Annotated in this window: 44 protein-coding genes (1 of these 44 running past the window's edge); 34 read left to right on the forward strand and 10 right to left on the reverse strand. The window is 64.6% G+C overall.

Going from position 1 to position 57,671, the window contains the following annotated elements:
* Nucleotides 1-1,935 (forward strand): prolyl oligopeptidase family serine peptidase (locus tag AC1KVG_RS16770; RefSeq protein ID WP_481095141.1); only part of this gene is annotated, 1,935 nt, incomplete at its 5' end.
* A gap of 622 nt (nucleotides 1,936-2,557) precedes the next feature.
* Here AC1KVG_RS16770 and AC1KVG_RS16775 read toward each other — a convergent pair.
* A complete protein-coding gene (locus AC1KVG_RS16775) occupies nucleotides 2,558-3,742 on the reverse strand; it encodes a pyridoxal phosphate-dependent aminotransferase (protein ID WP_481095142.1) in 1,185 nt (394 codons plus the stop codon).
* 338 nt (nucleotides 3,743-4,080) lie between these two features.
* Between AC1KVG_RS16775 and AC1KVG_RS16780 the strand changes: the two genes are divergently transcribed.
* The 8 genes from AC1KVG_RS16780 to hslU all read left to right on the forward strand — a co-directional run bounded on the left by AC1KVG_RS16780 (nucleotide 4,081) and on the right by hslU (nucleotide 11,734).
* Nucleotides 4,081-6,195 (forward strand): S9 family peptidase, encoded by a 2,115-nt coding sequence (locus AC1KVG_RS16780; RefSeq protein ID WP_481095143.1) that lies wholly within the window; start codon nucleotides 4,081-4,083, stop codon nucleotides 6,193-6,195.
* 162 nt (nucleotides 6,196-6,357) lie between these two features.
* Nucleotides 6,358-6,756, forward strand: a complete 399-nt coding sequence (locus AC1KVG_RS16785; RefSeq protein WP_115037675.1) for a YbaN family protein — start codon at nucleotides 6,358-6,360, stop codon at nucleotides 6,754-6,756.
* Between the two features lie 39 nt (nucleotides 6,757-6,795).
* On the forward strand, nucleotides 6,796-7,050 hold the full coding sequence (lptM, locus tag AC1KVG_RS16790) for an LPS translocon maturation chaperone LptM (RefSeq protein WP_104549567.1): 255 nt from the start codon (nucleotides 6,796-6,798) through the stop codon (nucleotides 7,048-7,050).
* The gene (dapF, locus tag AC1KVG_RS16795; protein ID WP_481095144.1) at nucleotides 7,040-7,891 is read left to right on the forward strand and encodes a diaminopimelate epimerase; all 852 of its coding nucleotides are present in this window, start codon (nucleotides 7,040-7,042) and stop codon (nucleotides 7,889-7,891) included. Before lptM ends, dapF begins: the two co-directional genes overlap by 11 nt.
* Entirely contained in the window at nucleotides 7,891-8,562 is a 672-nt protein-coding gene (locus tag AC1KVG_RS16800; RefSeq protein WP_006451316.1) for a DUF484 family protein, read from the forward strand. The genes dapF and AC1KVG_RS16800 overlap by 1 nt, the downstream gene beginning before the upstream one ends.
* 79 nt (nucleotides 8,563-8,641) lie before the next feature.
* On the forward strand, nucleotides 8,642-9,559 hold the full coding sequence (xerC, locus tag AC1KVG_RS16805) for a tyrosine recombinase XerC (RefSeq protein WP_481095145.1): 918 nt from the start codon (nucleotides 8,642-8,644) through the stop codon (nucleotides 9,557-9,559).
* 155 nt (nucleotides 9,560-9,714) lie between these two features.
* A complete protein-coding gene (gene hslV / locus AC1KVG_RS16810; RefSeq protein WP_006451318.1) occupies nucleotides 9,715-10,266 on the forward strand; it encodes an ATP-dependent protease subunit HslV in 552 nt (183 codons plus the stop codon).
* Nucleotides 10,267-10,366: 100 nt separating this feature from the next.
* Nucleotides 10,367-11,734, forward strand: coding sequence for an ATP-dependent protease ATPase subunit HslU (gene hslU, locus AC1KVG_RS16815; RefSeq protein ID WP_481095146.1), 1,368 nt, complete (start codon nucleotides 10,367-10,369; stop codon nucleotides 11,732-11,734).
* A gap of 141 nt (nucleotides 11,735-11,875) precedes the next feature.
* Here hslU and atpC read toward each other — a convergent pair whose 3' ends face one another.
* The 5 genes from atpC to AC1KVG_RS16840 form a co-directional block, all read right to left on the reverse strand.
* Complete coding sequence (atpC, locus tag AC1KVG_RS16820; RefSeq protein WP_168958670.1) at nucleotides 11,876-12,322, reverse strand: ATP synthase F1 subunit epsilon; 447 nt, start codon at nucleotides 12,320-12,322, stop codon at nucleotides 11,876-11,878.
* 169 nt (nucleotides 12,323-12,491) lie between these two features.
* Nucleotides 12,492-12,947, reverse strand: coding sequence for a nucleoside deaminase (locus AC1KVG_RS16825; protein ID WP_006451321.1), 456 nt, complete (start codon nucleotides 12,945-12,947; stop codon nucleotides 12,492-12,494).
* Nucleotides 12,944-13,450 carry a GNAT family N-acetyltransferase gene (locus AC1KVG_RS16830; RefSeq protein WP_481095147.1) on the reverse strand — a complete coding sequence of 169 codons (507 nt, stop codon included), beginning with the start codon at nucleotides 13,448-13,450 and terminating at the stop codon, nucleotides 12,944-12,946. The genes AC1KVG_RS16825 and AC1KVG_RS16830 overlap by 4 nt, the downstream gene beginning before the upstream one ends.
* Before the next feature lie 403 nt (nucleotides 13,451-13,853).
* A complete protein-coding gene (locus AC1KVG_RS16835; protein WP_481095148.1) occupies nucleotides 13,854-14,942 on the reverse strand; it encodes an HlyD family secretion protein in 1,089 nt (362 codons plus the stop codon).
* On the reverse strand, nucleotides 14,939-16,588 hold the full coding sequence (locus AC1KVG_RS16840) for an efflux MFS transporter permease (protein WP_176340506.1): 1,650 nt from the start codon (nucleotides 16,586-16,588) through the stop codon (nucleotides 14,939-14,941). Before AC1KVG_RS16840 ends, AC1KVG_RS16835 begins: the two co-directional genes overlap by 4 nt.
* Before the next feature lie 88 nt (nucleotides 16,589-16,676).
* On the opposite strand from AC1KVG_RS16840, the gene ubiE reads away from it, so the two are divergent.
* The 11 genes from ubiE to AC1KVG_RS16895 all read left to right on the forward strand — a co-directional run bounded on the left by ubiE (nucleotide 16,677) and on the right by AC1KVG_RS16895 (nucleotide 31,996).
* Nucleotides 16,677-17,438 carry a bifunctional demethylmenaquinone methyltransferase/2-methoxy-6-polyprenyl-1,4-benzoquinol methylase UbiE gene (gene ubiE / locus AC1KVG_RS16845; RefSeq protein WP_006452548.1) on the forward strand — a complete coding sequence of 254 codons (762 nt, stop codon included), beginning with the start codon at nucleotides 16,677-16,679 and terminating at the stop codon, nucleotides 17,436-17,438.
* 203 nt (nucleotides 17,439-17,641) lie between these two features.
* Complete coding sequence (locus AC1KVG_RS16850; protein ID WP_481095149.1) at nucleotides 17,642-18,532, forward strand: GGDEF domain-containing protein; 891 nt, start codon at nucleotides 17,642-17,644, stop codon at nucleotides 18,530-18,532.
* Between the two features lie 75 nt (nucleotides 18,533-18,607).
* Nucleotides 18,608-20,557 (forward strand): M1 family metallopeptidase, encoded by a 1,950-nt coding sequence (locus AC1KVG_RS16855; RefSeq protein WP_481095150.1) that lies wholly within the window; start codon nucleotides 18,608-18,610, stop codon nucleotides 20,555-20,557.
* Nucleotides 20,558-20,800: 243 nt separating this feature from the next.
* Nucleotides 20,801-21,520, forward strand: coding sequence for a hypothetical protein (locus AC1KVG_RS16860; RefSeq protein WP_481095151.1), 720 nt, complete (start codon nucleotides 20,801-20,803; stop codon nucleotides 21,518-21,520).
* 158 nt (nucleotides 21,521-21,678) lie between these two features.
* Nucleotides 21,679-22,302, forward strand: coding sequence for an HAD family hydrolase (locus AC1KVG_RS16865; protein ID WP_481095152.1), 624 nt, complete (start codon nucleotides 21,679-21,681; stop codon nucleotides 22,300-22,302).
* Nucleotides 22,303-22,847: 545 nt separating this feature from the next.
* Nucleotides 22,848-24,866 (forward strand): methanol/ethanol family PQQ-dependent dehydrogenase, encoded by a 2,019-nt coding sequence (locus tag AC1KVG_RS16870; RefSeq protein WP_481095153.1) that lies wholly within the window; start codon nucleotides 22,848-22,850, stop codon nucleotides 24,864-24,866.
* Complete coding sequence (locus tag AC1KVG_RS16875; protein WP_481095154.1) at nucleotides 24,863-26,638, forward strand: quinoprotein dehydrogenase-associated putative ABC transporter substrate-binding protein; 1,776 nt, start codon at nucleotides 24,863-24,865, stop codon at nucleotides 26,636-26,638. Before AC1KVG_RS16870 ends, AC1KVG_RS16875 begins: the two co-directional genes overlap by 4 nt.
* A 37-nt stretch (nucleotides 26,639-26,675) precedes the next feature.
* Nucleotides 26,676-27,332 carry a c-type cytochrome gene (locus AC1KVG_RS16880; protein WP_481095155.1) on the forward strand — a complete coding sequence of 219 codons (657 nt, stop codon included), beginning with the start codon at nucleotides 26,676-26,678 and terminating at the stop codon, nucleotides 27,330-27,332.
* Nucleotides 27,329-28,411: a beta-propeller fold lactonase family protein gene (locus AC1KVG_RS16885; RefSeq protein WP_481095156.1), complete on the forward strand. Its 1,083-nt coding sequence runs from the start codon at nucleotides 27,329-27,331 to the stop codon at nucleotides 28,409-28,411. Before AC1KVG_RS16880 ends, AC1KVG_RS16885 begins: the two co-directional genes overlap by 4 nt.
* Before the next feature lie 35 nt (nucleotides 28,412-28,446).
* Nucleotides 28,447-29,553, forward strand: coding sequence for an S-(hydroxymethyl)glutathione dehydrogenase/class III alcohol dehydrogenase (locus AC1KVG_RS16890; RefSeq protein ID WP_104549630.1), 1,107 nt, complete (start codon nucleotides 28,447-28,449; stop codon nucleotides 29,551-29,553).
* 151 nt (nucleotides 29,554-29,704) lie between these two features.
* Nucleotides 29,705-31,996, forward strand: coding sequence for a TonB-dependent receptor (locus AC1KVG_RS16895; protein ID WP_481095201.1), 2,292 nt, complete (start codon nucleotides 29,705-29,707; stop codon nucleotides 31,994-31,996).
* Nucleotides 31,997-32,977: 981 nt separating this feature from the next.
* Here AC1KVG_RS16895 and AC1KVG_RS16900 read toward each other — a convergent pair.
* Together AC1KVG_RS16900 and AC1KVG_RS16905 are read right to left on the reverse strand one after the other, a co-directional pair.
* Nucleotides 32,978-34,951, reverse strand: a complete 1,974-nt coding sequence (locus AC1KVG_RS16900; protein ID WP_023905170.1) for a sigma-54-dependent Fis family transcriptional regulator — start codon at nucleotides 34,949-34,951, stop codon at nucleotides 32,978-32,980.
* A 347-nt stretch (nucleotides 34,952-35,298) separates the two neighbouring features.
* The gene (locus AC1KVG_RS16905) at nucleotides 35,299-36,231 is read right to left on the reverse strand and encodes a carbohydrate kinase family protein (protein WP_006452026.1); all 933 of its coding nucleotides are present in this window, start codon (nucleotides 36,229-36,231) and stop codon (nucleotides 35,299-35,301) included.
* A gap of 276 nt (nucleotides 36,232-36,507) precedes the next feature.
* Here AC1KVG_RS16905 and AC1KVG_RS16910 point away from each other — a divergent pair, with 276 nt between their 5' ends.
* From AC1KVG_RS16910 to AC1KVG_RS16950, 9 genes are all read left to right on the forward strand, one after another.
* Nucleotides 36,508-37,554 (forward strand): rod shape-determining protein, encoded by a 1,047-nt coding sequence (locus AC1KVG_RS16910; protein ID WP_023905168.1) that lies wholly within the window; start codon nucleotides 36,508-36,510, stop codon nucleotides 37,552-37,554.
* Nucleotides 37,555-37,719: 165 nt separating this feature from the next.
* The gene (gene mreC, locus AC1KVG_RS16915) at nucleotides 37,720-39,069 is read left to right on the forward strand and encodes a rod shape-determining protein MreC (protein WP_481095157.1); all 1,350 of its coding nucleotides are present in this window, start codon (nucleotides 37,720-37,722) and stop codon (nucleotides 39,067-39,069) included.
* On the forward strand, nucleotides 39,066-39,551 hold the full coding sequence (gene mreD, locus AC1KVG_RS16920; RefSeq protein WP_006451888.1) for a rod shape-determining protein MreD: 486 nt from the start codon (nucleotides 39,066-39,068) through the stop codon (nucleotides 39,549-39,551). Before mreC ends, mreD begins: the two co-directional genes overlap by 4 nt.
* A gap of 3 nt (nucleotides 39,552-39,554) precedes the next feature.
* A complete protein-coding gene (gene mrdA / locus AC1KVG_RS16925; RefSeq protein ID WP_481095158.1) occupies nucleotides 39,555-41,615 on the forward strand; it encodes a penicillin-binding protein 2 in 2,061 nt (686 codons plus the stop codon).
* On the forward strand, nucleotides 41,612-42,730 hold the full coding sequence (gene rodA / locus AC1KVG_RS16930; RefSeq protein ID WP_481095159.1) for a rod shape-determining protein RodA: 1,119 nt from the start codon (nucleotides 41,612-41,614) through the stop codon (nucleotides 42,728-42,730). Before mrdA ends, rodA begins: the two co-directional genes overlap by 4 nt.
* Nucleotides 42,731-43,546: 816 nt before the next feature.
* Entirely contained in the window at nucleotides 43,547-44,953 is a 1,407-nt protein-coding gene (locus tag AC1KVG_RS16935; RefSeq protein WP_104549589.1) for a glycoside hydrolase family 28 protein, read from the forward strand.
* A 288-nt stretch (nucleotides 44,954-45,241) separates the two neighbouring features.
* On the forward strand, nucleotides 45,242-46,381 hold the full coding sequence (mltB, locus tag AC1KVG_RS16940; protein ID WP_481095160.1) for a lytic murein transglycosylase B: 1,140 nt from the start codon (nucleotides 45,242-45,244) through the stop codon (nucleotides 46,379-46,381).
* On the forward strand, nucleotides 46,378-47,778 hold the full coding sequence (locus tag AC1KVG_RS16945) for a septal ring lytic transglycosylase RlpA family protein (RefSeq protein ID WP_481095161.1): 1,401 nt from the start codon (nucleotides 46,378-46,380) through the stop codon (nucleotides 47,776-47,778). Before mltB ends, AC1KVG_RS16945 begins: the two co-directional genes overlap by 4 nt.
* Nucleotides 47,779-48,064: 286 nt before the next feature.
* Nucleotides 48,065-49,270 (forward strand): D-alanyl-D-alanine carboxypeptidase family protein, encoded by a 1,206-nt coding sequence (locus AC1KVG_RS16950; protein ID WP_074058295.1) that lies wholly within the window; start codon nucleotides 48,065-48,067, stop codon nucleotides 49,268-49,270.
* A 137-nt stretch (nucleotides 49,271-49,407) separates the two neighbouring features.
* Here AC1KVG_RS16950 and AC1KVG_RS16955 read toward each other — a convergent pair whose 3' ends face one another.
* On the reverse strand, nucleotides 49,408-50,469 hold the full coding sequence (locus tag AC1KVG_RS16955; protein ID WP_074058294.1) for a lipid A deacylase LpxR family protein: 1,062 nt from the start codon (nucleotides 50,467-50,469) through the stop codon (nucleotides 49,408-49,410).
* Between the two features lie 273 nt (nucleotides 50,470-50,742).
* Between AC1KVG_RS16955 and AC1KVG_RS16960 the strand changes: the two genes are divergently transcribed.
* From AC1KVG_RS16960 to AC1KVG_RS16975, 4 genes are all read left to right on the forward strand, one after another.
* On the forward strand, nucleotides 50,743-51,021 hold the full coding sequence (locus AC1KVG_RS16960) for a YbeD family protein (protein WP_006449336.1): 279 nt from the start codon (nucleotides 50,743-50,745) through the stop codon (nucleotides 51,019-51,021).
* Entirely contained in the window at nucleotides 51,009-51,707 is a 699-nt protein-coding gene (lipB, locus tag AC1KVG_RS16965; protein WP_481095162.1) for a lipoyl(octanoyl) transferase LipB, read from the forward strand. The genes AC1KVG_RS16960 and lipB overlap by 13 nt, the downstream gene beginning before the upstream one ends.
* Nucleotides 51,708-51,722: 15 nt before the next feature.
* Nucleotides 51,723-52,736 carry a lipoyl synthase gene (gene lipA / locus AC1KVG_RS16970; RefSeq protein WP_024939683.1) on the forward strand — a complete coding sequence of 338 codons (1,014 nt, stop codon included), beginning with the start codon at nucleotides 51,723-51,725 and terminating at the stop codon, nucleotides 52,734-52,736.
* A gap of 256 nt (nucleotides 52,737-52,992) precedes the next feature.
* Entirely contained in the window at nucleotides 52,993-55,152 is a 2,160-nt protein-coding gene (locus AC1KVG_RS16975; RefSeq protein ID WP_481095202.1) for a carboxy terminal-processing peptidase, read from the forward strand.
* Nucleotides 55,153-55,601: 449 nt separating this feature from the next.
* Here AC1KVG_RS16975 and AC1KVG_RS16980 read toward each other — a convergent pair whose 3' ends face one another.
* Nucleotides 55,602-56,480: an endonuclease/exonuclease/phosphatase family protein gene (locus tag AC1KVG_RS16980; RefSeq protein ID WP_481095163.1), complete on the reverse strand. Its 879-nt coding sequence runs from the start codon at nucleotides 56,478-56,480 to the stop codon at nucleotides 55,602-55,604.
* 170 nt (nucleotides 56,481-56,650) lie between these two features.
* Between AC1KVG_RS16980 and AC1KVG_RS16985 the strand changes: the two genes are divergently transcribed.
* A protein-coding gene (locus AC1KVG_RS16985; RefSeq protein WP_481095164.1) for a bifunctional nicotinamide-nucleotide adenylyltransferase/Nudix hydroxylase crosses the window boundary here: on the forward strand, nucleotides 56,651-57,671 show its 5' portion. The gene runs 35 nt beyond the window's last position; only the first 1,021 of its 1,056 coding nucleotides appear in the window; its start codon is at nucleotides 56,651-56,653; the stop codon falls past the right edge of the window.

The following is a 57,671-nucleotide window of genomic DNA, read 5'->3' on the forward strand; positions in this document are numbered from 1 at the left end:
GAAGCGCGGCTGGCTGCCACGCCCGCGTTCACGCAGATGGAAACCAGCATCCGCGAAGTGCTGGATTCGGATGCCAAGATTCCCGGCGTCCAGAAGATCGGCCCGTACTACTACAACTTCTGGAAGGACAAGCAGCATGAGCGCGGCCTATGGCGGCGCACCACGCTGGACGAATACCGCAAGCCGGCGCCCAAGTGGGAAACCGTGCTGGATCTGGATGCGCTCAACAAGGCCGAAGGCGAGAACTGGGTCTGGCACGGCGCCGACTGCCTGCGCCCGGATTACCAGCGTTGCCTGATCGCGCTGTCGCGCGGCGGCGCCGATGCCGATGTCACGCGCGAGTTCGATCTGGCTGGCAAGCAGTGGGTCAAGGACGGCTTCTTCCGTCCGGAGGCCAAGGGCGGCCTGGGCTGGGTCGATAAAGACACCGTCTACGTCTACACCGATTTCGGCCCCGGCGCGCTGACCAGCTCCGGCTACCCGCGCATCGCCAAGCAGTGGAAGCGCGGCACCCCGCTGAGCGCAGCCACGGTGGTGTACGAAGGCAAGCCGACCGATATGTATATCGCCGCGATGCACGACGACACGCCCGGATTCGAGCGCGATTTCGTCAGCCGCACGCTGGCCTTCTACAACGAAGAGCTGTATTTCAAGGGTGCCGACGGCAAGCTGGTCAAGGTGGATGCGCCCAACTCGGCCAGTAAGGCGGTCAAGCGCGAATGGCTGACGCTGGAACTGCGCGATCCGTGGACGGTGGGCGGCAAGACCTACAAGGCTGGCTCGTTGCTGGTCACGCGGTTTGACGACTTCATGGCCGGCAAGCGCAATTTCGATGTGCTGTTCGAGCCCACCGACACCACCTCGCTGGCCGGCATCGCCTGGACCAAGTCGCACCTGGTGTTGAACGTGCTGGAAGACGTCAAGAATCGCCTGAGCGTGGTCACTCCCTCGCAGGATGGCTGGAAGAAGAGTGCCTTCGTCGGTGCGCCGGCGTTCGGTACCGTGGATGTCAGCGCGGTGGACAGCGACGACAGCGACGCGCTGTGGCTGACCGTCACCGACTATCTGACCCCGACCACCTTGTCGTGGGTGGAGGTGGGCAGCGCGCCGCAACCGCTCAAGACCATGCCGGCGTTCTTCGATGCCGGCAAGGACAGCATCGAACAGCACTTTGCTACCAGCAAGGACGGCACCCGCGTACCGTATTTCCTGGTGCGTCCCAAGGACCTGAAGCTCGACGGCAGTGCACCGACGCTGCTGTACGGCTACGGCGGTTTCGAAATCTCGATGACGCCGAATTATTCCGGCTCAATGGGCCGCGCCTGGCTGGAAAAGGGCGGCGTCTACGTGGTGGCCAACATCCGCGGCGGTGGCGAATACGGCCCGCGCTGGCACCAGGCCGCGCTCAAGCAGAACCGCCACAAGGCCTACGAAGACATGGCTGCGGTGGCCAAGGACCTGGTCGCGCGCAAGATCACCTCGACCAAGCATCTGGGCGTGCAGGGCGGCAGCAACGGCGGCCTGATGACCGGCAACATGCTCACCCAGTATCCGGAACTGTTCGGTGCGGTGGTGGTGCAGGTGCCATTGCTGGACATGAAGCGCTATAGCCATCTGCTGGCCGGCGCGTCGTGGATGGCCGAATACGGCAACCCGGATACCGACGACTGGAAGTTCATCCAGACCTTTTCGCCGTATCACCTGTTCGATCCGAAAAAGACCTATCCGCCGGTGATCTTCCTGACTTCCACCCGCGATGACCGGGTGCATCCGGGCCACGCACGCAAGATGGCAGCCAAGATGATCGAGGCCGGCAAGGACGTGACCTACTACGAGAACATCGAGGGCGGCCACGGCGGTGCGGCCAACAATGCGCAGGCGGCGCATATGGCGGCGCTGGCCTACAGCTTCCTGTGGGAGCGGTTGGCCGATTGAGGCGCCGGCCGGAAGTGGTTCTGTAAGTCGAGTTGCTTTCGTTGTGTCCTGCTCTGAAGAAAGCCCTGGGTCGATTGGCTCAGGGCTTTTTTATGCTTCCTTCTCCCTGCGGGAGAAGGTGCCCGAAGGGCGGATGAGGGTACGGTTTGCACGCGATAGTTGATGCTTGTTCAATGAAGCAACTGCGGAAGTAGAGTCTCGAGCAGAGGCTTGAGGCAAAGCCAAAGCCAAGGCTTCCGCGCCTTGCGGCGCGGGTTACTTTTGTTTCGGCAAAAGTAACCAAAACCATGTCGCCCGACGCGATCCGGTGCGATGGAGCCGCACCGGTGCCCTGCGCTCCTCGCCACACGCGGCACGGCGCCCAAACTCGTTGCGCTCAGACAGGGCGCCTCTTCGGCCACGCGTGGCTGCGGTGCTCGGCTCGCTCTAGGGCGAGGGAGGCACAAGCCAGTAGCCAGAGAGCAGAAGCGCAAAAACAGAAGCGCAAAAGCTAAAGCGAAAAAAGAAAAAGCCCAGAGGCAGAAAAACAGCAGCTATGGCTGTCTATATCGACTGCAATGAGCGCGCTGCTGCGGCTAAACGCAGCTGCAGAGATTGACCGTGTAAATCACGCGTCGCGCAATCAAAGATGTCGCAACCCACGCGCAATCCGCTCTACCGCCTGCTCAAGGCGCGGCAGGCTCTGGGTATACGCAATACGGACGTGTTGATTGGCGCGATGAAAGCCGAAGTCGATGCCTGGGGTGAAGGCGACATGTTCGGTTTCCAGGAAATGGGCGCAGAAGGCCTGGGCATCGCCGGAGAATGCGCTGATATCGGCGTACAGATAAAACGCGCCTTGTGGCTCGACGTCGATCTTGAAACCCAATGCGCGCAAGGCAGGCAGTAAATAATCGCGGCGTTGCTGGAACTCGGCCCGGCGGGCTTCGAAGATGGCGATGCTTTCTGGCGTAAAACAGGCCAGTGCGGCGTGCTGGGCAATCGTGGAGGCGCTGATGTAGAGATTTTGCGCGAGTTTCTCCAACTCCGGCACTGCCTTGGGTGGGGCGATCAGCCAGCCCAGGCGCCAGCCGGTCATGCCGAAATACTTGGAAAAACTGTTCAAGACGAAGGCGCCGTCGTCTACTTCCAGCACGCTGTGCGCATCCATGCCATAGGTCAGGCCGTGATAGATCTCGTCCACCACGAAGTGGCCGCCGCGCGCATGCAACGCCTGCGACAACGCCGCCAGTTGTTCGCGCGACAGCACACTGCCGGTGGGGTTTGCCGGCGAGGCGACCAGTGCGCCGACGCTATCGGCATTCCAGCAGGCGTCTACCAGGCCGGGCGTCAGTTGGTAATCGGTGTCCGCGCCGACCGGCACCAGTTGTGCGGCGCCTTCGACCAGGCGCAGAAAGTGACGGTTGCACGGATAGCCGGGGTCGGCGAGCAGCCAGTGCTTGTTCGGGTCGACCAACAGGCTGCTGGCCAGCAGCAAGGCGCCGGAACCGCCGGGTGTGACCAGGATGCGTTCCGGATCAATGTCGCAGCCATAGCGCTGCGCATAAAACCCAGCGATGGCTGCACGCAGTGCAGGAAGGCCGCGTGCGGCGGTGTAGCGGGTGTGCCCGGCGGCCAATGCGGCCTGTCCGGCGGCAACGATCGGTGCGGCGGTGGTGAAATCCGGTTCGCCGATTTCCAGGTGGATCACATCGTGGCCGGCCTGTTCGAGTGCGTTGGCGCGCGCCAGCAGCGACATCACATGGAACGGCGCGATGTCCTGACTGCGACGGCTATAACCGGAGGAGTGCGGAGGCGTGGTATCCATCGGCAGGATGGTAGACCAGTCATTGCACAGGTTTTGTTACCGCGCGGCAAAGATCACCGCGCGTCCGGGCGTGTGCGTCACCATATGGATAACCATCGGGACCAAGTGCGTGCCCGCCGAATGCGAACGTAGTCCTTACGCGCAGACACGCATGGCCATCGGGTTCTAGCGGTCGCTGCCCGGCCTGCCGCAGACCACACACGATCATCCTGATCCCGGACGTCGCAACTTCGCTATCGCGCGCGGCACCAGACTCCTGGCACATGACGCTGCGCGCCGGTCTCTTCTACACTCGGGCGCTGGGATGGCATTGCGTTCATCCAACGGACCCCAATCTGATGAAGCCTGTCCTGACTCTTCTGATCGCCAGCCTGATGACCACCTCTGTTCCTTCCGCCTTCGCAGCTCTCCCGTCGCCGCCGGACGTGGCCAAGCACCCGCATGTGGTCAAGGCCCCGTTCGGTGCAACCCGCAACGACGATTACTACTGGTTGCGCGACGACAAGCGCGAAGACAAGGCGATGCTGGCCTACCTCAACGCCGAGAACGCCTACACCGACAAGGTGATGGCGCCGCTGAAGCCGTTGGAAGACACGCTGTATACCGAGATCGTCGGGCGCATCAAGCAGGACGACGCCAGCGTGCCGTATCGCGCACGTGGCTACTGGTATTACACCCGTTTCGAAGCCGGCAAGGATTACCCGATCCAGGCGCGCCGCAAGGGCAGCATGGAGGCACCGGAAGAGATTCTGCTCGACGTTAATCAGATGGCCGCAGGCAAGGGCTATTTCAGTGTCGGCGATGCGGAAGTCAGCCAGGACAATCGCATTCTGGCCTGGGCCGACGATGCCGTGGGCCGTCGCCAGTACACGATCCGTTTCAAGAATCTGGACACCGGCGAGATCTACCCGGACACCGTGGAAGGTGTCGCCGCGAACGTGGTCTGGGCCGACGACAACAAGACCCTGTTCTATATCGAAAACGACCCGGAAACGCTGCTCACCGTGCGCGTGAAAAAGCACGTGCTGGGCACGCCCTCCAAGAGCGACGTGCTGGTCTATGAGGAGAAGGACGACAGCTTCTACATGGGCATCAGCCGCACCCGCGACGACAAGTACATCGTGATCGGCGTGGAAAGCACGGTGTCGTCCGAATCGCGCTACGCGCCGGCCGACAAGCCCGAGCGCTTCACGGTGTTGGCCAAGCGCGAGCGCGATGTCGAATATCACCCCGAGCATTTCGACGGCCGCTGGGTGATCCGCACCAATGCCGATGGCGCCAAGAACTTCAAGCTGGTGACTGCGCCCACCGATGCGACCACGCGCAAGCAGTGGACCGATTGGGTGGCGCACGATGACAACGTCTACATCGAAAACTTCGAGCTGTTCGATGGCTTTACGGCGATCGAAGAGCGCTCCGGTGGGCTGGAACGCGTACGCCTGCTCAAGCGCGATGGCAGCCATGAGTACGTCAAGGCAGATGAGCCGGCGTATTCCATGGGCCTGGCGATCAATTCCGAGCCGGACACGGCCTGGCTGCGTTACAGCTATACCTCGCTGACCACACCGGCAACGACATACGAGCTCAATACGCAGACCGGCGAGCGCAAGTTGCTCAAGCAGCAGCCGGTGATCGGCTACGACCCCAGCAAGTACGTCACCGAGCGCGTGTGGGTGACCGCGCGCGACGGCGTCAAGGTGCCGGTGTCGCTGGTCTACAAGCAGGGCTTCAAGAAGGACGGCACTGCCGCGCTGTTCCAGTACGCTTACGGCAGCTACGGCGCATCAATGGACCCGGCGTTCAACCTGCCGGCGATCAGCCTGGTGGACCGTGGCGTGGTGTATGCCATCGCGCATATCCGCGGCGGGCAGGAGATGGGCCGGCAGTGGTACGACGACGGCAAGTTGCTGCACAAGAAGAACACCTTTACCGACTTCGTCGATGTCACGCGTGGGCTGGTTGCGCAGGGCTATGCAGCCAAGGATCGCGTCGCCGCATCCGGTGGCAGCGCCGGTGGCCTGCTGATGGGCGCGGTGGCCAACATGGCCCCGCAGGACTACCGCGTGATGGTGGCGCAGGTGCCGTTCGTCGATGTGGTCACCACCATGCTCGACGCCAGCATCCCGCTCACCACCAACGAATACGACGAGTGGGGCAACCCGGAAAACAAGGCCTATTACGACTACATGCTGTCGTACTCGCCGTACGACAACGTGCGCAAACAGGCCTACCCGGCGTTGTTCGTCGGCACCGGTCTGTGGGATTCGCAGGTGCAGTATTGGGAGCCGGCCAAATGGGTCGCCAAACTGCGCGACGACAACACCGGCACCCAGCCGATCGTGTTCCGCACCAACATGGAAGCCGGCCACGGCGGCAAATCCGGCCGCTTCCGTCGCTACCGCGAGGCGGCCGAATCGTATGCGTTTGTGTTGGACCAGCTTGGGGTCAAGTAGGTGAGGGGCGGGGATTTGGGAATCGGGATTTGGGATTTGTAAGAGCAGGGCTCTCCAGTTCCTGCGTGCAGACGTACCCTCATCCGCCCTTCGGGCATCTTCTCCCGGTGGGAGAAGGGGGGCGCTGACCACCTCACCCCCCACTGGTCGTATCATTTACCCATGACGCGACCGACTCGATTCCGCTGGGCCTGGTGGTTGCTGGCCTACGCCAGCCTGGCCACCGGCATCGTCGGTATCTTCGTGCCCGGGTTGCCGACCACCGTCTTCATTCTTATTTCCGCCTGGGCCGCCTCGCATGGCTCCGAGCGTCTGCACAACTGGCTGCTCTCGCATCCGCGCTTCGGCCCTGCCATTGTCGAATGGCAGACCTATCGCGCGGTCAGCCGCAAGGCCAAATGGATGGCCACGCTCACCATGACCGTCTGCGCCGGCATCATGCTGTGGTGCGTGCCGGTGTTCTGGGTCAAATGCCTGTCGATCGGCAGCATGGCCGTGGTGGCGATCTGGCTGTGGCTGCGCCCCGAGCCGCCACCGCGCGTGCTGCCCACCGCGCCCTGAGCGCACGGCAGTCAGGGTGTTCTGGCTATACTTCGGTGCATGAGTATTCTGTCCCGACCATCCGTTCGCCTCGCACTGGTTGGTGCGACCTTTGTCCTGCTTGCCGCTTGCGGTAACAAGGGCCCGCTGGTGATGCCGCAGAAGCCGGTGCCGGTGGAAGCCCAGCCCGTGCCGCAGCCGCCGGATGCGCCGCAACCGCTGGACGAGTCGACGCCGGCGCCTGCACCGGTGAACACCGACACCCAGCCCGCGCCCACCACCGACCAGCCCGCTAGCCGCGGCAATGAGCGCTGACGGCCGCAGCGAGCGTCTGCGTTTCACCAAAATGCATGGCGCCGGCAACGATTTCGTGGTGCTGGACCTGCGCGACGGCACGCCACCGCCGGATGCCGCGCTGGCCGCACGTCTGGCCGACCGCCACTTCGGCGTGGGCTGCGACCAGATCCTGACTATCGAAGCGCCACGCAGCAGCGAGGCGGTGGCCGCCTACGGCATCTGGAATTCCGACGGCTCGGCCGCGCGCCAATGCGGCAACGGCGCGCGCTGTGTCGCCGCCTGGTTGGTGCGCGATGGCACGGCGCAGGGCGATGATTTCGTCATCGACAGCCCGTTCACCGCGCACCGCGTGCAGCGTCTGGACGCCGGCACCTATGCGGTGGCGATGGGCGTGCCGCACTTCGAGCCCACGCAGATCCCGTTGGCCGGCTTTGCACATGCGCGCGAGGAATACGCGCTGCCGGTGCACGGCGAGACCGTGCGCTTTGGCGCGGTGTCGATGGGTAACCCCCACGCCGTGATCGAGGTGGGTCGCGTGGATGCTGCGCCGGTGGAGCGCGTGGGCGCGCTGTTGCAGCAGAATGCCGCGTTTCCCGATTCGGTCAACGTCGGCTTTGTGCAGGTTGTCGAGCCCACGCATGTGCGTCTGCGCGTGTTCGAGCGCGGCGTCGGCGAAACCCTGGCCTGCGGCAGTGGCGCGTGCGCGGCTGCAGTGGTGCTGATGCAGCGTGGTCGTGTTGAGCGCGATGTGCGGGTGTCCTTGCCCGGTGGCGAGCTGCGCATCCGCTGGGCCGGCGATCAGCAGGAAGTGGTGATGTCCGGCCCGGCCGTGTTCGTTTTCGATGGAGAGTGGAACTGATGAGCGAGAGCGTGGATAAATTCAGCGCGCACGAAGTGGCCACGTGGTTGCGACGCCACCCGACCTTCCTCAAACAGTTCCCGGACCTTGCGGTGAGTTTGCTGGTACCACGCGACGACGGCCCGACCGCCTCGCTGGCCACCTATCAGCTGGAAGTGCTGCGCGACAAGAATCGCGAACTGTCGCGGCGGTTGCACGAACTTGGCCACAACGCCCAGGACAACGAACGCCTGGCGGTGCGCACGCATCAACTGACGCTGGCGCTGATGCGTCAGACCAGCGCGGCCGACACGCTCAAGGCGATGGCGGCCTCGCTGGCAGAAGATTTCAATGGCGAACTGGTGCGGCTGGTGTTGCTGACGCCGGTCGCCGGACTGGACGCGGACTGGCTGCAGGTCATCGCCGCCGATGACGCGCGCTTGGCGCCGTTCCGCGATTGTCTGAGCGACGGCGAGCCGATCTGCGGCCGCCTGCAGACCGAAAAACATGCACTGCTGTATGCCGAGCAAGCCGCCGAGGTGCAATCGACCGCGCTGCTGCCGCTGCCCGGTATCGGCCTGATCGCGGTCGGCAGCAGCGATGCCAATCGCTTCTATCCCGGCATGGGAACGCTGTTTCTGCGCATGATGGGCGAATCGTTGAGCGTCGCACTGCAACGCTTCGACGCATGATGCGCACCGCAGGGCGCGCCGATGCGAGCGACCTGCGGTGGATGGTTGTTCCGATGGCGCGGCAGCGAGGAATTTAAAGATGTCTTCGGTCGAAGACTTTCTTTCATATCTTCAGGTCGAACGGCAGGTGTCTGCGCACACGCTGGATGCCTATCGGCGCGATCTTGCTGCGTTGGTGAGCTGGGCGGTCGAGCAAAAGAGTGAAGATGGCGCGCCGTTGGATGCAGCGCTGCTGGACAGCGCGCAACTCACCAGCGCGCAGTTGCGCCAGTTCGTCGCTGCCGAGCATCGACGCGGTCTGTCGCCCAAGAGCCTGCAGCGCCGGCTCTCGGCATGCCGTAGTTATTACGCCTGGCTGCTCAAGCATGGCCGCATTGCAGCCAGCCCGGCGGCAGCGATGCGTGCGCCCAAGGCGCCGCGCAAATTGCCGCAGGTATTGGATGCCGATGAAGCGGTGCGCCTGGTCGAAGTGCCGACCGATGCGCCGCTGGGCTTGCGCGACCGCGCCTTGCTGGAGCTGTTCTATTCGTCCGGGCTGCGCTTGAGTGAGCTATGCGCGCTGCGCTGGCGCGATCTGGATCTGGAGAGCGGCCTGGTGATGGTGCTGGGCAAGGGCGAAAAGCAGCGCCTGGTGCCGGTAGGGTCGCATGCGATCACCGCACTGCGCGCGTGGCTACGCGATAGCGGCGGGCGTGCCGAAACGCATGTGTTCCCCGGCCGTGCGGGCGGTGCGATTTCGCAACGTGCGGTACAGATCCGCATCAAGCAACTGGCGGTGCGCCAGGGCATGTTCAAGGACGTGCATCCGCATATGCTGCGGCACAGTTTTGCCAGCCATATTCTTGAATCGTCCGGCGATCTGCGCGGCGTACAGGAGTTGCTCGGCCACTCCGATATCGCCACCACGCAGATCTACACGCATCTGGATTTCCAGCATCTGGCCAAGGTCTACGACGCCGCGCATCCGCGTGCCAAGCGCAAGAAAGCTGATGAGTGAGTGCGGGCGAAGCGCGCGCACACTGACATGTCCAAGCAGTGCGCTCGCGCTCCTGCCGTCTGAGCGCGCTGCATCAGCCGCCCGCAGCACATGCGCGCAGCATGCTTGAACCCGGCAGGGGCGTCCCCACCTCATTGGAAACCCCCGGAGGACCCATGGACCCCAGCCAGAATCCCAACATCGTTCACGCCACCACCATCATTTCGGTTCGGCGTGGTGGGCATGTCGCCGTTGCCGGCGATGGCCAGGTCACGCTTGGCCATACCGTCATGAAGGGCAATGCGCGCAAGGTGCGCCGGCTCGGCCGCGAGGGTCAGGTGCTGGCCGGTTTCGCTGGCGCTGCCGCCGATGCGTTCACCTTGTTCGAGTTGTTCGAAGCCAAGCTCGACAAGCACGGCCAGCTGACTCGCGCAGCGGTGGAATTGGCCAAGGATTGGCGCACCGAGCGCCGCCTGGGCAAGCTCGAAGCCCTGCTTGCGGTCGCCGATAAAGAGACCTCGCTGATCATCAGCGGCACCGGCGATGTGATCGAACCAGAAGACGGCATCATCGCCATCGGTTCGGGTGGTTCGTACGCCTTGTCGGCCGCCCGCGCGCTGTTGGCGCACACCGAACTGGATGCCAAGACCATCGCCACCGAAGCGATCCACATCGCTGGCGATATCTGTATCTATACCAATCGCAATGTGGTGGTCGAAGAGCTGTGATTCGGGATTTGGGATTGGGGATTCGCAAAAGCACTTCTTTCCCTGCGCCCGGACACGCATCGATCGTTCCTACTCCGCTTTTACGAATCCCAAATCCCCAATGCCCAACATCGATACCGCCACCATGACTCCGCGCGAAATCGTGCAGGAGCTCGACCGTCATATCGTTGGCCAGCACGACGCCAAGCGCGCGGTCGCCATTGCGCTGCGTAATCGCTGGCGCCGGATGCAGTTGCCCGAAGAACTGCGCAACGAAGTGATGCCCAAGAACATCCTGATGATCGGCCCCACCGGTGTCGGCAAGACCGAGATCGCGCGACGTTTGGCCACATTGGCCAATGCGCCGTTCGTCAAGGTGGAAGCCACGCGCTTTACCGAAGTGGGCTACGTCGGCAAGGACGTGGAGCAGATCATTCGCGATCTGGCCGACACCTCGGTCAAGTTGTATCGCGAGCAGGCCAAGGTGCGCGTGCGCAACCAGGCCGAAGAACGCGCCGAAGATCGCATCCTGGATGCGCTGCTGCCGCGCCGCGCAGCGGGGATTGGCTTCGACCCGGAGGCTGCGCGTAACGAGCCGTCGTCGCAGGACAACGACACCCGCATCAAGTTTCGCCGCATGCTGCGCAATGGTGAGCTGGACGAGCGCGAGATCGAACTGGAAGTCGCAGTCAACGCCAGCATGGACATCATGACCCCGCCGGGCATGGAAGAAATGGGCCAGCAGCTGCGGCAGATGTTTTCTAATCTGGGCAGCGGCAAGTCGCAAAAGCGCAAACTCACCATCAAGGCCGCGCGCCCGCTGCTGATCGAAGAAGAGGCCGGCAAGCTGGTCAACGAAGACGACGTACGTGCGGCGGCGATCGAAGCCTGCGAGCAGCACGGCATCGTGTTCATCGATGAAATCGACAAGGTCGCCAAGCGTGGCGAAGCCGGTTCGACCGGTGGCGATGTCAGTCGCGAAGGTGTGCAACGCGATCTGCTGCCGCTGGTGGAAGGCTCCAACGTGTCGACCAAGTACGGCACGGTCAAGACCGACCATATCCTGTTCATCGCGTCCGGCGCGTTTCATCTGGCCAAGCCCAGCGATCTGATTCCCGAATTGCAGGGCCGTTTCCCGATCCGGGTGGAATTGACCGCACTGACCAAGGCCGATTTCGTGCGCATCCTTACCGAGCCCAAGGCCGCGTTGATCAAGCAGTACGAAGCCTTGTTGCAAACCGAGGGCGTGAACTTGACCTTCGGTGCCGATGCGGTGGACCGGCTGGCCGAGATCGCCGCGCAGGTCAACGAGCGCCAGGAGAATATCGGTGCGCGTCGTCTGCACACGGTGCTGGAGCGCTTGCTGGATACGCTCAGCTACGAAGCCCCGGATCGCGATGGACAGAGCGTCGCCGTGGACGCGGCGTATGTCGATGCGCAGTTGGGTGAGCTGGTGCAGGATCCGGATCTGAGCCGCTACATCCTCTAGGGATGCAGGGTGTTGCAACGCAAAGGCCCGCCGATTCGGCGGGCCTTTGCGTTGCGTGCATCACGCATCGAAATCAGCAGTGCGTGACATGCCTGGTTGCAGCGCGCATGCACAAGGCGGCGCGGCGACTGCGTGCCATCGTTAGCGAGAAGCAGCATGGCGCAGATTGGCGCTGTAGCGATGCAGTAACTCCATGTGCACCTGCGCGTAGGCGGTGTCGGTCAGGCTGGTGGCCAGTGGCGAGGTGACTGCAGCCCGCGCCGCTTCCGCGCGCGCCTGGTCCAGATCTTCGCTGCGTGCGGCAAGATCGGCGAGCACGAACACCTTGTCCGGCTGTACTTCCACGTAGCCACCGCAGACATAGATCTGCAACGGCTCGCCGCTGACCGGGTGGATATGCAGCATGCCTTCGGCCAGGATGGTCAGCAGCGGCGTGTGCCGTGCCATCACGCCGAAGCGGCCCTCGCTTCCGGGAAGGCTGACCTCGCGCACTTCGCCGCTCCACAACGCACCGCTCAGGCTGACGATGTCCAGTTGCAGGGAGTGCGCAGTGGACGTGTTGGACACCTGTTCGTTGGCCGCTGCCATCAATGATCTACCGGGTAAAACGCGAGCTTAGCGCCCGGCGTGTCAAAAGACCTTGATTGATATCAACTCGGATGAGCGTGCCGAGCGTTGCGCGTGGATGGCACGTGCAACGCGGCGTGCGCTGTGCTTCCGCGTGCGGGCAAGCGCTGTCCAGTCTGCTCAAGCGGCGTCAGTCTTCGCCGATGTCTTCGTTCCACACATCGGGGTTGGCGGAAATATAGCCGCCCAGCAAGTCGATGCATTCCTGGCTTTGCAAGTCGATGACGTTGACGCCGTGCTCGCGCAGCCAGGACACACCGCCCTGGAAGGTGACCGACTCGCCAACCACCACCGTGCCGATATTGAACTGGCGTACCAGCCCGCTGCAGTACCAGCACGGCGCCAGCGTGGTCACCATGATGGTGTCCTTGTAGCGGCGCTGGCGGCCGGCCTTGCGGAAGGCATCGGTCTCGCCGTGCACGGAGGGATCGTTTTCCTGCACGCGGCGGTTGTGACCGCAACCGAGCAGACGCCCGTCGTTGTGATACAGCGCAGCGCCGATCGGGATGCCGCCTTCGGCCAGGCCTTGGCGGGCTTCGGCGATGGCGGTGTCGAGCAGGGCGCGGTAGTCGGGGGTGGTGATCATGCAGGCTCCTGGGTGGCGGCGTCGGCGCGACGCAGCATGTCGATGTGGGGAATGCCGTCTTCCAGATACACGGCGGAAGATGGCGTAAAACCGTGTGCGGCATAGAACGCTTGCAGGTGCGATTGCGCACCCAGTTGCACTGCGCTGGCGGGCCAGTGTTGCTGCACCACGCGCAAGCCTTCGCGTAGCAGCGCATGCGCAAAGCCGTGACCACGCTGCGCGGCGGCAATGACCACCCGGCCGATACTGGGTTCGGAATAACTCACGCCGGGCGGCAACACGCGCAGATAAGCGGCCAACGCAGCGTCGTCAGTGCTGCCGAGCAGATGCAACACGCCCGGCAACACGTCCTTGCCGTCCAGCTCCGGATACGCGCACTGCTGCTCCACCACAAACACATCCGAGCGCAGCCGCAGCAGCGCATACAGCTGCGTGGTGCTCAGTTGCTCGAAGCGCAGACATTGCCAGCGCAGCGAGAGCGAATGGGAGGACGAAGAAGACATCACCGCATGATAGCGGCTGCGTTGGCTTAGAGTGGCTAACAAAACTACTTAACGCCAGCTGATCTGCTGCCCGGCTGCAGGGCCCTTGCCCGCCCACCATCGCGGGACACGCTGCAAGTACGTCCTTGTAAGCTCTTGCGCGGCATCCATGCCGCTTAAGGTCCCGCGACGGTGAGCGGGCAAGGACCAGTCAGGATGGTCGGTGTGCATGTTTTCAATAATGCAACCGACTCACTCTCTGGTGCGGTGTCCTCGCCGATTGCGGGACCGTTGGCGGCATGGATGCCGCCAACGAGCCCCCAGGGACGGGTTTACGGCGTGTCCCGCGAGCGGCGAGGGCACCGCGCATTCGACCCCGCACTCACCTGACCGGCCCTCGCTCGCTAGGTTTTGTTAGCCGCTCTTAGTCGACTGCGCTGCCGGTGTCGATTGCCACCACCACCGACATGCCCGCGCGCAGGCGCGCTGCCAGCGGCTGGCCGGGATCGATGCTGATGCGCAGTGGAATGCGCTGGGCGATCTTGACGAAATTGCCGGTGGCGTTATCGGCCGGCAACACGCTGAATTCCGAGCCGGCGGCCGGGGAAATTTCCTGTACGCGCCCGTGCAGACGTGCATTGTTCAGCGCATCCACGCTGAAGCTGGCGCGCTGGCCGATGCGGATCTTCGCCATCTGGGTTTCCTTGAAATTGGCCACGATCCACAGCGTGTCCGGCACCAGCGACATCAGCTGCGTGCCATTGGTGACGTAGGCGCCCTGGCGCACGCCGAGCTGGCCGAGTTGGCCATCGCGCGGGGCAACAATGCGCGTGTTGTCCAGATTGATCTGCGCCAGTTGCACGGCCGCTTGCGCATTGGCAACCGCCGCTTGCAGCGCGGCGCGATTGACGGTGACGCTGCGTGCATTTTCTTCGGCGGCCTGCACCGCGGCGCGAGCCTGCGCCACGCCGGCATCGGCCTGCGCGCGTGCGGCGAAGGCGGTGTCGCGATCCTGCTCGGAGACCAATTGCTGGCTGGCCAGTTGCTGCGTGCGTGCGTACGCCGAGCGGGTGCGATCGCGCTGCGCCTGATTGCTGCTCAGTGCCGCGCGTTGTTCGGCGATGGTGGCATCGGCGCTATGCCGCTGCTGGTCCCAGTTGGACAGGTTGGCTTGCGCGGTCTGCACCTGCGCCCTGGCCTGCTCGAGTTGCTGGGCATAGATGCGGTCGTCGATCTTTGCCAGTAACTGGCCGTGTTTGACGTGCGCAAAGTCCTGCACCGGCACCTGCGTGACATACCCGCTGACCTGTGGCGCGATCACGGTGATCTGCCCGTGCACCATCGCGTTCTCGGTGCGCTCGATAGCACTGACGAACGGCGGCAGGCGCCATGCATACAGCACCAGCAACACGCCAATGAGCGCCAGCCCGCCGAAGCCGAGTGCGCCAGCGATGCGGCGACGTCTGCGACGTTGCTGATCGGCGAGAGAAGTTGAATCTGCAGGTGTATTCATGGGCGCGCAGTGGAAACAGGAGAGAGGGGCGACACGGGTGGGCGCACATAACGCCGCCACACCAGCACAGACAGGATCCACAGCCCGGTGGCGATGGCGATGCAGCCGATCAACAGAAACACGTCGTTATAGGCGAGCACATTGGCTTCGCGTGTGGCCACGCTGCCCAATGCACGCACGCCTTGGGCCTGGCGCAGCGCCGGGTCGCCGATGCTGCGGCCGTACAGGCTTGCATAGGCCTGCACGCGCGCGGCCACTTGCGGGTCGCTCAACACCAGATGTTCGACGAGCTGGCTGGAATGGTATTTCTCGCGCACCACCTGCACCGTGCCGAGCAGTGCGCTGCCAAGCAGGCCGCCCATGTTCTGCGCCATGCCGAACAGCACCACGAAGCTGATCAGATTGCCGGGTTGTGCAATCACCCTGCCCAGCCCCGCGACCATTGCCGGGCCGATGAAGAAGGTGCTGCCGAAGGCCAGCAGGAACTGGCTCACGTACATCTGCTCAGGCCGGGTGAGGCTGGTGGCATCGGCATCCATGAAGCAACCGATGCAGATCGCGGCAACCGCAATGATCAGATGCTCGGCCACCCGCGCCGGATTGATCAGCCACGCACTGGCGGCCACGCCGGCCACCGCGCCCAGCAGCATGAGCGCGAACAAGGTCTGCAACTGCGTGTTGGCCAGCCCCAGGGTCTGGAAAAAGCCGATCGCGCCGGTGCTTTGTTCGGACAGCACCAGCCGGATCAGCAGGATTGCCAGGCCCAGCCGCAGCATGTCGCCGCTGGCCAGCCAGCGCGTGTTGATCATCGGGTTACGGCGGTTGTGCTCGATCCACGCTGCCGTGCACAGCAGCACGATGGAGGCCGCCAGCACCACGCCAAGCCACGGGGTGCTGGTCCACCACAACAGCCGCCCCAGCGAGAGCACCGCCGCCAGACCAGCCGAACCGGCCGCGAACAGGCTGAAGGTGAGGAAATCCAGCGGCTCGAACACCCGATAGCGATCGCTCGGCGGCAGCTTGAGCGCCAGCACGCAGGCCAGCGCGAAGACCGCCAGACCGAATTCGAACAGATACAGGCCCTGCCACTCGCCAAATTCCAGCAAATCGGTGGAAAACACCCGCGCCAACGGCAATGCGAGTTGGGTGACCCCCAGCCCGGTCACCACCGCTTTGAGCCGGTACCTGGCTGGAAACGCCTGGATCACGTAATACAGCCCCAGCGAACTGAGCGCCGCGCCCACCAGCCCGTGCGCAGCACGCACGGTTATGGCCGAGCTCAGGCTGTGCACGAATAGATGCGCGAAGGCGATGGCTGCATACAGCGCCAGGAAGATCTCGGTGAACCGGCGCAGCCCGAACTGCTGGCGAAACTTCACCAGCAGCAGGTTGGCCGACATGTTGGTCATCACATACGCGGCCGGCAGCCAGGCCATTTCAGTGGCGTAGGCGCCCAGCGTGCCTTGCAGATAGGTCAGGTTGGCGGTGACCAGCGCATTGCTCAGCCCACCGGTCAGCGCCACCACCACGCCGACCAGCCCGTACTGGATGCGCCGCCGGGTGGGGTGCAGGGGCGTGGAGGCCGACCCCGGCAGGGTGGGCTTCTCATGGGGCTGCCAGTCGCGCTGGACGTACTTGTCGCGCACCGAATGCTCGCTGGGCCAGTCGCTGAAGAAGACGGCGATTGTGGTCCGGTTGCGGTCATGGCGGCGTCAGCAGTGCGATAATCCACCCATGAGCGAATCTCCCTATACCTCCGGCACCACCCATTTCGGCTTTCGCGATGTCGCTGCCAAGGACAAGCAGAAGCTGGTCGGCGAAGTCTTCACCTCGGTCGCGCGCAACTACGACCTGATGAACGATCTGATGAGTCTGGGCGTGCACCGCGCGTGGAAACGCTACTTCGTGGCGACCGCGCAGGTGAAGCCGGGCGACCGCGTGCTGGATCTGGCCGGCGGCACCGGCGACATCGCGGTGCTGCTCAAGGAGCGTGTGGGCAATGAGGGCGCGGTGGTGTTGGGCGACATCAACGCCGGCATGCTCTCGGTGGGCCGCGACCGGCTGACCAACCGTGGCCTGGTGGCCGGCTTCGACTACGTGCAATGCAATGCCGAGGCGCTGCCGTTCCCGGATCAGAGTTTCGATCTGGTGACCATCTCCTTCGGCTTGCGCAATGTCACCGACAAGGACGCCGCGCTGCGCGAGATGTACCGCGTGTTGAAGGTGGGCGGGCAGGCGCGCGTGCTGGAATTTTCCGAAGTCACCGCCGATTGGTTCAAGCCGATCTACGACTTCCACTCGTTCAAGATTTTGCCCAAGTTGGGTCAGCTGTTCGCACGCGATGCCGATAGCTACCAGTACCTGGCCGAGAGCATCCGCAAGCATCCGCCGCAGGAATCGCTCAAGGGCATGATGGGCGAAGCAGGATTTGCGCGTTGCCACTTCAAGAATCTGACCGGCGGCATCGTGGCGATCCACTCCGGTTACAAGATCTGAGAGTGATCCGACGCGGCGTTGGCTGAGCGTCTGGTCCGGCGTGCATCGCGCGCCGGATATCGCGCAAGGACGCTGCGCTTGTGTTCGCTTGCCGCGCCATCGCGACTTGCGCGCCTGCGTTTGCCGACAAACTTTTGAGACTCCCGTCGCGTTGGCTCCACCAATGGTCGGCGACACTAGGCCACCTTTCGCTGGAGACATGCATGCGCTTGTACGCAGGGCTGTCGCGCGTGTTTCCTCGTTCCTTCAGCGCCAAACTGCTGGCGGTGACGTTTGTCGGCATCCATTTGCCGCTGCTGTTGCTGATCGTCTGGCTGGCATCGCAAAGCGAGTTGGGTGGACGCCCGCTGTGGTCGGTGGTGATCGTGGCATTGCTGGCCACGCTGGCGGGCACTGCGCTGACGCTGTCTGCACTGTATCGCCTGCTCGCGCCACTGCGCATCGCCGCCGACGCGCTGGATGCGTACTACGCCGATCAACGCCTGCCCACGCTGCCCGAACATGGCGACGACGAGTTGGGGCGTTTGCTGCGCGGCATCAATCGCAGCCTGCGCGGTATCGATGCCGGCATGCGCGATCTCAAGAAGCACGCCTTGTTCGATTCGCTGACCGAGGCGTTGAACCGGCGCGGGTGCGAGCAGGCGATGCTGGACTCGGTCACCGCCGCGCAGCGCGAAGGCTGGCCGTTCGTGTTGTTCGTGCTGGACATGGACAACCTCAAGATGATCAACGACCGTTTCGGCCATCTGGCCGGCGACCGCGTGTTGGTGCGGCTGGTGGAATCGGCGTACGGCTGGCTCGGTGCGCAGGACTGGATCGGGCGTTGGGGCGGCGATGAATTTTTGATCGGCGTGCATGCCGGCGAAGACGAGGCCACGCTCAAACTCAATCAATGGCTGTCGATGCTCGAACGCGACGATGCCGACGAAGCGCCGCTGCATGTCAGCGCCGGCAGCGCGGTCTGCGAGCAGGGTCTGGATGCCACCGAGTTGTATCGGCGCGCCGATGCGGCGATGTACCGCGCCAAGTTCTCCGGCGGCCGGCGCCTGGTGCGCGACGGGCACGACACCCCGCGCAGTCATCCGGTGACCTGAGCCGCCAGCGATGGCACGGGCAGGTAACGGCCCAGAGCGCTAAAATGCCCGATTCCCCTTGCTGCGGTGCCGTCGATGCGCTTCCCGTTCCTGTCGCTGTCCCTGGCCGTCTCCATCGCGCTGGCCGGCTGTTCCAATGAGTCCACACCGCCGGCCGCGACCAACGCGGCACCGGCCGCCACCGCCAAGGCCCCCGTGAAAGCAGACGCCCGCAACCACGACGAAAGCTCCTACGCCCAGCCGCAGCTGGTGGTCATCAAGGATCTGGCGCTGGACCTGAAGCTGGATTTCGACGCCAAGCAGATCGGCGGCACCGCCACCTACACGCTGGAGTGGAAGGACAAGGCCGCCAAGCAGCTGGTGCTGGACACGCGCGAGCTGAGCATTGCGCAGGTGCAGGCCGATGACGGCAAGGGCACGCTGGCGCCGCTGCAGTTCGCGCTGGCGCCGGCCGACAAGACCTTCGGTAGCAAGCTCACCATCGAGGCGCCGACTCAGCCGTCCAAGATCGTGATCAGCTATCACACCGCACCGACCGCCTCGGGCCTGCAGTGGCTGGAGCCGTCGATGACCGAAGGCAAGCAGCTGCCTTTCATGTTCAGCCAGTCGCAGGCGATCCACGCGCGCAGCTGGGTGCCGTTGCAGGACACCCCGAGCGTGCGTTTCACCTATAGCGCGCATGTGACCTCGCGCCCGGACGTGATGGTGCTGATGAGCGCCGACAACGACCCCAAGGCCGCGCGCGACGGCGACTACAGCTTCAAGATGCCCGAGCCGATTCCCTCGTATCTGCTGGCGATCGCTGCCGGCGATGTGGTGTTCAAGCCGATTTCCGCGCGCTCGGGTGTGTGGGCCGAGCCGGCCATGGCCGACAAGGCCGCCAAGGAATTCGAAGACACCGAAAAGATGATCGGTGCCGCCGAAAAACTCTATGGCCCGTATCGCTGGGGCCGTTACGACATGCTGGTGCTGCCGCCGTCGTTCCCGTTCGGTGGCATGGAAAATCCGCGTCTGACCTTTGCCACGCCCACCGTGATCGTCGGCGACAAGTCGCTGGTCTCGCTGGTCGCGCACGAATTGGCGCATAGCTGGTCGGGCAATCTGGTGACCAATGCCAGCTGGAAGGACATCTGGCTCAACGAAGGCTTCACCACCTACGTGCAGGCGCGCATTACCGAGGCGTTGTACGGCGCCGAGATGGCCGAGATGGAGCGCGAGATCGACCAGGGCGATCTGCTGGCCGAAGTGAAGGACATGCCGCCGGCCGACCAGGCGCTGGCGTTGCCGCCGCTGGCGCAGCGCGACCCCGACGAAGCCTTGAGCCAGGTGGCCTACGTCAAGGGCGCGTGGTTTCTGCAGTTCCTGGAGCAGCGCTTCGGGCGCGAAGTGTTCGACCCGTTCCTGCGTGGCTGGTTCGACGATCACGCGTTCCAGAGCGCCACCACCGACCAGTTCGTCGATTACCTCAACAAGAACCTGCTGGCCAAGCATCCCAATACCGTGAGCGCGGCCGAAGTGGACGCGTGGTTGAAGCAGCCGGGCATCCCGGCCTTCGCCACCAAGGCCCGCTCGCGCAGCTTCTCGATCGTGGATACCGCACGCATCGCCTGGAGCGGCAGCGGCACGCTGCCCAACAAGCAGGTCACCGGCGAGTGGGGCACGCAGGAGTGGGTGCATTTCCTCAGCGGCATGGGCGCGACCTTGAAGCCGGAACAGCTCAAGCAACTGGATGATGCCTACCACTTCACCGGCACCCCGAACGGCGAAATCGCGATGCGTTGGTACCCGCTGGCGATCCGTAGCGGCTACACCGACGCACAGGCCGCAGCAGGCGAGTTCATCGAACGCGTCGGCCGCCGCAAGCTGGTGCTGCCGATCTACGCCGAACTGTTGAAGACCCCGGACGGCATCGCCTTCGCCGAACAGGCCTTCGAAAAGGCCAAGCCCAGCTATCACCCGATCACCACCGCCTCGGTGGCCGAGATGATTGCCAAGGCCAAGGCTGCACCAACCAAGCAGCCGTGATGGCAGGGGAGGGCGTTGCAGACGCCCTCCCGCGCTGCATCGTGCCCTGCAATCGCCCTGTAGGAGCGCACTCGTGCGCGATGGGCTCCACCGGGAATGCCCCATCGCGCACGAGTGCGCTCCTACGAAGGAGTCGGTGGTGCAGATCACAGCGGCAGCATCACGCAGGCCTGCCTGTTGATCAACGCGTGTGGTGCGGGCTGTTATCGTTACCCCTGTTTTTCACGCCTTCCGGAGTCGATGATGAAGTATCTGCTGAGCGCGGCCCTGTGCGTTGCTGCATTGAGTGGCTGTACCGACCGAGAGGCGCAACGTCAGGCGCAGGAAACCGCGCAGGCACAAGCCAAGGAACAGCAAGCCGATGCGCTCGCCAAGCAATACGACGAGGCGGTGAAAGCGCAGAACTGGGACATGGCACGCGCGCATGGCGCCGCGTTGCTGGAAGGCTACGCCGGCACCGCTGCGGCCACGCGCATCGAGCCCGGTTACGCCGACATCAAGGCCAAGGGCGAGCAGGCGCGCGAACTGCGCCGCATGCAGGCGTTATGGCAGTACTCGCAGGTGCCGGCCAAGGGCGGCACGCAGCGCTCGGCGATGATCGATGCCAAGGACCGCGTGGATGTGGACGGCAGCGGCCCGAAGCCGGTGAGCCTGGTGTTCCGCGATCACCCGCAGTGGAAGCGCCACAGCTATCTGGTGCTCAAGGCCGGCGACTTCAACTGCTACAGCGGCTGCAAGGTGCAGGTCGCGGTCGATGGTGGCGCCGCGCGCTCGATGGCCGCACATCGCCCCGACACCGATGAAGCGATCGCGATGTTCATCGACGACGACAAGGCGCTGTGGAAATTGGTGCGCAATGCCAAGCGCGTCAGCATCGCGTTCCCGGTGAAAGCCGGCGGCACGCGTACCGCCGAGTTCGAAGTGGGTGGGCTGGATAACACGCAGATGCCGGGCTGGAAGTAGACGCCACTGCAGACCGCGCGGCACATAGACGCGCGGTCGGTGCACTGCATCGGCGTGTGCCGCGTGTCTATCCTGGCGATTGCGCAAGGTGTGAATTCGCCTGACGATGGCCTGCCGTGTTGCGTTCACCACTCTCACGTCTTCGCACGTATGTACGTATGGACTGCATGACACTCACACAGACATCTCCCGCGTTGTCCGACTACCGCCACTGGGTGTTCGACATGGATGGCACGCTGACCGAAGCCGTGCATGATTTCGCATTGATTCGACGCGTGTTGGAGATCCCGCCTGAGGCCGACATCCTGCATCACCTGGCATCGCTACCTGCCGACCAGGCTGCTGCCAAACACGCCTGGTTACTCGAGCACGAGCGTGAGCTCGCACGGACCGCACGCGCCGCGCCCGGTGCGGTGGAATTGGTGCGTGCATTGCAGGCAGCCGGATGCCAACTCGGCATGCTTACCCGCAACGCACGCGAACTGGCGCAGGTGACGTTGCAGGCGATCGGCCTGCACGATGCATTTGCCTGGGACACCATCGTCGGCCGTGATGAGGCCGCGCCCAAACCCGCGCCCGATGGCCTGCAGTATTTCGAACGACGCTGGTCGGTCGATGGTGCGGCATTGGTGATGGTCGGCGACCACCACAACGACCTGGCCTGCGGTCGTGCCGTTGGCGCCTGCACGGTGCTGGTCAACACGCCGGGTGACCCCTGGCCCGGCTTTGCCGACTGGCGTCTGCAGGATTGCACGCAGTTGCTGATGCGGTGGAAAGGTTAGCGCGCTGTCTGCAAGCAGGCGGAAAGCGCGGATTCCGACGCCGCGCACAGACCAACCCACACATGCAACGTCTGTCAGTCTTGTGCGAATGCTTCGGCTCATGGAGGGCGCTTGCACGCGTACCGGCGTGGGACACGCCGCAAGTACGTCCGTGTAGGCTCTTACGCGGCATCCATGCCGCGTAAGGTCCCACGCCGGTACGCGCGCAAGCGCCACCGGTTGTTGTCGGTGGTTGAAGGAAAAGCGGGGTCTGACTTACCTAACGTGCGTTGGAACGTGGGCAAAATCCAACCATCTGCACCACCGATGTAACAGCACGCCCGGTGCAAACTGTGCCAAAACCGTGACAGTGCACCTCGCTTAAGCGACTGCCATCACAGCAAAGCCCCGCTGCCCCGACATGGTGCATCGCACCAGCGCACTGGCATGGCGTTTGCTCTCTTCTCCCTCGACGTTTCCGACGTCTGCGACGCAACTGGCTGCAACAGTGCCTGCGCTGCGGATGTTTCAACCGACTGGTTGTTCAATCGAAGGGGTAGACGCATATGCATCAATCTTCCTGTCGCAGCATTCGCAGCGGTGCGCTGCTCATGCTTGCGCTAAGCGCCGCGCTGTCCGGCTGTAAAAAGGACGCCGCCACCGACACCGCCGCGCCCGCACCGGCCGCTGCCCCCGCCGCTGCGCCGCCGGCCGCCGCCGTGGTCGACACCGATGGCGAATTCACCACCAATGCCAGCAATCCGGACAACTGGGGCGGCATCGGGCGCGACTTCGCACTCACCCGGCATAGCCCGCTGGCCGAAATCAATCGCGACAACGTCAAGAATCTCAAGATGTCGTGGGAGATGAAGACCGATGCCACGCGCGGCCACGAAGGCCAGCCGCTGGTGATCGGCAGCATCATGTACATGGTCAGTGCCTACCCGAACAACGTGTTCGCCATCGACCTGGCGGCACAGGACGACGGTGGCAAGGTGTTGTGGAAATACACCCCGCAACAGGACGAACGCTCGGTAGCGGTGGCGTGCTGCGATACGGTCAACCGCGGCGCTTCGTATGCCGATGGCAAGCTGGTGTTCGGCAGCCTGAGCGGCGATGTGATCGCACTCGATGCCAAGACCGGCAAGGAAGTGTGGAAGCAGAAACTCGGGCATCCGGACAAGGGCGAAACCATCACCATGGCGCCGATTATTGCCGACGGCAAGGTGATCGCCGGCATCAGCGGCAACGAGTTCGGCGTGCTCGGGCGTGTGGCGGCCTATAGCCTGGCCGATGGCAAGCAGGTGTGGTCCTGCGATGCGGCCGGTACGGACAAATCGATCTGCCTGGGTGCGGATTTCAACAAGGCCAACCCGCAGCATGGTCAGCTCGGCGATCTGGGTGTGAAGACCTTTCCCAACGACGAATGGAAGCGTGGCGGCGGTGCGGCCTGGGGCTGGTACAGCTACGACCCGAAGTTGAAGTTGCTCTATTACGGCACCGGCAATCCCGGCCTGTGGAGCCCGTCGTATCGCTGCGGCAAGACCTCGCATGAGGAATGCAACAACGGCGAGCATGACAACAAGTGGTCGATGACCCTGTTCGCCCGCAAGATCGATACCGGCGAAGCGGTGTGGGGCTATCAGAAGACCCCGTTCGACCAATGGGATTACGACGGCATCAACGAGCCGATCCTGGTCGATCTGACCATCGACGGCAAGCAAGTTCCCTCGGTGGTGCAGTTCGATCGTAACGGCTTTGCGTATGTGCTCGATCGTCGCGACGGCACCTTGCTGCGCGCGCACAAGTTCGTGCCGGCCAACTGGGCCGAACGCATCGACATGAAGACCGGTCGCCCGGTCAAAGTGGCCGCGCATTCGCCACTGGAACGCGGCAAGAAAGTGCAGGCGTTCCCCTCGGCAATGGGCGGCAAGGACCAGCAGCCGTGCTCGGTGGACCCGGCCAATTCGGCGGTGTTCTTCTGCGGCACCAACAACTGGCATATGGAGCTGGAACCGCAGGAACGCGGCAACACCATGATGGGTCTGCCCTACGTGTTCGCCAACGTGATGATGAAGCCTAACGAGCCGGGTGCACTGGGCATCGTCAAGGCATTCGATGTGGTGGAAGGCAAGTCCAAGTGGGAGATCAAGGAGAAGTTCCCGGTGTGGAGCGGCACCCTGGTCACCGATGGCGGGCTGGTGTTCTACGGCACGCTGGATGGCTGGTTCCGTGCGGTGGACAAGGACACCGGCAAGAAGCTGTGGGAGATGAAACTGCCCTCCGGCATCATCGGCAACCCGATCGCCTACAAGGCCAATGGGCACCAGTACGTGGCGGTGTTCTCCGGTATCGGTGGCTGGATCGGCCTGCCGGTGGCCGCAGGTCTGGACCCGGCCGATCCGTATGGCGCGCTGGGCGCAGCCGGTCTGGCATTCGGTGCCGGCTTCGACAAGATCCCCCTCGGCGGCATGGTGCATACCTTCCGTATCGATGGTGCGGGCAAGACCGTGACCGCCAGTGCCACCGCCACTGCGGCTGCAGGCGGCGGCACCGCCAACGCCGCAGCGAAGACCGCACGATGAGATCCAGGCAAGGCGTTGCAAGCGTGCACCGGCAGCTCGCTGCCGGTGCGCGTGGCATGAGCCGGCAGCTGCGTCAGCTGCTGGTGCTTTGCAGCCTCGGACTCGTCGCCGCAGGCTGCACACGCGAGCCGTCCTCACCGGCGGCTCGCGCTTCTGATTCCGGTGCGGCGCCCACAGCGGCGCCTGCATCCACTGCAGCGCCAGCCTCCGCGCAAACGCCGGCCAACACGCCGCCACCTGCGCCCGATCCCACTGTGCTGCGCGTCTGCGCCGACCCGGGCAACATGCCGTTGTCCAACAAGGCCGCCGAGGGCTTCCAGAACAAGATCGCGCAGGTCGTGGCCGATGCCATGGGCCGGCGCCTGGAATACGAGTGGCGCACCTACTACCAACGCGGGCTGGCACGCAGCACCATCAATGCCGGCCGCTGCGATGTGTTGATGGACCTCAACAGCGATTTCGAGCAGGGCCTGACCACGCGCCCGCTGTATCGCTCGGCCTATGTGCTGGTGACGCGCAAAGGTTTAGATCTGGTGCCGACCTCGCTGGACGACCCGGCACTGAAAAAACTGCGGCTGGGCGTGTTCCAGAGTTCCCCCGCACGCCAGGCCTTGTATGAGCACGGCATCAGCGGCGATGTGCAGTATCTGTTCTATGACTCGGCCACCGCGCCGGAAGAACATCCCGGCAAGCTGGTCGAACGCGTCGCCGCCAATGAACTGGATGCGGCCGAATCCTGGGGCCCGGTGGCCGGGTATTACGCGCAACGCAGCGGGCTGGGCGTGGTGCCGCTCAACACTATCGACGATTCGGTATTGGAATACTCGATGGCGTGGGCAGTGTCGCGCAAGAACGCGCAGCTACGCGATGCCTTGAACACGGCCATGCAACAAAGTGCGGCAAAGATCGCCGAGATCCTGCGCAGTTACCACGTGCCGCTGGTGCGGTGTAGCGACTGCGTGGTGGCAGGCGATCTGGCATCGCACGGGCCGTATGCGACGCCGACGCCGGTCTCGAAAACGCCGAGCCCGGCCGCGTCGTCGCAGGAGCTGGCGCAGCTGCAACTGCGCATTGCCGACGGTGCCGACCCGGACCAGGAACTGGCGCATGCGCTGGATGCCGGCGATGGCGTGCGTGCGGCGTGGCTGTTGCGGCATGGCGCCGATGCCAATCGTCCCAACCTGCTCGGCGAGCCGCCGGTGCATCAGGCGATCCGCAATCAGGAACCGGATCTGGTCAGCCTGTTGCTCGATGCCGGTGCACGCCTGGATGCACGCGATAGCAGCGGCTGGACCGCCTTGATGAAGGCGGCCTGGGCCAACGATGCCGACAGTGTGGCCAAGTTGCTGGGCAAGCGTGCACCCGTGGACACGGTCTCCAGCGATGGCTGGAGCGCGCTGGAGTTGGCGGTGTCCTACGCCGATGTCGGCGTGGTGCAGGCATTGCTGGCAGCGGGTGCGAATGTGCGGCGTGCCAATCCCACCGGGTTCACGCCGGTGATGTTTGCGGTAGCGCGTGACGACCCGGCGATTCTCGATGCGGTGCTGGCACGTGGGGCCGACGTCGGCCATGCAAACCAGGCCGGCATCACCGCATTGATGCTGGCCGCAGCGGCCGGGCGCGAAGCCGTGGCCAAGCGCTTGTTGGCGGCCGGTGCCGACCCCGCCGCACGTAATCGCGATGGCAAGACCGCCGCCGCATTGGCGCAGGCGCGCGGCGACACCGCGCTGGCCACGCTGCTCACGCAGACCAGGCGTCCGTCTCGGCAATGACTTCGGCAATGACTGTGTCACCTGCCGCGTGCACGGGGTGCGCGGTGTTCCCTCCGATCAGAAAGGTTCGTCCATGCGCAAGTCCACTGTGGGTTGTTTCGATCGTTCCATGCGCGCACCGCTGTGCGCGTTGATGCTCAGCGTGGTGCTGGCCGCGTGCGGGAAGGAGGCGCCGCCGCCCGCTCCCGCATCTGAGGCGGCCGCTCCGCCGGCTGCCAATACGCCTGCGCCGGCCACCGGTACCGCCGCGCCTGCGCCTGCAGCGGCGACTCCCGGGGTGCCCAACCCGGCCGCCGGGCCTGCGCCGGATCCGGCCACACCACCGGCGCCGCCGGCTGCGGTCGTGCCGATTCCGAAAGGACCTGAGGTCAAGGTCACGCCCGAGCTGATTGCCGAAGGCAAGAAGATCTATTTCTCGGCCGGTTGTAACGCCTGTCACGGCGGCACCGGTGGCGGTGGCATGTGCCCGCCGTTGACCAACGACATCTGGGTGTATGGCAGCGACGACGACACCTTGCGTGCGTTGATCAGCGAAGGCACGGCAGCGATGATCACCCACGGCAAGACCCGCATCGGACATGAAAAAGTGGTCGGGCAGATGCCGCCGTTCGCGCCGGTGCTCAAGCCGGGCGACACCGAAAAATTGCTCGCCTTCATCCATTCGATCAACAAGACCGCGGGCAAGGCGCAATGAGATCAGTGGCAATCCGTTGGCAGCGCGTCTGTGCAACAGGCGTGCTGGGCACACTGCTGGCACTGGCAGGCTGCCAGCGCGACGCGGACGCGCCTGCGTCGCGCACTGCACCGGCGGCGACCACGACTGCTGCGAGTCCTGCAGATCCGGCAGCCCCTGCCGCAACACCGGCGCCATCAACGCCGCCGGTGTTTGCCTACGTGCCCAATCAGCGCAGCGGCACGGTGTCGGTGATCGATACGCACACCGATACGGTGGTGCGCACGCTCAGTGCGCAAGGCCAGCTCGGCAAACGCCTGCAGCAGGTGTTGCCGGGTCCGCACGGGCATCTGTATCTGATCGACGCCGAGCATCACCGTTTGATCGAACTCGATACCGAAAAAGATGCGGTGCTGCGCAGCGTGCAGATCGGCGAGAACGCCGAAGGCATCGCGTTGTCGCCGGATGGCAAACAGTTCGCGGTGTGTGTGGAGGGGCAGAACCAGGTGATGTTGATCGATGCCGCGCAGTTCAAGCTGCAGCAGGTGATCGCCACGCGCGGGCAGGCGCCGGAGCATTGCGCCTACACGCCGGACGGGCAGTGGCTGCTCACCAGCAACGAGGGCTCCAACGACATGGACATGATCGAACTGGCCACCCATCGATCGCGCGGTGTGGTCGCCACCAGCGGCCATCCGCGCGGCATGGCGTTCGCACCGGACGGGCACAGCGTGTACATCGCGCAGGAAACCGCCAACGTGGTGGACGTGATCGACCTGCAAACCCGTCAACGCCGCGCCAGTCTGCCGGCCGGTGTGCGCACCGCGGGGGTGGCGTTGTCGGCCGATGGCACCCGCCTGTACGCGTCCAATGGCGGTGCCGGCACGGTCAGCGTGATCGACACCAAAAGCGCGCGCAGTCTTGCCGAAATTGCAGTGGGGCTGCGGCCGTGGAATCCGGCGCTGACACCGGCCGGCGACAAGTTGTATGTCGCCAACGGGCGCTCGAACACGGTGAGCGTGATCGACACCGCGACGTTGCAACAGATCAAACAGATCCCCGTCGGCGAATTGCCGTGGGGCGTGGTGATCGCGCGCTGAGCGGCGGCCATGCCGACGCGCGCCAGGGAGGCCGGATGAAGACACGCGCTGCGGTGGCATGGGGTCCGCACCAGCCGCTGACCATCGAAGAGGTGGACCTGCAGCCGCCGCGGCCCGGCGAGGTGCTGGTGCGCCTGGTCGCCACCGGTATCTGCCATGGCGATGCGCATGCATTGGCGCACGGGCACGCGGGCAGCTTTCCGGTGATCCTGGGGCAGGAGGGCGCCGGCATTGTCGAAGCCGTGGGCATCGGCGTCACCAGCGTGCGTGTCGGCGATCACGTGATCCCGCTGTACATGCCCGAATGCGGTGTGTGCAAGTTCTGTCGCTCCGGTCGCACCAACCTGTGCCAGGCGATCCGCAGCAGCCAGGAGCGCGGGCTGATGCCCGATGGCAGCAGCCGGTTTTCATTGAACGGGCGGCCGATCCTGCATCACATGGGCACCAGCACGTTTTCCGAATACACGGTGTTGCCCGAGATCGCGGTGGCGCGTATCCATCCGGATGCACCGCTGGATCAGGTCTGCCTGCTCGGCTGCACGGTCACCACCGGTGTCGGGGCGGTGCTCAACAGCGCGCATGTGCGGCCCGGTGATTGCGTGGCGGTGTTCGGGCTGGGCGGCATCGGCTTGTCGGTGGTGCAGGGCGCGGTGCTGGCGCAGGCCGGGCGCATCATCGCAGTGGATATCGATCCGGCCAAGTTCGCGCTGGCGCGTGCGTTGGGCGCCACCGATTGCCTGGATCCGCGTGACTACGGCGCACCGATCCAGCAGGTGATCGTGGACCTCACCGACGGCGGCGCCGACCACAGTTTCGAATGCGTGGGCGATGTCGGTGCGATGCGCGCGGCACTGGAGTGCTGCCACAAGGGCTGGGGCGAGAGCGTCATTCTCGGCGTGGCCGACGACGCTCAGGAAATCAGCACGCGGCCCTTTCAGCTGGTGACCGGGCGGGTGTGGCGCGGCAGCGCGTTCGGCGGGGTGAAAGGGCGCAGCGAGCTGCCCGGCTATGTCGAGCGCTATCTGCAAGGCGACATCCAGCTGGCGCCGTTGATCACGCGCACCCTGGCGTTGGACGATATCAATCAGGCGCTGGCGGATCTGCGTGCAGCGCGCGGCATCAAATCGATCGTGCTTTATTGAGGGAGACGACATGAGGTCGACGCAGCACTTACTGGGGTATCGCAGCACACCGCCGCTTCGCGCCGCACGCCATGGCCGCGATGCATTGCAACGACATCGGCTTGCCTGCGCCTGCGCAGCGCTGCTGTGCGCTGGCACGCTCGGCACTGCAATGGCCGAAGATGCGCCGCAGGTCACCTGGCTGGACCGCATCGAGGTCACCGCCACGCCGATTCCCGGCACCACCATCGACGCGGCGCAGTTGCCGTACATGGTGCAATCGGCCACCAATGGCGAGCTGTCGCGCGGGCGCAGCAACAACCTCAGCGATCTGCTGCAGCGGCGTTTTGTCGGTGTGGACGGCAACGATGTGCAAGGCAGTCCGTTTCAGAACGATCTCACCTTCCACGGCTTTCGCGCGTCCGCCTTGCCGGGCGCCTCGCAAGGGGTATCGGTGTATCTGGATGGCGTGCGTTTCAACGAACCGTTCGCCGATATCGTCAGCTGGGACATGCTGCCCGAGTCGGCAATCAATGCAGTGACCCTGATGCCCGGCTCCAATCCCTTGTTCGGGCCGAACACGCTCGGTGGCGCGGTGGTGCTGTCCACCGCCTCCGGTTTGACCGCACCTGGATTGCAGGGCGAAGTGAGCATCGGCAGCGGCGCACGCAAGCGGCTGGACGCCAGTTACGGCCTCGCCAGTCAGGACGGGTGGCATGGCTTTGTCGCGGTCACCGGCTTCGACGAGAACGGCTGGCGCGATGCCTCCGAAGGTCGCCTTGGCACGCTGTTCGGCAAGGTCGGTAAGCAAGGCGAGCAGACCGATTGGAGCCTGTCGGTGCTGCACGGGCGCAGCCGCTTGATCGGTAATGGCCTGTTGCCGGATACGCGCTACACCGACGATGGCCCCGAGCCCGGCTTGTATCGCGCCGACCGCCGCTCGGTGTACACCTCGCCCGATCTCACGCGTAATCGCAATACGCTGTTCACCGCACAGTTGGACCATCGTTTCGATGCGGATACCGCACTGCATGCACTGGCCTACTCGCGCGTGGGCCGCCGCGACACCGTCAATGGCGATATCGGCGAGGACTACGAAGAATTCGTCGAAGAATGCGCATCGGGTTATGCCACCGATGGCAGCGCACTGGATGCCGATTGCGATGTGGCACGCGCCGATGCCGATGCATTGCCCACCGGCGCGCTCAACACCACCCAGATGCGCCAGGAAGCGCAGGGGCTTGCGCTCAACCTGAGCAAGCAATGGGGCGCTCATGCGCTCAGCACCGGCGTCACCTTCGATCGCGGCCATGTGCGTTATCAGCAATTCGCCCGCGATGGTTGGGTACAGCCAGACCGCTCGGTCGCCGCCGATCCGGATGCCGAGCGCGCGTTCTTTTCCGGCGTGCGCGGCAGCACCAAAACGCTGGGTGTGTTCGTTGCCGACACCTGGGCAGTGGACGCTGCTACTCATCTCACCGCTGCAGTGCGCTGGAACCATGTGGTGGTGGACAATATTCTTTCCACCGCCGAAGACGGCGACCGCCCCCGCGAGCGCTTCGTCTACGCCAAGGCCAATCCGTCCCTGGGTCTGACCCATCGGCTCGATTCCGGGCTGACGGTATACGGCTCGGTCGCGCAAAACAGCCGCGCCCCAACGGCAATCGAACTGGGCTGCGCCGATCCCACCCAGCCGTGCCGCTTGCCGACCGGCCTGCAAGCCGACCCGCGCCTGGAGCAGATCATTTCGCGCACGTATGAGCTCGGCGCACGCTGGGCGCCGTCGGCCAACACCAATGCCACGGTGTCGGTGTATCGCGCCGACAATCGCGACGATATTTTGTTCTTGCGCGCGCCGGACACACAGCTGGGTTACTTCGATAATGTCGGCCGCACCCGGTATCAAGGCGCGGATCTGTCGCTACGCCTGCGCAGCGGCGATTGGCAGTGGTTGGCCGGCTACAGTTTTCTGGATGCGACCTATCGCAGCGATGGCGAATTGCTCTCCGGCGAGCGTGTAATCACCTTGCGTCCCGGCTTGCGCATCGCCGCATTGCCGCGCCACAACCTCAAGCTCGGTGTGGAATGGCAGCGCGATGCGCTGACCTTGGGTGCCGGTGTGCGTGCAGTCTCCGGCCGCGTGGCCAGCGGCAATGAAGATGGCCAGGTCGACAACGCCGAAGACGGCGAGCCCGCACCCGAGCGCATCGACATCGGTACCGCCGGCTATGCGCTGGTAGACCTGCAGGCACGTTGGCAACTCGGCGAACGGCTGTCGCTCTTCGCCCGCATCGACAACGTCTTCAACCGCCGCTACGCGACATATGCGGCAGTGGCCGAAGACGTGTTTCCCGATGGCGAACTGGCGCGCCCGCAGGATGCACCAGTGGAAACCGGCCCGGCCCGTTTTCTCGCGCCGGGTGTGCCAAGGCAGTATCTGATCGGATTGCGCTGGGCGTTGTGACTGGGGCGGGGATTAGGGATTCGTGAGGCGTAAGCCTTGGGGCGGCTAACAAAACTACTGCGCAGCCGTCAGTCAGGCGCTCGCTACTTTTGTTAGCCGCTCTTAGCTGTGCTTAGCATCATCTGGATGATCACAAGCCGCGCTGGTCGGGGGCGCGGTGTCCTCGCCGCTCGCGGGACACGCCGTGAATCCATCCCTGGAGGCTCGGTGGCGGCATCCATGCCGCCACACGGTCCCGCAATCGGCGAGGCCACCGCACCAGAGAGTTAGTCGGTGGTCGTTTCAAAAGCTGCTTGTTGCTCGGGTGCATCGGGACGATGATCGGCCGCGGCGTTATCAGAACAACGCACGTCATGCATTGCTTGCAACCATGCACACCGACCATCTCGACTGGTCCTTGCCCGCCCACCGTCGCGGGACCTTACGCGGCATGGATGCCGCGTAAGAGCCTACACGGACGTACTTGCGGCGTGTCCTGCGATGGTGGGCGGGCAAGGGCCCTGCAGCCAAGCGCAGATCAGCCGCTCTGCAAGCGATTTGTCCGCGCTATCCAACCGCTCCAAGACAACCGAGATTCCAAGTCTTGGCGGCACTTAGATTCAGTCAATAGCGCAGGAAGTCGCGGACACCACGCCAGAGAGTTAGTCATTTGTTTTCTTGAAAACCATGCACACCGATATGACCAACTGGTCCTTGCCCGCTCACCGTCGCGGGACCTTACGCGGCATGGATGCCGCGTAAGAGCCTACATGGACGTACTTGCGGCGTGTCCCGCGATGGTGGGCGGGCAAGGGCCCTGCAGCCGAGCTGCAGATCAACCGTTCCGCAATCAAGGCATGTACGTGGTGGCATGCCGCACCAAGCAACAGCGGTGCCCGCCTGATGGCGAAGAAGGAGTTTTGTTGATACCTCCAAGTACCAGCCCTGAGAGACGCTGCCTTGGCTTTTACGAATCCCCAATCCCAAATCACCGCCCCCCAATCAGCCAGTATCCAACCCATGCTTGCGCAGCTTGCGATACAGCGTATTGCGGCTGATACCTAGGGCATCGGCGGTGCGGCTGACATTCCAGCGGTGGCGTTCGAGTTGCTGCTGCAGCACCAGGCGCTCGGCTTGATCGAGTGCGACGCGGCCGGGCATGTCGTCGGCCGCCACCGCACGGCCATCGACCAGACACGGCGCGCTGCCGGCATCGACGATTTCCTGCGGCAGATTTGGTAGCCGGATCACCCCATCGCTGCACAGCACCGCCGCCGTGCGCAGCACGTTGCGCAACTGGCGTAGATTGCCCGGCCAGGCGTAGCTCAGCAGTTTGTGCATCGCTTCTTCGCTGATGCGCACGCTGTGCTCGCTGTTTTCTTCGCGCAGCAAGGTGCGGATCAGCTCGGCCTTGTCGCTGCGCTCGCGTAGCGGCGGCAGATGCAGTACCACGCCATTGAGCCGGTAATACAGATCCTCGCGGAACTCGCCGGCCGCCACCCGCTGCGCCAGATCGCGGTGGCTGGCGCTGATCACGTGCAGTTCCAACGGCACTGCGCGTTCGCTGCCTAACGGCGTGACGGATTGTTCTTCCAGCACGCGCAACAGGCGGCTCTGCAACGGCAGCGGCATGTCGCCGATTTCGTCCAGAAACAGCGTGCCGCCGCTGGCCTGCAGCAATTTGCCGTGGCGTCCTTCGCGCGCGGCATCGGTGAAGGCACCGCGTGCGTAGCCGAACAATTCGCTCTCGATCAGGGCTTCCGGAATCGCCGCGCAATTGATTGCGACAAACGCACCATTCGCCCACGGCGAGCCCCGATGCACCGCCTTGGCGAACTCCTCCTTGCCGGTCCCGGTGTCGCCGCGCAGCAAAATCGATACGCGGTGCGCTGCCAGTTTCAACGCATTGGCCAGGTTGTGGCGCATGCGCGGATCCGAGCCCACATGCTCGCCGGGTTGCAGCTCGGTGTCCGGTGCCAGCTGTGCCGGCCCGCCTACCGCCGGCAGCGCCGGACGCGCACGCGGCGGGCGCACCAGCGCGTAGAAACGCCGCCCATGGCAGGCGCAGCGGATCGACCACAAGGTGCCGGCATCGCTGCCCGCACGATGCTCGAGGGTGTCGAAATCCAGTTGCATCACCTGCGAGATGTTGCGGCCCACCAGCTGGCTGCGATCGATCTTGCCGAGCTGCTCCAGTACCGCCTCGTTGACTGCCAATACACGGCCGTCCGTATCGATCGCGATCAGCGCCTCATGCAGCAACCCGGCAAACTCGGGCCGGCTATGGAAGCGCAGGATGAAGGCGTGACCGAACTGATTGAGAAAATGCGAGCGCGAGATCTGCGCCGCCGACATGCTTACCAAGGCCACGGTGTGGCGTTGGATCTGCTTGCCATCCTGCGCGTCGGGCGTGGAGGCATCCAGCACCGCCAGCAGACCGCCGTGCGGGTCCAGGATCGGCGCGCCGCAGCATGACAACGGCAGATGGCGGGTCAGATAATGTTCGCCACGGTGCACGCTCACCGCCGTGCGCTCCACCGCGCAGGTGCCCAGCCCATTGGTGCCCTGATGACATTCGGCCCAACTGGCGCCGCAGAAGAGGCCGGCCTGGCGAAATTCGCGCAGCAGCGTCGGGTCGTGCACGCTGTGCAGCACGGTCGCTTCGGCATCGGCAAAGATCACCGCATAACCGCTGCCGGCGATCTGTTCGTAGAGGTTTTCCATTTCCACCTTGGCGATGCGCAGCACCTCGCCCAGACGCTGCTGGCGCTCGCGCACGTGCAAGGCGTCGTGCACCAGCGCTTCGGGTGGCGCCTCGGGCAATAGCGAATGCTCGTCCAGGCAGCGTCGCCACGAGCGCGACAGTGGCGCGGCCAACGGGGCGATGTCGCGCAGCCGGCGGATCTGCCGGAGCACATCCGGTTCGATCTCAGGCAGGGCGATGGACGTAGCGGCGACAACGCTTGGCTCGGACATGGGCCAGCGTTCCTCAGTGAGCGCGAAGCGTCAGTAGAGGCACAGATCGGGCTGATGCTCAAACTGCATTGCAGCAACTGCATTGCAGCAAATTGCGTTGCATCAACTGCATTGCTGATGCGGATGCCATGGCCAGCGATGGCAGGTGCCGGATGTGGTGGTTGTCCGCTCAATACCGAGTGAAGCCGGCGAGCCCCTCTCCTGCGGGAGAGGGGTTGGGGTGAGGGTACGGGGCGAAGCCTTGTGCTGTTGGAACTGCACGTGGCTTCGCTCGTACCCTCATCCGCCCCTGCGGGGCACCTTCTCCCGATGGGAGAAGGGTCAAGCGCTGATCAGGGCGGTACGCCTCAGAGCGCGTAACCAAACTGCTGCTTGAACTGGTCGTTGAACTCGGTGAAATCGAAGCGCTGATTCTGTGTGCCTGGATGTTCCACCTTCAGCGCGCCCATCAAATTGCCCATCCGGCCGATCGTCAGCCAGTCGTAGCCGCCCTGGATGCCGTAGATCAGCCCGGCGCGGAAGGCGTCGCCACAGCCGGTCGGGTCGACCACGCGGCGCTCGTGCGCCGGCGGGATGTCGTAGGTCTTCTCCGGCGTATGCACCAGCGCGCCCTTCGGGCCTTGCGTGGTGATGTAGGCCTGCACCCGCGAGACGATGTCCTTCTCGTCCCAGCCGGTGCGTTCCTGCAGCAGATTGGATTCGTAGTCGTTGACCACTACGTACTGGGCCTGCTCGATGAACTGGCGCAGCTCCGGGCCGTTGAACAACGGCATTGCCTGACCGGGATCGAAGATGAAAGGGATACCGGCAGCAGCGAACTCTTCCGCGTTCTGGATCATGCCTTCGCGCCCGTCCGGGCCGACCAGGCCCAGGGTCACGCCGGGCACGTCGCGCACATGGTTTTCGTAACTGCGCATCATCGCGCCCGGATGGAACGCGGTGATCTGGTTGTTGTCGTGGTCGGTGGTGATGAACGCCTGCGGGGTGAACAGATCATCGATGATCTTCACCCGCGACAGGTCTATGCCCAGCGCTTCGAAGTGTTCGCGATAGGGCCCGAAGTCCTGGCCAACGGTGCCCATCGGAATCGGCGCGCCGCCGAGCAGATGCAGGTTGTAGGCGATGTTGCCGGCGCAGCCGCCGAACTCGCGGCGCATGCGCGGTACCAGGAACGACACATTCAGGATGTGCACCTTGTCCGGCAGGATGTGATTCTTGAACTGGTCCGGGAACACCATGATGGTGTCGTAGGCGAGGGAACCACAGATCAGTGCGGACATCGAGTCAGGCCTTTGCGTAGGGAAATACCCGCCAGTTGCCGGGCATGGCAGCGGGGCGGCGCGAACGCCGCGGCGCAAAGGGTAACGGCTGCGACCGATCAGGGCCACAACCGCATGCCATGCCCGGCGTGACCGGCACATGAAAACCCGGCCGAAATACCTGATTTTTCCTTGCTCGCACCGGGGGGGATTGCTAGGCTAGTGGACTTCGTTTTTCGCCCATTTTTTCGCCACTCTGGCGGCAGGGCACGCGACTCCTCAGGAACGGCTCCCCCGATGTTCAAGAAACTCCGCGGCATGTTCTCCAACGACCTGTCCATCGACCTGGGCACGGCCAATACGCTGATCTACGTGCGCGGGCAGGGAATCGTACTGAACGAACCATCGGTGGTGGCGGTACGTCAGGACCGCGCAATCGGCGGTACGCGTTCGGTGGCCGCGGTCGGCGCAGAAGCCAAGCAGATGCTCGGCCGCACGCCTGGCCACATCACCACGATCCGCCCGATGAAGGACGGCGTCATCGCCGACTTCACCTACACCGAAGCGATGCTGAAGCACTTCATCAAGAAGGTGCACAAGTCGCGCTTCCTGCGCCCGAGCCCGCGCGTGCTGGTGTGCGTGCCGGCCGGCTCCACCCAGGTCGAGCGCCGCGCCATCAAGGAATCGGCGGAAGAGGCCGGTGCACGCGATGTGTATCTGATCGAAGAGCCGATGGCTGCAGCGATCGGTGCCGGCATGCCGGTGACCGAAGCGCGCGGTTCGATGGTCATCGATATCGGCGGCGGCACCACCGAAGTGGCGGTCATCTCGCTCAACGGCATCGTGTACTCGCAGTCGGTGCGTGTGGGCGGCGACCGCTTCGATGAGTCGATCACCAACTACGTGCGCCGCAACCACGGCATGTTGATCGGTGAAGCCACCGCCGAGCGCATCAAGCTGCAGATCGGCTGCGCCTATCCGCAGGACGTGGTGCAGGAGATGGAAATCTCCGGCCGCAACCTCGCCGAGGGCGTGCCGAAGATGATCAAGATCAACTCCAACGAAGTACTCGAAGCGCTGCATGAGCCGCTGTCGGGCATTATCTCCGCGGTCAAGCTGGCGCTGGAGCAGACCCCGCCGGAACTGTGCGCCGACGTCGCCGAGCGCGGCATCGTGCTCACCGGTGGCGGCGCGCTGTTGCGCGACCTGGACCGCCTGATCTCCGAAGAAACCGGCCTGCACGTGCAGGTGGCCGATGACCCGCTCACCTGCGTGGCCCGCGGTGGCGGTCGCGCGCTGGAGCTGGTGGACATGCACGGCAACGAGTTCTTCGCGCCGGAGTGAAGCTTTCGGGATTCGGGAGTCGGCATTGGGGATTCGCAACGCGTGTCCCGGCCTTCGGCCTTGACCGATTGCGGTACAGCCCTGTTTGTCTAACGCTTAGTCGTATCGGGGGCAGCCGACTGCTCCTCGAATCCCCAATCCCGACTCTCAAATCCCGGCCTTAAAGTGCCCTCCTACGCCGGTCCTCCCGTCGCCTCCCGTCCTGGCGAAGTCACCTCCACGCTGCGCCTGCTGGTCTATCTGGTGCTGGCGATCGTGCTGATCGCGCTCGATAGCCGCGGTAGCTGGCTGAGCCAGCTGCGCATGCAGGCCAATCTGCTGATCCAGCCGATCTGGGCGGTGGCCGGGCTGCCGGGGCGGATCGGTTCGCAGGTGCGCGACAACGCCGCCACCCACGCGCAGCTGGTGGAAGAAACTCGCTCGCTGCGCAATCAGCTGTTGGTGGCCAATGCGCGCCTGACCCGGCTGCAGACCGCCGCGCTGGACAACGCGCAGCTGCGCGAACTGCTCAACGTGGCCGAGCGGCGCGGCCTGGACGTGCAGCTGGCGCCGATCCTGGATATCGACCTGGACCCGACCCGGCAGCGCCTGTTGCTGGATGCCGGCAGCCGCGATGGCGTGCTGATGGGCCAGGCGGTGATCGATGCCGGCGGCCTGATGGGGCAGGTGATCGAAGTGACGCCGCTGCATTCGACGGTGCTGTTGCTCACCGACCCCGACCACGCGGTTCCGGTCAGTGTCGCGCGCAACGGCGTGCGGCTGATCGTCTACGGCCGTGGCGACCGGCTCGAACTGCGCGACATCCCGCTGAGCGCCGGCGTGCAGGTGGGCGATGAGATCGTCACCTCTGGCCTGGGTGGCCGCTTCCCGGCGGGTTTCCCGGTCGGCAAGGTGTCCGAGCTGCATCCCGACGACACCCACGCCTTCCTGGTCGGCGAACTGACCCCCGCCGCCAAGCTCGATCGCGGCCGCGACGTGTTGTTGCTGCGCGCCGGTAAACCGCTGCGCGTGGTGCCTGGGGCCGGGAGTGGGGAGTCGGGAGATGGGATTCGCAACGGCAACGGCAACAGTGTCGAGGCGGCTGCGGCCAGCGCGCCAGCGAGTGCGCCGGTGACCGCAACACCACGCACGCCGGCGGCCGGAGTTTCCAACACAGCGATTGATCCGGCACGCCCGACGGCCGAAGCGGCATCGGGCACCGGCACCGCGCCGCGTGCACGGTCCGCGTCGACATCTGCTGTGCCCGCCGCGCAGCCGGCCCGCGCGCCAGCGTCCGTCCGTCCTTCAACCACGCCGGCCCGCCCCCCCGCGTCGAACGCATCCAACAGCCCGATTCCCGATCCCCGTCCGGCTTCGCCGCAGGGCGTGCGGGCGGCGGGAACAGGGAATGGCAGCGGCGCGCAGACGCCAGCTGGCCGTGCGAGCGGTGCGCGGCCGCCGCAGAACGCCGCTCCTACCGATTCCCCACTCCCGACTCCCGATTCCCGTCCGTCTCCACCGGAGACGGACCAATGACCCGCATGCGCAACACCTGGATCCTGCCGGCGAGCTTCGTCATCGCGTTGGTGCTGGGGCTGCTGCCGCTGCCGCTCGTGGTGCAGCCGCTGCGTCCTTACTGGCTGGCGCTGGTGCTGGCGTACTGGGTGATCGAAGAGCCTGACCGGGTCGGGCTGGGCATCGCGTTCGTGGCCGGCGTGCTGGCCGATCTGCTGTACGGCGGGTTGCTCGGCGAGCAGGCGCTGCGGCTGGTGATCATGACCTTCATCCTGCAGCGCTTCCGCGCGCGGATGCGCTTCTTCCCGGTCTCGCAGCAGGCACTGGCGATCGGCGGGCTGCTGCTCAACGACCGCATCGTGTCCTCGGCGGTGCATCTGGCCGTGGGCGAGCCGACCCTGCCGTGGAGCTACTGGTGGGCGCCGCTGCTGGGCATGGCGCTGTGGCCGCCGCTGTTCGTGTTGCTGGATGCGGTGCGGCTGGGCAAGCGGAGCAAGAAGTAAGCCATGCACGGGCGTCGTCACCCCAAGAACCCGCATGCGGAGGCCGAGCAGTTCCGCCGGCGTGCGGTGCTGGGCTTTGTGATGGTGGTGGTGTGCCTGGTCGGCCTGGGCGGCTGGTATTTCAAGCTGCAGGTGCTCGACCACGAGGTCTACGCCACCCGCTCGGAAGCCAACCGCATCAAGCCCAAACCGGTGGTGCCCGGGCGCGGCATGATCTACGACCGCACCGGCCGGCTGCTGGCCGAGAACGTGCCGGCCTTCCGTCTGGACGTGACCCCCGACAAGGTCACCGACATGGCGGCCATGCTCGCGGCGCTGGGCAAGGTGATCCCGATCGCGCCCGAGGATCTGGAGCGCTTCAATCGTGAGCGCAAGGCGCGCCGCAGCTTTCTGCCGGTGACGCTCAAGCTGCGCATGAGCGATGAGGAAATGGCGCGCTTTGCAGTGGAGCGCTGGCGCTTCCCCGGCGTGGAGCTGGAGCCGTATCTGACCCGGCGCTATCCGTTCGGGCCGTTGTTCGCGCACATCATCGGCTACGTCGGCCGCATCGACGAAAAAGACCTGGCGGTGCTGGGCGAGGGCAATGCCGCGCTCACTCACATGGGCAAGTCCGGGCTGGAGCGCTATTACGAGCAGGACTTGCGTGGCCAGGTCGGCTACGAACAGGTCGAAACCAATGTGCAGGGCCGGGCGATCCGCACCGTCGGCCGGGTCGCGCCGCAGTCGGGCGCGGACCTGCGGCTGTCGGTGGATGCCGATCTGCAGCGCGCAATGGTGGCCGCATTCGGCGAGCACGAAGGCGCGGCGATCGCCATGGACCCGCGCACCGGCGAGATCCTGGGCATGGTCAGCCTGCCCAGCTACGACCCCAACCTGTTCGTCAACGGCATCTCGCACACCGACTTCCGCATGCTCAACGACAACCCGTCGCGGCCGCAGTTCAACCGGCTGGTGCTGGGCGGCGTGGCGCCGGGCTCCACGCTCAAGCCGCTGATCGCGCTGGCCGGGCTGGATAGCGGCCTGCGTCGGCCGGAAGACCGGGTGTTGTCCACCGGCATGTTCTATCTACCTGGCGTCAGCCGCGGCTGGGGCGACTCGCACCGCGGCGGCCATGGCTGGACCGATCTGCGCAAGTCGATCGCCCAGTCGGTCAATACCTATTACTACCGCTTGGCGGTGGACATGGGCATCGAGCGCTTCGACCACTACATGGGCGGGTACGGCTTCGGCGCGCCCACCGGCGTGGACCTGCTCGGCGAAATCGGCGGCATCCTGCCGTCGCCGGCCTACAAGTACAAAACCCGCAAGGAGCGCTGGTACCCCGGCGATACCGTCAATATCGCCATCGGTCAGGGCGACTGGAAAGTGACCCCGTTGCAGCTGGTGCGCGGCATTTCGGGGATCGCCAGCGGCCTGCTGCAGCGCCCGCATCTAGTGCTGGAAGAGCGCACCGGCTTCGATCATCCGTGGCAGCCGATGATCCAGCCGCCGGGCAAGCCGATCAGCCCGAATCCTGCGCACGTGCAGGTGGTGCGCGAGGGCATGATGGACACCATGCGCCCCGGCGGCACCGGTTATGCCATCACCCCCGGTGCGCCTTACCTGATGGCCGGCAAGACCGGCACCGCGCAGGTGGTCAGCCGCAGGGGTGTGGCGGCGGTGGACCCGCGCAGCCTGCCGATGCATTTGCGTCACCGCGGCCTGTTCGTCGGTTTCGCACCGGCCGACAACCCGGTCATCGCGGTGGCGGTGGCGGTGGAGGGCGGCGGCTTCGGTACCAGCTCGGCGGCGCCGATTGCACGCAAGATCTTCGACGCCTGGCTGCTGGGCAAGATGCCCGCCGGTCTGGAGCCGCTGGACAGCGAGCTCGGCATGACTGCCGTGGGCGTCAACCAGTTCGAGGCCGGCGTCACCGATGCGCGTGCGGCCGGCGATGCGGCCGCGGCCACGCTGGCCGAGTTGCCGGTGGTGATCGGCCAGACCGCCGTGGCATTAGATCCCAACACCCCGGCGCAGCCGGTGGTGCCGGATGTACCGGACGCGGTGCAGGAGATCGACCATTGAGTGACATCCTGCGCTGGCTGGTGGACATGGTGGCGCGCTTCACGCGCAGCCTGGACTGGTTGCTGTGCCTGGCGCTGGGCGCGCTGATGGTGATCGGCCTGTCGGTGCTCAAGAGCGCCGGCGGCTCCGCCAATGGCGATCATCTGGTGATGGCGCAGGGCGTGCGCTTCGTCATCGGCCTGGCCGCGATGTGGGGCATTTCGCGCATGTCGGTGCTGCGACTGCGCGCCTGGACCCCGTGGGTCTACGGCTTGTCGATGCTGCCGCTGCTGGCGGTGTTCGCACTGGGCACCGGTAAGTACGGCCGCCAGTGGCTGGATCTGAAACTGTTTTACCTGCAGCCGGCCGAGTTGTTGAAGATCAGCCTGCCGATGATGGCGGCCTGGTATCTGCATCGCATGCCGCTGCCGCCGCGCATCTCCACCGTGTTGGTCACCTGCATGATCATCGGCGTGCCCACTGCGCTGATCATGCTGCAGCCGGACTTCGGCACCGGCGTGCTGATCGCCGCCAGCGGCGTGTTCGTGCTGCTGTTGGCTGGGCTGCCGTGGTGGTGGGTGGCGGTGGGCGTGGGTGGTGTTTCGGCGGCCGCGCCGGTGGCCTGGTTCTGGCTGCTGCGGCCATACCAGAAGGACCGCATCATGATGTTTCTCAACCCGGAAAACGATGCGCTCGGCGCGGGCTGGAACATCATTCAATCCAAGATCGCGATTGGCTCCGGCGGCTTTGACGGCAAGGGCTGGGGACTGGGTTCGCAATCGCATCTGAACTTCATTCCCGAGCAGACCACCGACTTTGCGTTTTCGGTGCTCAGCGAAGAATTCGGCTGGATCGGCGTGGCCACCGTGCTGACCTTGTATCTGATCGTGATCGGTCGCTGCCTGTGGATCGCCTCGCAAGCGCGCGACACCTATTCGCGGCTGATGGCCGGTGCCACCGGGCTGGCGTTCTTCGTCTACGTGCTGGTCAACGGCGGCATGATTTCCGGCCTGCTGCCGGTGGTCGGTGTGCCGATGCCGCTGATGAGTTACGGCGGCACCTCGGCGGTGTCGCTGCTGGCCGGATTGGGCCTGGTGATGGCGGTCAAGGCGCATCGTCCTGTGCATGGGTATTGAGCCGGCGTGTCGTGCGGCTAACGGCAGCTGGCAGAACTACTGCGCTCACCACAGATGGGTGCGGCCGGCGTTCTGGTTCCCACTCGCACACCACCAAGCGATGAGGGCATTGCGCCCTCGACCGACTAAAGCTTTTGACCTGAGCTTCTAGCTGCATCTAAAACCGCTACCGCTCAACCAGTGTGTCGAAGTGATTCGACAGTGCGGATGGATCAGTTGTAGAGCGGGTGATCTGCTGCTTGGCTGCAGGGCCCTTGCCCGCCCACCGCCGCGGGACACGCCGCAAGTACGTCCATGTAGGCTCTTCTGCGGCATCCATGCCGCATAAGGTCCCGCGGCGGTGAGCGGGCAAGGACCAGTCGAGATGGTCGGTGCATGGTGCGAGCAGTGCATGTTGCGCGGCTGGTCGATGAGGTGCGGTCTGAGGAGCTCCTTTCGATCCGAGCGAGTCACTGCTGTCCCGACATCGCTGCACGCGTCAACGAAAGCGCATGTGGCCAACACGTTGCCGCCATCGCTACAGCGTTCGAGTGATTTTGTTGGTCGCTTTAAGCATGGCGCGCCGCATGCGCCACACGCATGCGACACGCACATGTCACGCAGCTGACGCTTCGCAAATCGCGCACCGTTCTGCGCGCTGCGTTGCAATGCCGACACACCGTCGCGGTGCCGCTTCGTTCGCGCGGTTCCGGGTTCGCTTGCCTTGCGCATGTGCGGTGATTGCTCCGTAGAGTCCGTCACGCCGCTGAGTTTGCCGCGGCCGGGTCGCGTTGCTTCAGCAGGCACGCGCCATTCCTCTCTCAGGTGATCTTCTTCATGAAATTGCTAACCGCCGCCATCGGCGGTGTCTGTCTTACGCTCGCCGCACAAGCCGGCGCCATCAACCTTGCAACGGGCGATACGCGCGCGGTCTCCGAGCCGGCGATTCCTGCCACCTGCCAGCCGGTGAGTGCCAGCCACACGCCGAGTGGGCGCCTGTTCGACGCTGCATCGGAAAGTGCGCCGCCGGATACCAAAACCATCCAGGCCGCACTGACCGCCTGTACCGGCAAAAACGGCAGCGTGCTGCTCAAGGCCGGCACCGGCACTGCGTTTCTCAGCGGGCCGCTGTCGATTCCCACCGGCGTCACCTTGGTCATCGATCAGGGCGTCACCCTGTACGGCTCGCGCAATCCGGCCGACTACGGCAGCGGCTGCGGCACTGCCGGTGCCAAGAGCGGTGGGTGTCTGCCGTTGATCAGCGTCAAGGGCCTCAAGTCGGGCGTGATGGGTGTGCGTACCGGTGGGCGCCAGGGCACCATCGACGGCCGCGGCGATCTGCCCATGCTCGGCAAGAACACCACCTGGTGGGAATTCGGCGAAAACGCCAAGAACGCAGGCCAGGTGCAGAACAGCCCGGACCTGATCAAGGTGCAGAACTCCAACACCTTCACCCTCTACAACGTCAATCTGATCAATGCGGCGTACTTCCATTTCTTCGCGCATATCGTCGATGGCCTGACCATCTGGGGCGTGCGGGTGAAGTCGCCGGCCACCAGCCCCAACACCGATGGTCTGGACCTGGACAGCGTGGTCAACGCCAGCCTGGTCGATAACGATGTGATGGGCGGCGACGACTGCGTGGCGATCAAGACCATTGCCTCCAAGTCCGGCAACATCAGCGTGCGCGACAACCGCTGTTACGGCACCCACGGCATCTCGATCGGCAGCGAAGTGATGTCCGGGGTCAACAATGTGCTGATCGAAAACAACGCCATCACCTCCACCGACGATGCCGGCAACCGCAGTACCGACAACAACGGGCTGCGCATCAAGACCAGCATCGTCAAGGGCGGCCCGGTCAGCCTGATTACCTATCGCAACATCTGCCTGTTCGGGGTGACCAGCCCGCTGGTGATCAACCCGTTCTATTCGACCGGTGGTAGCGGGACCAAGCCCAGTTTCAAGGAGATCGTGGTCAACGGCTTGCGTACCACGGGCGATGTTGGCCTCAAGGGCAAGGGCTGGATCCTGAAGGGCTTTGATGCGCAGACGCCGCTGGATCTGGTGCTGGCCAATCTTGCGACAGGCAACACTGCCGTCACTGCCAGCAATGCGCAGATCGGGCTGGTCAACAGCGATCTGACCGCCGAAAAGTTGGGCGCCGGCGTCACTACCGCCCCCGTGCAACTGAGTGGCGCGATCCCGACCTGCTCGACGGCACCGCGTTTCCCGGCACTGTGATCGATCGGGCGTGGCCGGCGTTTCGGCTGCGCCTGATTTTTTTCGAATGCCGTTTGCGAAAAACGATGCAGCGCCGAGAGGTGCTGCATCGTGGAGACTGAGGGAATCCCCGACTCCATCGCAGCGGACACATCCGGGCCTGCATGGAGGTTTTTTTGTGCTGCGCCCTGCAGCTGAGCGTCCTGCGAGCTTGTGCCGATGCTGCGGCATGCCTTGACTTCGGCTAAAGCTCTTTCGTTTCATGGTCTTATTGCCAGAAGTTCATCTGGTCTCTGTTACTCTCGGCCGATGATTCGACGCACCCTGACCTGCCTGCTCACCCTCGGCCTTGTCGCCTGCGCGACCCAGCCCAGTCCTCCGACCCCGCCGCCGGCCGCCAGTTCGCCCCCGGCCAAGCCGCCGAGCGCGCCGGTCGCGCCCGCCAGTGCGGCCGCCGAAGCGCCCGCGTTGCCGCCGGTGGACCTGACCCCGGTGCCGTTCGAGATCGCACGTGCCAATTTCGTGCGCGACACCGCCGCCAAGTACGGCCTCGACGCCGCGCAAATCGAAGCGGTGCTGGCGCAGGCGCAATTCAAGGACGCCATCGTTACTGCGATGTCGCGGCCGGCCGAGCGGGTCAAGCCGTGGAACGAATACCGGCCGATGTTCATCACCCAGGCGCGTATCGATGGCGGCCGCAAGTTCCTGGCCGAGCACCGCGCCGAACTGAGCAAGGTCGAAGCGGCCACCGGCGTGCCGGCACAGGTGATCGTGGCCATCATCGGGGTGGAAACCAGCTATGGCAGCAACGCCGGCAAGTACCGCGTGCTGGATGCGCTGTACACGCTGGCATTCCGTTATCCGCGCAGCGGCGACCCGGCCAAGCTCGAACGCGAAGTGCGTCGCGAGCTGTTCTTCCGCGATGAACTCGGCCAGCTGTTCGCGCTCGGCAAGGAAGAGCAACTCGATGTCACCACGCTGATCGGCAGCTATGCCGGCGCGATGGGCATGGGCCAGTTCATGCCGTCCAGCTACCGCCAGTTCGCGGTGGATGGCGATGCCGACGGCAAGCGCAATCTGTTCACCGACCACAACGACGTGTTCGCCTCGGTCGCCAATTACTTCGTCAAGAAGGGCGGCTGGGTGCGCGGTGGTCAGGTCGCGGTACCGGCCACGCTGGCCGCCGGCCACGAGGAATTCAATCCCACCGACTGGTCGCCGGTGTACACGCTGGCCGATCTGTCGGCGCGTGGCTACCACCCGAATGCGCCGGTCGTGGCCGGCAGCACGGCGACGCCGATCACCCTGGACGATGCCAACGGCAAGCAGTACTGGCTGGGCTTCCAGAATTTCTACGCGATCACCCGATACAACATTTCCAAGATGTACGCGATGGCCGTGTTCCAGCTGTCCGAGGCCATCGCCGGCAAGGAGTTACCCCCGGCATGAACAGCATGACAGGCCCCAAATGGCTGATCCCGATGGCGCTGATGCTCGGCCTGGCGGCCTGTAGTAGTGCACCGAAGAAGAGTTCGGGCAGCGCAGGCAGCGGCGCGATCAAGGGCGTCAAGGTCGAAGGCAAGGGGCCGGCGTATGTCGCCACCGGATGCCCGTCGAGCTCGCCGTATGCGGCAGCCAAGGAAGATCCGTCCACGCGTGGCGATTACACCGCCGGCGGCCTGTACAAACCCGGCGTCAAGGACACCACCCCGGACCATGTGCCCAACGTGGCCTGCATTCCCGAGCCGCTGGTCAGCAACGAGCCGCGCTCGGCGGTGGGCAATCGCTCGCCGTATGAAGTGCTGGGCAAGCGCTACGTGGTGATGGACAACCCTGGCGACTATGTCGAACGCGGCACCGCCTCGTATTACGGCAGCAAATTCCACGGCCGGCTGACCTCCAACAAGGAGGTCTACGACATGTACGCCTTCACCGCCGCCCACAAGACCCTGCCGCTGCCCAGCTTCGCCTTGGTGACCAATACCGACACCGGCGACTCGGTGGTGGTGCGCGTCAACGACCGTGGCCCGTTCCACGACGGCCGCGTGATCGATCTGAGTTACGCCGCTGCGGTCAAGCTGGGCATCACCGGCAAGGGCACCGGCAATGTCGAAGTGCGCGGCCTGACCGAAGCCGACAACGGCAATCTGCTGGCCAAGCGCCGCAATGGCGTAGTACCTGTCGCTACCGGCGTTGCCGCAGCGCGGCCGGCCTCGGGCGGCAGCCAGATCGATGGTCTGGTGCAGCGTCTGCCCAACGGCACGGTTGCTCCGCGCGCGGTGGCGGCAAGTTCGGCTGCCGTGCCGGTGGCGACATCGATCGCCGCCGCGCCGGTCACTGCGGCAGGTGAGCGTTGGCGCTATCACGTGGCCGATTCGCGCCAGCCCGGCAATCCGGACAATTTCGATGCGTGGATGAAGTCGCAGGGCGTGCGTGTTGCGACCGGCAAGCCGGCAGCTGTTGCGCCGCGGCCGGCATCGGCCACGGCATCGACGCCTGCACCTGCCGCACCGGTGGCGGTCGCGGTGGTCAAGCCTGCAGGCAGCGCGCCGCTACGTGCGACCAAGCCCGAACCGGTGCCTGCCAAGGCGCCCAGCGTTGCCGAGACCGCACTCGGCGACATCCTGCTGCAGGTCGCCAGCTTCGCCAGTCGCGAAAACGCCAATCGTGCGCTGTCGCAGCTGGCCTCGGCCGGCATCGCCGGTGCCAGCGTCAGCGACATCGTCAGTGGCGGGCGCACCCTGTGGCGCCTGCGCGTCAATGCACGCGACCACGCCAATGCCTCGGAAATCGCCCAGCGCATTGCCGGGCTGGGTTTCGGGCGCCCGCAAATCGTCGCCAATTAAGCGTTGCGTCTTAAGCGCAGCGATCAAGGCAGCCGTCCAGTCGTCGACTGGCGCGGCCGGCAGGGCTGGCGCACGGAATCGGCTAGCCCACTCGCTCACTCTGGATGCAGCGTCGCCTGCCTCGCTCGATCCCGACGCGCGCTGCTGCAGGCATTCTCGGCCCGCACGGTTACGCCAACGCTGAACTCTGCAAGCGTGCATGCCCTGCGGCGCGTCGCCTTGATCGCCGTCGCACCTTACAATTTCGCATTACCCAGCCTTCGGGCCCGTCAGGAGTCGTTCTTCAATGAAATTCCGCTTCGCCGCCGCTGTCGTGGCCACGTTCGCCTTCGGCCTGGTCTGCGCCCAGACACCTGCGCCGCAGCCGACTCCCGCAGTGGCTGCTGCGCCGGCCGCCGTGCCGGTTCCGCCTGCACCCGCGCCGGCCGTGTCCAAGTCCTGGATCCTGATGGATTACGCCACCGGGCAGGTGCTGGCCGGTGAAAACATCCACCAGCAGCTGGCGCCGGCCAGCATCACCAAGGTGATGACCTCCTACGTGGTCGCTGCCGAGATCAAGAACGGCAAGGTCAAGCGCGACGACCAGGTCATGATGAGCGAGCGCGCCTGGCGCGAGGGCGGCGCCGGCACCGACGGCAGCTACAGCGGCTTCCCGGTCAACCAGACCGCGCGGCTGGAAGATATGGAAAAGGGCATGGCGATCCAGTCCGGCAACGACGCCGCGATCGCCTTGGCCGAGCATGTCGCCGGTAGCGAAGAAGCCTTCGCCTCGCTGATGAACAGCTACGCCGCCAAGATCGGCATGAAGGATTCGTACTTCGTCAACGCGCACGGTCTGAGCGCCGAAGGCCATCACTCCACCGCCTACGATCTGGCCATGCTGGGCCGCGCGATGGTGCGCGATTACCCGGAGACCTACGCCTACAACAAGATCAAGGAATTCCAGGTCGGCACCATCAAGCAGAACAACCGCAATCTGCTGTTGTGGCGCGACCCGGCGGTGGACGGCATCAAGACCGGCCACACCTCCGAAGCCGGCTATTGCCTGCTGAGCTCGGCCAAGCGCGGCGATCAGCGCCTGGTGGCGGTGGTGATGGGCGATTCGTCCGAGCGCCAGCGTGCCGACGACAGCCTGGCACTGCTCAACTGGGGCTTCCGCTTCTTCGAGACCCACAGCCTGTACGCGCCCGGCAAGGTCGTGACCAAGCAGAAGGTGTGGAAGGGTGAGCAGGACGAAGTGCAGCTGGGCGTGGCCCAACCGCTGCTGGTCAGCCTGCAGCGCGGTCGCTACAACGACCTCAAGCCCAGCATGGAAGTGGCCAAGAACCTGCAGGCCCCGATCAAGAAGGGACAGCAGATCGGCACCGTCAAGGTCAGCCTGGACGGCAAGATCATCGCTCAGGCCCCGCTGGTGGCGATCAACGCCGTCGAAGAAGGCGGGTTCTTCAAGCGCCTCTGGGATGCGTTCTGGATGTGGTGGGAATCTGAGTGAGCAAAGAAAAAGCCGGCTTTCGCCGGCTTTTTCTTTGCGGGGATTGGAGATTCGGGATTGGCAAAGGCGAGAGCAGGAGCGAAGCACCAGCAGCCCGCTCTTACGAATCTCCAATCCCCAATCCCGATTCCCAGCCCTCAAAGCATCCGGCTGATCGTGAAACTGCCATACACCGGCGTCTCGCGCTGGGTATCGAATTCGCGGGTGCGGTGATAGCGAGCGATGGCGAATTTCCAGCGGCCGTACATCACCGCCAGGCCGTAACCGACGTCGCCGACGAACGCGCGCTTGTCCACGCTGTGGCTGCTGCGGAAGGTGTTGCCGTCCAGGGTGATGTCGCGCAGTACCCAGCGCGCATCGGTGGTCACGAACAGATGGCCGGACCAGCCGCTGGCACGTCCGAGCCGGCTGGGCGCGGTGTTCTCGCCGGCCGGGCGGGTCGGGGTGCTGCCGAAGTCGTCCGGCAGCTTCCAGCCAAAGCGCGCTTCGCCGCCGGCATTCAAGTGCGTGGCCATGTTGCCGACCGCGCCGCCCCAGTGCGAAATGAAATCCCAACCAAAGCCGTCTGCATTGACCGCCGCATCGCCCGGCCAGCGGCGCATGCGCTCGTGCACCAGATTGATCAGCGGCTCGTTGTGCAGCTGATTGTCCCAGCCCTGGAATTTCTCATCGCCCAGCGCATCGTGGATCGCATCCTGCGCTTCCTGCGCAAACGCCCACGGGCCGACCACGCCGATCTGCAACTGGGTCGTGCGCAGGTGCGCATCGTTGCGCGCGTTGTAGCCGAAGCTCGCCAGCAGGATGCCCGCATACGGGCGATCGTCGGGAATCACATCGCGCCGGGTGGAATCGGTCGGCGTGAAGATTCCCTGGCCAATCGAGAACACCATGTTCTGCTGGTCGAACTCGCCCGGATGCAGACGTTCCAGATAACCGTTGACCCAGCGTGCGGTGCGCGGCAGGCAGGGGTCGTCGGTGTAGTCGACCAGGTTGGGCGACACCAGCGTCAGCACCGCGCCGTTGGAATAGCCCTGGTCCTGATCCTCCCCGCCGAACAAATCGTTGTCGACCCGGAAATTCACCGCCGGCGGGGTCCTTCCCAGCCTGCTGGAATCGCATTGATCCGCCGCCAGGGCCGGCATCGACAGCCCGGTGAGAGAAAGCAGCAGGGCAGCAGACAACGCGCGCGGTCGAAGCATGGAGGGCCTGGAAAGGTAGGAAAGGACGGTGTTCGGCAAAGGTGCCTGCGGCCGCTGCTGCGCCGCGTGAATGTGCCGGGAGCTGGAGCATTCTCTGCCTGTGCTGTCCTGTAGAGAACTATCACCAGCAAGTAGATGTGTTTGGTCCGGGACTGTAATGGCAGTGTTTTGCTAAAACGTTGGGGCTGCTCACCCGGCTGTTGGCAGCAACAAGCTCATCAGTCCGACAGCTGAAGGCTTGGGTTTGCCCGCCAGCGGCCCGATAATGGGCGGATGGAAATCAGCTCCGACAACCCCGATCACGGCTTCCAGTTTCCCGGCACCTTCGAGCTCACCGCCATGGGCGCGGCCGAACGCGGGCTGGAAACCGAACTTCCGCGTCTGCTCGCCGCGACTGGCGTCGAGTTGCTGGAAGAAAGCATCAGCTGGAAGCACTCGTCCACCGGCAAATACGTGTCCATCCGGATCGGCTTTCGCGCAGAGGACCGGGCGCAGTTCGATGCCGCCCATCAGGCGCTGCGCGAACACCCGGAAGTGAAGTGGACGCTGTAGCGGCCGAGCCTGTGCTGGCAGCGGTTCCGATCCTGCCGGCACAGCTGCGCGATCTCGGCCGCCAGGACTACGCGCCGGTGTGGCGTGCGATGCAGCGTTTCACCGATGCGCGCAATGAACACACTGCCGACGAAGTGTGGGTGGTCGAGCATGCGCCGGTGTTTACGCTGGGCCAGGCCGGCAAGCCCGAGCACGTGTTGGCAGCTGGCGACATCCCGGTGTTGCACGTCGATCGCGGCGGCCAGGTCACCTATCACGGCCCCGGCCAGTTGGTGGTCTATCCGCTGCTGGACCTGCGCCGGCTCAAGATCGGCGTGCGCGATTACGTGTGCAAGATCGAGCAGGCGTTGATCGACACCCTGGACGAATGGAACATCGTCGCCGAGCGCCGCGATGGCGCGCCCGGCGTGTACGTGGGCGGGGCCAAGATCGCCGCGCTCGGGATCCGGGTGCGGCGCGGCTGCACCTTCCACGGCTTGTCGTTCAACGTGGCGATGGATCTGGAGCCGTTTCACCGCATCAACCCGTGTGGCTACCAGGGCCTGCAAGTGACCTCGGTGCTAGACTTGGGCGGCCCTTCCGGGATGGACGCCGTCAAGGCGGTGCTGCTCGATCAGCTGGCGCGCCAGTTCGGTCTCGTGTTGCAGCCTGTTTCCGCATTGCCCGACCTTTCGCTTCCGGCCTGAGCGCCCGTTATTGCCATGACCCAGCCTATCGCCCGTTCCATCCCCTTGCAGGTCGTCTCCGGCGACACCGCCGCGCCTGCGCCGCTGCAGACCGGCGTCAAGCAGATCGGTGGCGACAAGATCAATCGCTCGCCGGTGCAGTTCGTCGATGCGCCGGTGCTGCGCAAGCCTTCTTGGATTCGCGTGCGGATTCCGTCCGGCAACGCGGTGCAGAACCTCAAGGCCAAGCTGCGCGAAAACCGCCTGGTCACGGTTTGCGAAGAAGCCAGTTGCCCGAACATCCACGAGTGCTTCAGCCACGGCACCGCGACCTTCATGATCCTGGGCGAGGTGTGCACGCGGCGCTGCTCGTTCTGCGATGTGGCGCACGGCCGGCCCAAGCCGCCGGATGCAAACGAGCCGGCCAGCCTGGCGACTACCGTGGCCGATATGGGCCTGAAGTACGTGGTGGTGACCAGCGTGGATCGCGACGATCTGCGCGACGGCGGTGCGCAGCACTTCGTCGACTGCATTTCGGCCATCCGGGTCAGTTCGCCCAAGACCCGCATCGAGATCCTGACCCCGGATTTCCGCGGCAAGGGCCGCATGGACCGCGCGCTTGAGATCCTGGCGCTGAGCCCGCCCGACGTGTTCAACCACAACATCGAAACCGTGCCGGACCTGTATCCGAACGTGCGCCCCGGTGCCGATTACCAGTGGTCACTGACCTTGCTGCAGCGCTTCAAGGCGCAGCACCCGTCCATCGCCACCAAGTCCGGCATCATGCTTGGCCTGGGCGAGACGATGGAGCAGGTGCAGGCCACCTTGCGCGACCTGCGTGCGCACGATGTGGACATGATCACTATCGGCCAGTACTTGCAGCCGACGCCGCACCATCACCCGGTGATGCGTTACTGGACGCCGGAGGAGTACAAGGCGCTGGAAGACTACGGCAATGCGCTGGGCTTCAGCCATGTCGCCTCCGGGCCGATGGTGCGCTCGTCGTATCACGCCGACCGGCAGGCAGCTGGCGCTGGCGTTGCGGCCTGAGGTCAGCACTGGCAGTCGAGCAAGCCACGCGGCCCTGCGCTCAGCGCGGGGCCGTGTCGTATCCGGCCCATGCACAGTCGGCTGCAGGGTACGGTCGCGTTCACAATCCGCTACAGGCCCGGCGCTAGGCTGATTCAGCAGCGGATGACAAGGCCAGCAACTTTCGGCACTGTCATGCTGTCTGATCCGTTCACCGCCTTCCTTTCATCGGCCCCGTGCCGAGAGCCATTCGATGACCTACAACGTTTCTACGTCCATGAAGGCCGGCCTGCTGGCGCTGGTGTTGACCACTCCGATGGCCTTGCTCGCACGCGCCGATACGGCGTTGCCGGCGGCAGCCACGCCCGAACAGGCCACCGCGACTAAGCTGGTCTACGGTCTGCTCTCTGACAGCCGCTATGCCTACCGTCCGCGCACGCTGGACGAGGCGATGTCCAAGGACGTCTTCAAGCGCTATCTGGAAACGCTGGACGGCAGCAAACAATTCTTCACCCAGGCCGACATCGATAGCTTCGCGCCGTTGCAGACGGGCGTTGGCGATGCGTTGCGTGGCGGCAATCTGGAGCCGGCGTTCCAGGTGTTTTCGGTCTACAAGAAGCGCGTCGATCAGCGCGTCAAGTACGCGCGCGACCTGCTCAAGCAGGACTTCGATTTCTCCGGCACCGACAAGTTCGAGTACGACCGCAAGGACGTGCCGTGGGCGGCAGACGACAAGCAGCTGGACGTGCTGTGGCGGCAGTCGGTGATGAACGATTGGCTGCGCCTCAAGCTGGCCGGCAAGAAGCCTGACGACATTCGCAAGACGCTGGACAAGCGTTATGTCTCGCTGGCCGATTCGGTCAAGCAGTTGAAGGGCGAGGACGTGTTCCAGTTCTTCGTCAACGCCTATACCAATGCGGTCGATCCGCACACCGATTACTTCACCCCGCGCACCGCCGAGACCTTCAATCAGCAGATGTCGCTGTCGCTGGAAGGCATCGGCGCGCAGTTGCAGAAGCAGGACGACATGGTGGTGATCCGCGAGGTGATCCCGGGTGGTCCGGCGGCAGTGGATGGCACGCTCAAGCCGGGCGATCGTATCGTTGGCGTGGGCCAGGCCAAGAATGGCGCGATCGAGGATGTGATCGGCTGGCGCATCGACGATGTGGTCGCCAAGATTCGCGGCAGCAAGGACACCCAGGTACGCCTGGAATACATTCCGGCCGAGTCGGGTATCGACGGCAAGCACCGCACCGTGACGCTGACCCGGCAGAAGGTGCGTCTGGCCGAGCAGGCCGCCAAGGGCGAGACCATTACGCTGCCGGCCAAGGGCAGCGAGCCGGAGCGGCGTATCGGCATCATCAAGTTGCCGGGCTTCTATCAAGATTTCGAAGGCCGTCGTCGCAACGCCGCCGACTATGCCTCTGCAACACGCGACGTGGCCAAGCTGCTGGCCGGCTTCAAGACCGACAAGGTCGACGGCGTGGTGCTGGACCTGCGCAATAACGGCGGCGGTTCGCTGGACGAAGCCATCGAGCTTACCGGCCTGTTCATCCAGCAAGGTCCGGTGGTGCAGGTGCGCGAATCCGGCGGCCGCGTCACCGTCAACGGCGACAGTGATCCCAAGGTGGCATGGGACGGCCCGCTGGGCGTGTTGATCAATCGCGGTTCGGCATCGGCATCGGAGATCTTTGCCGGCGCCATCCAGGACTACGGTCGCGGTCTGGTGATCGGCGAGACCAGCTTCGGCAAGGGCACGGTGCAGAACATCGTTGATCTTGATCGGTGGCCGGCTGCCGAAGGTCAGCGCTATGGTCAGGTCAAGCTGACGATTGCGCAGTTCTTCCGCGTCAGTGGTTCCAGCACCCAGCACAAGGGCGTGGTGCCGGACATCGCATTCCCGGCCAGCGTGGATGCCACCGAGTTCGGTGAGAGCACCTATGACAACGCGCTGCCGTGGACACGCATCGCCGCCGCGCCGCATACCCAGTACGGCAACTTCGCGCCGCTGTTGCCCAAGTTGCAGGGCCTGCATACCGCGCGTATCGCCACCGACAAGGAATTCCAGTGGTGGGAAGAAGACGTCAAGCAGTTCCGCGATGAGAAGGCCAAGAAGTTCATCTCGTTGAACGAAGCCGAGCGCGTTGCCGAGCGTCAGAAGCAGGATCAGCAGCGCAAGGATCGTCAGCAGGTGCGCAAGCAGCTGGGCCTGCCGCTGGACCCGCTTGCCGAGGACAGCGACGACGGCTTGACCGGCAACGAGCGCGACATCGTCAAGGACACCGCACGCGAAAAGGCCGCAGAAAAGCGTCCGGATCCGTTGTTGCACGAATCGGCCGCGATCATTGCCGATGCGCTGGGCCTGCTGTCGCAGGACCAGCCGTTATCGGCGCAGGTGTTGCCGCAGTCGACTGCGCCGGGACGTTGGGCTGATTGATCTTGGTGGGTTGTTCGTAGTGCAAGAAAAAAAGCCACCGCATGCGGTGGCTTTTTTTTGATGCCGACTAAGAGCGGCTCTGAGAGCGGATGACCTGTGGTTTTGCTGCAGGGCCCTTGCCCGCCGACCGTCGCGGGACACGCTGCAAGTACGTCCTTGAAGCTCTTACGCGGCATCCATGCCGCGTAAGGTCCCGCGATGGTGGGCGGGCAAGGACCAGTGGAGGTGGTCGGTGTGCCTGGTTGCGAGCGGTGCCTGTGCGGGCGTCCAATGGCGGGCAACCTGATCGGCTCTTTTCGATCCGAGCAAATCTCCGCCATTACCAACATCCCCTTCAGTACATTGATGGTGATTGGGGGATGCGCTTGCCTGCGATGAGGCTTTAATGGTCACGCGCAATGGCACGCAGGGACACTCCCTCAGGTCGGCAGGGCAGGGCTGTCGCGATGTCACTGCGGCCAGGAAAGTTCGGCCAGCACCGGATAGTGGTCTGACGGCAGCACGCCGCCGGGGCGCTGATCCAATGTGGAAAAGCGCGTGGGTGTGAGGCCGCGGAACAGGATCCAGTCGATGCGTCGGGTCGGGTGGGTGGTGAAATCCTGGAAGGTTTTCTCCGGGCCTTGCCGCTTGGTGGCATGTGCGCGTGCATCGCCAAGTACAGCGGTGAGCGTGCGGTAGGTGCCGTTGTCGGGATCGCTGTTGAAGTCGCCGGTCACCACCACCGGAATGCCGGCAGGCAACGTTGCGATGCGTGACAGGATCACGCGTGCGCTGTGTTCGCGCGCTGCTTCGTCCTGATCGCGGTGAGCGAAGTGGGTGTTGAACAGATAGAAGCGACGCTTGTCGCTGCGGCGTTCGAACAGCGCCCAGGTGGCCATGCGCGGCAGGTCGGTGTTCCAGCTGCTGCTGCCGGGAATTTCAGGCGTTTCGGACAGCCAGAAGTCGCCCGATTCCACCACGCTCAGGACACGGCTGTCGTAGAACACCCCCATGTGTTCGTCGCTGCCATCGGCGCGGCGGCCTTTACCGAACCAGCGGTAATCGGGTAATTGTGCTGCCAGATACTGCGCCTGTTCTTTCACCAACTCTTGCGTGCCGAAGACGTCGGGGTGCGCTTGTTCAATCAGCGCGACCATCGCCGTGCGACGGACCTCCCAACGTTTGTCGCCATCGGTATCCACCGGCACGCGCACGTTGAACGACATCACGCGCAGTGGTGCGGGCGCAGGCGCGGCCAATGCAGGCAATGCGATGCACAGCACTGCGATTGCAGCGAGCAAGCAACGTGACACGACGCGAATGGATTGGCGTGTGGATTGGCGTGGCATACAGGCGAATTCCTGATAAGGGCAGACTGCCAAGTCTAGTCAGCTGGCATGACCGATAGATCACTTTGCATCGATGCATCGCAGGCTTGACGCCGCCGCACATCGGCGTAGCATTTGCAGCAAGCCAACGGATAGACCGCTGGCTGACCACTCAACCGTGAGGGATTCTCATGGCAACGCAGTACGACTATCTCGTGTTTATCGGGCGTTTCGAGCCCTTTCATAACGGCCACGCCGCCGTCGCCCGCCACGCGCTGGGCAAGGCGAACAAGCTCATTGTGTTGATCGGCTCTGCCGACACGCCCCGCACCATTCGCAATCCGTGGACCGTTGCCGAACGCGCGGTGATGATCGAGTCCGCGTTGCCGGGCGAGAGCGACCGGTTGATAGTGCGACCATTGCGCGACCATCTTTATAACGAAAGCCTGTGGATTGCCGACGTGCAGCGCCAGGTGGCCGAGGCGGTGCATGCCGACGGCGGCACGCTCGATGCGCGGGTCGGCCTGATCGGCATGGACAAGGATGCCAGCAGTTATTACCTGCGTGAGTTTCCGCAGTGGCCGCTGGAAGATGTGCAACACACCGCCACGCTCTCGGCCACCGAGTTGCGCCGCTATCTGTTCGAAGCCGGCGAAATCGGTTTCCATGGTGGCTTGCTGATGTTGCGCGGCAATGTGCCGGCGCCGGTGTACGACATGCTGGAGGCGTTTCGGCGTAATTCCCCGAGCTACGCACAGTTGGTGGCCGAATACCGTTTTATCGAGCAATACCGCGCCGCGTGGAAGGATGCGCCGTATGCGCCGACCTTCGTCACCACCGATGCGGTGGTCGTGCATTCGGGCCATGTGTTGCTGGTGCGTCGTCGCGCCGAGCCGGGTAAGGGGTTGTGGGCGTTGCCGGGTGGTTTCATCGGCCAGGACGAAGGTCTGCTGGATGGCTGTCTGCGCGAGCTGCGCGAGGAAACCCGGCTCAAGGTGCCTGTGCCGGTGCTCAAGGGGTCATTGCGGGGGCGCCAGGTGTTCGATCATCCCGAGCGCAGCCTGCGTGGACGCACCATCACCCATGCATTCCATTTCGAATTTCCGGCCGGCGAGTTGCCCGCGGTACGCGGCGGCGACGATGCCGACAAGGCGCGCTGGATTCCGATCGCCGAAGTGATGGCGATGGGCCCGCGCTTGTACGAAGACCATC

It is taken from the genome of Xanthomonas sp. NCPPB 3959, assembly GCF_056675575.1.

Coding starts and splice junctions, on each gene's coding strand:
- AC1KVG_RS16775 (WP_481095142.1), bottom strand. CDS start 3,742: ATGGATACCACGCCTCCGCACTCCTCCGGTTATAGCCGTCGCAGTCAG.
- AC1KVG_RS16780 (WP_481095143.1), top strand. CDS start 4,081: ATGAAGCCTGTCCTGACTCTTCTGATCGCCAGCCTGATGACCACCTCT.
- AC1KVG_RS16785 (WP_115037675.1), top strand. CDS start 6,358: ATGACGCGACCGACTCGATTCCGCTGGGCCTGGTGGTTGCTGGCCTAC.
- lptM (WP_104549567.1), top strand. CDS start 6,796: ATGAGTATTCTGTCCCGACCATCCGTTCGCCTCGCACTGGTTGGTGCG.
- dapF (WP_481095144.1), top strand. CDS start 7,040: ATGAGCGCTGACGGCCGCAGCGAGCGTCTGCGTTTCACCAAAATGCAT.
- AC1KVG_RS16800 (WP_006451316.1), top strand. CDS start 7,891: ATGAGCGAGAGCGTGGATAAATTCAGCGCGCACGAAGTGGCCACGTGG.
- xerC (WP_481095145.1), top strand. CDS start 8,642: ATGTCTTCGGTCGAAGACTTTCTTTCATATCTTCAGGTCGAACGGCAG.
- hslV (WP_006451318.1), top strand. CDS start 9,715: ATGGACCCCAGCCAGAATCCCAACATCGTTCACGCCACCACCATCATT.
- hslU (WP_481095146.1), top strand. CDS start 10,367: ATGCCCAACATCGATACCGCCACCATGACTCCGCGCGAAATCGTGCAG.
- atpC (WP_168958670.1), bottom strand. CDS start 12,322: ATGGCAGCGGCCAACGAACAGGTGTCCAACACGTCCACTGCGCACTCC.
- AC1KVG_RS16825 (WP_006451321.1), bottom strand. CDS start 12,947: ATGATCACCACCCCCGACTACCGCGCCCTGCTCGACACCGCCATCGCC.
- AC1KVG_RS16830 (WP_481095147.1), bottom strand. CDS start 13,450: ATGTCTTCTTCGTCCTCCCATTCGCTCTCGCTGCGCTGGCAATGTCTG.
- AC1KVG_RS16835 (WP_481095148.1), bottom strand. CDS start 14,942: ATGAATACACCTGCAGATTCAACTTCTCTCGCCGATCAGCAACGTCGC.
- ubiE (WP_006452548.1), top strand. CDS start 16,677: ATGAGCGAATCTCCCTATACCTCCGGCACCACCCATTTCGGCTTTCGC.
- AC1KVG_RS16850 (WP_481095149.1), top strand. CDS start 17,642: ATGCGCTTGTACGCAGGGCTGTCGCGCGTGTTTCCTCGTTCCTTCAGC.
- AC1KVG_RS16855 (WP_481095150.1), top strand. CDS start 18,608: ATGCGCTTCCCGTTCCTGTCGCTGTCCCTGGCCGTCTCCATCGCGCTG.
- AC1KVG_RS16860 (WP_481095151.1), top strand. CDS start 20,801: ATGAAGTATCTGCTGAGCGCGGCCCTGTGCGTTGCTGCATTGAGTGGC.
- AC1KVG_RS16865 (WP_481095152.1), top strand. CDS start 21,679: ATGGACTGCATGACACTCACACAGACATCTCCCGCGTTGTCCGACTAC.
- AC1KVG_RS16870 (WP_481095153.1), top strand. CDS start 22,848: ATGCATCAATCTTCCTGTCGCAGCATTCGCAGCGGTGCGCTGCTCATG.
- AC1KVG_RS16875 (WP_481095154.1), top strand. CDS start 24,863: ATGAGATCCAGGCAAGGCGTTGCAAGCGTGCACCGGCAGCTCGCTGCC.
- AC1KVG_RS16885 (WP_481095156.1), top strand. CDS start 27,329: ATGAGATCAGTGGCAATCCGTTGGCAGCGCGTCTGTGCAACAGGCGTG.
- AC1KVG_RS16890 (WP_104549630.1), top strand. CDS start 28,447: ATGAAGACACGCGCTGCGGTGGCATGGGGTCCGCACCAGCCGCTGACC.
- AC1KVG_RS16895 (WP_481095201.1), top strand. CDS start 29,705: ATGGCCGAAGATGCGCCGCAGGTCACCTGGCTGGACCGCATCGAGGTC.
- AC1KVG_RS16900 (WP_023905170.1), bottom strand. CDS start 34,951: ATGTCCGAGCCAAGCGTTGTCGCCGCTACGTCCATCGCCCTGCCTGAG.
- AC1KVG_RS16905 (WP_006452026.1), bottom strand. CDS start 36,231: ATGTCCGCACTGATCTGTGGTTCCCTCGCCTACGACACCATCATGGTG.
- AC1KVG_RS16910 (WP_023905168.1), top strand. CDS start 36,508: ATGTTCAAGAAACTCCGCGGCATGTTCTCCAACGACCTGTCCATCGAC.
- mreD (WP_006451888.1), top strand. CDS start 39,066: ATGACCCGCATGCGCAACACCTGGATCCTGCCGGCGAGCTTCGTCATC.
- mrdA (WP_481095158.1), top strand. CDS start 39,555: ATGCACGGGCGTCGTCACCCCAAGAACCCGCATGCGGAGGCCGAGCAG.
- AC1KVG_RS16935 (WP_104549589.1), top strand. CDS start 43,547: ATGAAATTGCTAACCGCCGCCATCGGCGGTGTCTGTCTTACGCTCGCC.
- mltB (WP_481095160.1), top strand. CDS start 45,242: ATGATTCGACGCACCCTGACCTGCCTGCTCACCCTCGGCCTTGTCGCC.
- AC1KVG_RS16945 (WP_481095161.1), top strand. CDS start 46,378: ATGAACAGCATGACAGGCCCCAAATGGCTGATCCCGATGGCGCTGATG.
- AC1KVG_RS16950 (WP_074058295.1), top strand. CDS start 48,065: ATGAAATTCCGCTTCGCCGCCGCTGTCGTGGCCACGTTCGCCTTCGGC.
- AC1KVG_RS16955 (WP_074058294.1), bottom strand. CDS start 50,469: ATGCTTCGACCGCGCGCGTTGTCTGCTGCCCTGCTGCTTTCTCTCACC.
- AC1KVG_RS16960 (WP_006449336.1), top strand. CDS start 50,743: ATGGAAATCAGCTCCGACAACCCCGATCACGGCTTCCAGTTTCCCGGC.
- lipA (WP_024939683.1), top strand. CDS start 51,723: ATGACCCAGCCTATCGCCCGTTCCATCCCCTTGCAGGTCGTCTCCGGC.
- AC1KVG_RS16975 (WP_481095202.1), top strand. CDS start 52,993: ATGAAGGCCGGCCTGCTGGCGCTGGTGTTGACCACTCCGATGGCCTTG.
- AC1KVG_RS16980 (WP_481095163.1), bottom strand. CDS start 56,480: ATGCCACGCCAATCCACACGCCAATCCATTCGCGTCGTGTCACGTTGC.